This is a genomic window from Rhodococcus opacus, from assembly GCF_012396235.1.
Classification (GTDB): Bacteria; Actinomycetota; Actinomycetes; order Mycobacteriales; family Mycobacteriaceae; genus Rhodococcus_F; species Rhodococcus_F opacus.
Window position 1 is genome coordinate 57,672 of record NZ_JAAXPA010000023.1, and the last position, 57,671, is coordinate 115,342.

General features: G+C 65.1%; 54 protein-coding genes (2 of these 54 cut by a window edge). 33 read left to right on the plus strand and 21 right to left on the minus strand.

Annotation, left to right across the window (positions count from 1 at the left end; all coding sequences use genetic code 11):
* The 3 genes in view from HGB39_RS26330 to HGB39_RS26340 are tightly spaced (at most 4 nt apart) and all read left to right on the plus strand, a layout consistent with a single transcriptional unit that may run on beyond the window.
* On the plus strand, positions 1-1,651 hold the final stretch of the coding sequence (locus HGB39_RS26330) for a DEAD/DEAH box helicase (protein ID WP_064079933.1). 3,533 nt of this gene lie to the left of the window's left edge; only the last 1,651 of its 5,184 coding nucleotides appear in the window; its start codon lies off the left edge, out of view; it ends in the stop codon at positions 1,649-1,651.
* A gap of 4 nt (positions 1,652-1,655) precedes the next feature.
* Complete coding sequence (locus HGB39_RS26335; protein ID WP_064079932.1) at positions 1,656-4,469, plus strand: DUF8741 domain-containing protein; 2,814 nt, start codon at positions 1,656-1,658, stop codon at positions 4,467-4,469.
* Positions 4,466-8,347: an Eco57I restriction-modification methylase domain-containing protein gene (locus HGB39_RS26340; protein WP_064079931.1), complete on the plus strand. Its 3,882-nt coding sequence runs from the start codon at positions 4,466-4,468 to the stop codon at positions 8,345-8,347. Before HGB39_RS26335 ends, HGB39_RS26340 begins: the two co-directional genes overlap by 4 nt.
* Before the next feature lie 112 nt (positions 8,348-8,459).
* On the opposite strand, the gene HGB39_RS39025 is transcribed toward HGB39_RS26340, so the two are convergent.
* Entirely contained in the window at positions 8,460-8,948 is a 489-nt protein-coding gene (locus tag HGB39_RS39025) for a hypothetical protein (protein ID WP_247607502.1), read from the minus strand.
* A gap of 39 nt (positions 8,949-8,987) precedes the next feature.
* Here HGB39_RS39025 and HGB39_RS26345 point away from each other — a divergent pair, with 39 nt between their 5' ends.
* Complete coding sequence (locus HGB39_RS26345) at positions 8,988-10,661, plus strand: McrB family protein (protein WP_247607503.1); 1,674 nt, start codon at positions 8,988-8,990, stop codon at positions 10,659-10,661.
* Positions 10,636-11,811, plus strand: coding sequence for an McrC family protein (locus tag HGB39_RS26350; RefSeq protein ID WP_064079929.1), 1,176 nt, complete (start codon positions 10,636-10,638; stop codon positions 11,809-11,811). Before HGB39_RS26345 ends, HGB39_RS26350 begins: the two co-directional genes overlap by 26 nt.
* Positions 11,812-12,156: 345 nt before the next feature.
* Here the strand turns inward: HGB39_RS26350 and HGB39_RS26355 are convergent, their stop codons facing one another.
* The 6 genes from HGB39_RS26355 to HGB39_RS26380 all read right to left on the minus strand — a co-directional run bounded on the left by HGB39_RS26355 (position 12,157) and on the right by HGB39_RS26380 (position 17,851).
* Positions 12,157-13,170 (minus strand): hypothetical protein, encoded by a 1,014-nt coding sequence (locus HGB39_RS26355; RefSeq protein ID WP_064079927.1) that lies wholly within the window; start codon positions 13,168-13,170, stop codon positions 12,157-12,159.
* Between the two features lie 3 nt (positions 13,171-13,173).
* Positions 13,174-14,340, minus strand: coding sequence for a site-specific integrase (locus HGB39_RS26360; RefSeq protein WP_081276448.1), 1,167 nt, complete (start codon positions 14,338-14,340; stop codon positions 13,174-13,176).
* A 310-nt stretch (positions 14,341-14,650) separates the two neighbouring features.
* Complete coding sequence (locus HGB39_RS26365) at positions 14,651-16,033, minus strand: hypothetical protein (RefSeq protein WP_064079926.1); 1,383 nt, start codon at positions 16,031-16,033, stop codon at positions 14,651-14,653.
* 16 nt (positions 16,034-16,049) lie between these two features.
* Entirely contained in the window at positions 16,050-17,294 is a 1,245-nt protein-coding gene (locus HGB39_RS26370; protein ID WP_162276222.1) for an OmpA family protein, read from the minus strand.
* A 92-nt stretch (positions 17,295-17,386) separates the two neighbouring features.
* Complete coding sequence (locus tag HGB39_RS26375) at positions 17,387-17,590, minus strand: hypothetical protein (protein WP_064079924.1); 204 nt, start codon at positions 17,588-17,590, stop codon at positions 17,387-17,389.
* A 69-nt stretch (positions 17,591-17,659) separates the two neighbouring features.
* Complete coding sequence (locus tag HGB39_RS26380; protein WP_064079923.1) at positions 17,660-17,851, minus strand: hypothetical protein; 192 nt, start codon at positions 17,849-17,851, stop codon at positions 17,660-17,662.
* A gap of 235 nt (positions 17,852-18,086) precedes the next feature.
* Between HGB39_RS26380 and HGB39_RS26385 the strand changes: the two genes are divergently transcribed.
* Positions 18,087-18,953, plus strand: coding sequence for a hypothetical protein (locus HGB39_RS26385; protein ID WP_155755964.1), 867 nt, complete (start codon positions 18,087-18,089; stop codon positions 18,951-18,953).
* A gap of 9 nt (positions 18,954-18,962) precedes the next feature.
* Here the strand turns inward: HGB39_RS26385 and HGB39_RS26390 are convergent, their stop codons facing one another.
* The gene (locus HGB39_RS26390) at positions 18,963-20,915 is read right to left on the minus strand and encodes a protein kinase domain-containing protein (protein WP_081276447.1); all 1,953 of its coding nucleotides are present in this window, start codon (positions 20,913-20,915) and stop codon (positions 18,963-18,965) included.
* A 751-nt stretch (positions 20,916-21,666) separates the two neighbouring features.
* Here HGB39_RS26390 and HGB39_RS26395 point away from each other — a divergent pair.
* Entirely contained in the window at positions 21,667-21,885 is a 219-nt protein-coding gene (locus HGB39_RS26395; RefSeq protein WP_064080901.1) for a hypothetical protein, read from the plus strand.
* A gap of 320 nt (positions 21,886-22,205) precedes the next feature.
* Here the strand turns inward: HGB39_RS26395 and HGB39_RS26400 are convergent, their stop codons facing one another.
* Positions 22,206-22,469 (minus strand): hypothetical protein, encoded by a 264-nt coding sequence (locus tag HGB39_RS26400; protein ID WP_210752989.1) that lies wholly within the window; start codon positions 22,467-22,469, stop codon positions 22,206-22,208.
* A gap of 310 nt (positions 22,470-22,779) precedes the next feature.
* On the opposite strand from HGB39_RS26400, the gene HGB39_RS38215 reads away from it, so the two are divergent.
* Positions 22,780-23,193 carry a DUF732 domain-containing protein gene (locus tag HGB39_RS38215; protein ID WP_064080012.1) on the plus strand — a complete coding sequence of 138 codons (414 nt, stop codon included), beginning with the start codon at positions 22,780-22,782 and terminating at the stop codon, positions 23,191-23,193.
* A gap of 74 nt (positions 23,194-23,267) precedes the next feature.
* Here the strand turns inward: HGB39_RS38215 and HGB39_RS26410 are convergent, their stop codons facing one another.
* The 5 genes from HGB39_RS26410 to HGB39_RS26425 form a co-directional block, all read right to left on the minus strand.
* The gene (locus tag HGB39_RS26410) at positions 23,268-23,615 is read right to left on the minus strand and encodes a hypothetical protein (RefSeq protein ID WP_247607504.1); all 348 of its coding nucleotides are present in this window, start codon (positions 23,613-23,615) and stop codon (positions 23,268-23,270) included.
* A complete protein-coding gene (locus tag HGB39_RS39030) occupies positions 23,612-23,809 on the minus strand; it encodes a hypothetical protein (protein WP_247607505.1) in 198 nt (65 codons plus the stop codon). Before HGB39_RS39030 ends, HGB39_RS26410 begins: the two co-directional genes overlap by 4 nt.
* A gap of 305 nt (positions 23,810-24,114) precedes the next feature.
* Positions 24,115-24,570, minus strand: coding sequence for a hypothetical protein (locus HGB39_RS26415; protein WP_064080011.1), 456 nt, complete (start codon positions 24,568-24,570; stop codon positions 24,115-24,117).
* Positions 24,567-24,797: a helix-turn-helix domain-containing protein gene (locus tag HGB39_RS26420; protein WP_064080010.1), complete on the minus strand. Its 231-nt coding sequence runs from the start codon at positions 24,795-24,797 to the stop codon at positions 24,567-24,569. Before HGB39_RS26420 ends, HGB39_RS26415 begins: the two co-directional genes overlap by 4 nt.
* A 403-nt stretch (positions 24,798-25,200) precedes the next feature.
* Complete coding sequence (locus HGB39_RS26425; RefSeq protein WP_064080009.1) at positions 25,201-25,617, minus strand: hypothetical protein; 417 nt, start codon at positions 25,615-25,617, stop codon at positions 25,201-25,203.
* Between the two features lie 506 nt (positions 25,618-26,123).
* Between HGB39_RS26425 and HGB39_RS26430 the strand changes: the two genes are divergently transcribed.
* Complete coding sequence (locus tag HGB39_RS26430) at positions 26,124-26,366, plus strand: DUF4352 domain-containing protein (protein ID WP_064080008.1); 243 nt, start codon at positions 26,124-26,126, stop codon at positions 26,364-26,366.
* Between the two features lie 279 nt (positions 26,367-26,645).
* On the opposite strand, the gene HGB39_RS26435 is transcribed toward HGB39_RS26430, so the two are convergent.
* The 4 genes from HGB39_RS26435 to HGB39_RS26450 form a co-directional block, all read right to left on the minus strand.
* The gene (locus tag HGB39_RS26435) at positions 26,646-27,809 is read right to left on the minus strand and encodes a DUF2637 domain-containing protein (RefSeq protein WP_064080007.1); all 1,164 of its coding nucleotides are present in this window, start codon (positions 27,807-27,809) and stop codon (positions 26,646-26,648) included.
* Between the two features lie 77 nt (positions 27,810-27,886).
* Positions 27,887-28,279: a ParB family protein gene (locus HGB39_RS26440; RefSeq protein ID WP_267204753.1), complete on the minus strand. Its 393-nt coding sequence runs from the start codon at positions 28,277-28,279 to the stop codon at positions 27,887-27,889.
* Positions 28,276-29,226, minus strand: coding sequence for a ParA family protein (locus tag HGB39_RS26445; RefSeq protein WP_206017365.1), 951 nt, complete (start codon positions 29,224-29,226; stop codon positions 28,276-28,278). Before HGB39_RS26445 ends, HGB39_RS26440 begins: the two co-directional genes overlap by 4 nt.
* A gap of 943 nt (positions 29,227-30,169) precedes the next feature.
* Positions 30,170-30,838, minus strand: a complete 669-nt coding sequence (locus HGB39_RS26450; protein WP_064080025.1) for a ScbR family autoregulator-binding transcription factor — start codon at positions 30,836-30,838, stop codon at positions 30,170-30,172.
* Positions 30,839-31,275: 437 nt separating this feature from the next.
* Between HGB39_RS26450 and HGB39_RS26455 the strand changes: the two genes are divergently transcribed.
* Both HGB39_RS26455 and HGB39_RS26460 read left to right on the plus strand, forming a co-directional pair.
* Positions 31,276-32,094, plus strand: coding sequence for an SDR family NAD(P)-dependent oxidoreductase (locus HGB39_RS26455; protein ID WP_064080005.1), 819 nt, complete (start codon positions 31,276-31,278; stop codon positions 32,092-32,094).
* A gap of 76 nt (positions 32,095-32,170) precedes the next feature.
* Positions 32,171-33,196 carry a GAF domain-containing protein gene (locus HGB39_RS26460; RefSeq protein ID WP_064080004.1) on the plus strand — a complete coding sequence of 342 codons (1,026 nt, stop codon included), beginning with the start codon at positions 32,171-32,173 and terminating at the stop codon, positions 33,194-33,196.
* Between the two features lie 131 nt (positions 33,197-33,327).
* Here HGB39_RS26460 and HGB39_RS26465 read toward each other — a convergent pair whose 3' ends face one another.
* Positions 33,328-33,912 (minus strand): hypothetical protein, encoded by a 585-nt coding sequence (locus HGB39_RS26465; protein WP_064080003.1) that lies wholly within the window; start codon positions 33,910-33,912, stop codon positions 33,328-33,330.
* Between the two features lie 1,366 nt (positions 33,913-35,278).
* Between HGB39_RS26465 and HGB39_RS26470 the strand changes: the two genes are divergently transcribed.
* Positions 35,279-35,701, plus strand: coding sequence for a hypothetical protein (locus tag HGB39_RS26470; RefSeq protein WP_155755975.1), 423 nt, complete (start codon positions 35,279-35,281; stop codon positions 35,699-35,701).
* 410 nt (positions 35,702-36,111) lie between these two features.
* Here the strand turns inward: HGB39_RS26470 and HGB39_RS26475 are convergent, their stop codons facing one another.
* A complete protein-coding gene (locus HGB39_RS26475) occupies positions 36,112-36,255 on the minus strand; it encodes a hypothetical protein (RefSeq protein WP_155755974.1) in 144 nt (47 codons plus the stop codon).
* Between the two features lie 200 nt (positions 36,256-36,455).
* A complete protein-coding gene (locus tag HGB39_RS26480; protein WP_064080001.1) occupies positions 36,456-36,950 on the minus strand; it encodes a helix-turn-helix domain-containing protein in 495 nt (164 codons plus the stop codon).
* A gap of 1,216 nt (positions 36,951-38,166) precedes the next feature.
* On the opposite strand from HGB39_RS26480, the gene HGB39_RS26485 reads away from it, so the two are divergent.
* The 21 genes from HGB39_RS26485 to HGB39_RS26585 form a co-directional block, all read left to right on the plus strand.
* Positions 38,167-39,468 (plus strand): hypothetical protein, encoded by a 1,302-nt coding sequence (locus HGB39_RS26485; RefSeq protein ID WP_155755973.1) that lies wholly within the window; start codon positions 38,167-38,169, stop codon positions 39,466-39,468.
* Positions 39,469-39,517: 49 nt separating this feature from the next.
* Positions 39,518-41,035: a cutinase family protein gene (locus HGB39_RS26490; RefSeq protein WP_248949653.1), complete on the plus strand. Its 1,518-nt coding sequence runs from the start codon at positions 39,518-39,520 to the stop codon at positions 41,033-41,035.
* Positions 41,036-41,099: 64 nt separating this feature from the next.
* Complete coding sequence (locus HGB39_RS26495) at positions 41,100-41,861, plus strand: DUF8176 domain-containing protein (protein ID WP_064079998.1); 762 nt, start codon at positions 41,100-41,102, stop codon at positions 41,859-41,861.
* Complete coding sequence (locus tag HGB39_RS26500; protein ID WP_064079997.1) at positions 41,858-42,799, plus strand: MinD/ParA family ATP-binding protein; 942 nt, start codon at positions 41,858-41,860, stop codon at positions 42,797-42,799. The genes HGB39_RS26495 and HGB39_RS26500 overlap by 4 nt, the downstream gene beginning before the upstream one ends.
* Complete coding sequence (locus HGB39_RS26505; protein ID WP_064079996.1) at positions 42,799-43,440, plus strand: DUF6668 family protein; 642 nt, start codon at positions 42,799-42,801, stop codon at positions 43,438-43,440. The genes HGB39_RS26500 and HGB39_RS26505 overlap by 1 nt, the downstream gene beginning before the upstream one ends.
* 36 nt (positions 43,441-43,476) lie before the next feature.
* Entirely contained in the window at positions 43,477-43,764 is a 288-nt protein-coding gene (locus HGB39_RS26510; RefSeq protein ID WP_012691833.1) for a hypothetical protein, read from the plus strand.
* The gene (locus HGB39_RS26515) at positions 43,761-44,012 is read left to right on the plus strand and encodes a hypothetical protein (RefSeq protein ID WP_005561380.1); all 252 of its coding nucleotides are present in this window, start codon (positions 43,761-43,763) and stop codon (positions 44,010-44,012) included. Before HGB39_RS26510 ends, HGB39_RS26515 begins: the two co-directional genes overlap by 4 nt.
* Positions 44,013-44,029: 17 nt before the next feature.
* On the plus strand, positions 44,030-44,722 hold the full coding sequence (locus HGB39_RS26520) for a DUF8175 domain-containg protein (protein WP_064079995.1): 693 nt from the start codon (positions 44,030-44,032) through the stop codon (positions 44,720-44,722).
* A complete protein-coding gene (locus HGB39_RS26525) occupies positions 44,719-45,627 on the plus strand; it encodes a DUF8175 domain-containg protein (protein WP_064079994.1) in 909 nt (302 codons plus the stop codon). The genes HGB39_RS26520 and HGB39_RS26525 overlap by 4 nt, the downstream gene beginning before the upstream one ends.
* A complete protein-coding gene (locus HGB39_RS26530; RefSeq protein ID WP_064079993.1) occupies positions 45,612-47,171 on the plus strand; it encodes a hypothetical protein in 1,560 nt (519 codons plus the stop codon). Before HGB39_RS26525 ends, HGB39_RS26530 begins: the two co-directional genes overlap by 16 nt.
* Before the next feature lie 180 nt (positions 47,172-47,351).
* Entirely contained in the window at positions 47,352-48,848 is a 1,497-nt protein-coding gene (locus HGB39_RS26535; protein ID WP_064079992.1) for an SCO6880 family protein, read from the plus strand.
* A gap of 18 nt (positions 48,849-48,866) precedes the next feature.
* Positions 48,867-50,537, plus strand: coding sequence for a putative type IV secretion/conjugal transfer ATPase (locus tag HGB39_RS26540; protein ID WP_064079991.1), 1,671 nt, complete (start codon positions 48,867-48,869; stop codon positions 50,535-50,537).
* A complete protein-coding gene (locus HGB39_RS26545; protein ID WP_012691841.1) occupies positions 50,534-50,836 on the plus strand; it encodes a helix-turn-helix domain-containing protein in 303 nt (100 codons plus the stop codon). The genes HGB39_RS26540 and HGB39_RS26545 overlap by 4 nt, the downstream gene beginning before the upstream one ends.
* An 8-nt stretch (positions 50,837-50,844) precedes the next feature.
* On the plus strand, positions 50,845-52,533 hold the full coding sequence (locus tag HGB39_RS26550; protein ID WP_064079990.1) for a peptidoglycan DD-metalloendopeptidase family protein: 1,689 nt from the start codon (positions 50,845-50,847) through the stop codon (positions 52,531-52,533).
* Between the two features lie 149 nt (positions 52,534-52,682).
* Complete coding sequence (locus tag HGB39_RS26555) at positions 52,683-53,426, plus strand: DUF8175 domain-containg protein (protein WP_155755972.1); 744 nt, start codon at positions 52,683-52,685, stop codon at positions 53,424-53,426.
* Positions 53,423-53,650, plus strand: coding sequence for a hypothetical protein (locus HGB39_RS26560; RefSeq protein WP_064079988.1), 228 nt, complete (start codon positions 53,423-53,425; stop codon positions 53,648-53,650). Before HGB39_RS26555 ends, HGB39_RS26560 begins: the two co-directional genes overlap by 4 nt.
* A 54-nt stretch (positions 53,651-53,704) precedes the next feature.
* Positions 53,705-54,388, plus strand: coding sequence for a hypothetical protein (locus tag HGB39_RS26565; RefSeq protein ID WP_064079987.1), 684 nt, complete (start codon positions 53,705-53,707; stop codon positions 54,386-54,388).
* 4 nt (positions 54,389-54,392) lie between these two features.
* Entirely contained in the window at positions 54,393-54,989 is a 597-nt protein-coding gene (locus HGB39_RS26570) for a hypothetical protein (RefSeq protein WP_064079986.1), read from the plus strand.
* A 104-nt stretch (positions 54,990-55,093) separates the two neighbouring features.
* Positions 55,094-56,881, plus strand: coding sequence for a type IV secretory system conjugative DNA transfer family protein (locus tag HGB39_RS26575; RefSeq protein WP_064079985.1), 1,788 nt, complete (start codon positions 55,094-55,096; stop codon positions 56,879-56,881).
* Entirely contained in the window at positions 56,878-57,609 is a 732-nt protein-coding gene (locus tag HGB39_RS26580; RefSeq protein WP_081276454.1) for a DUF4913 domain-containing protein, read from the plus strand. Before HGB39_RS26575 ends, HGB39_RS26580 begins: the two co-directional genes overlap by 4 nt.
* Positions 57,610-57,631: 22 nt before the next feature.
* Positions 57,632-57,671, plus strand: partial view of a hypothetical protein gene (locus HGB39_RS26585; RefSeq protein WP_155755971.1) — the 5' end (the start) only. The gene runs 1,496 nt beyond the window's last position; 40 of the gene's 1,536 nt are visible here — the first part of the coding sequence; its start codon is at positions 57,632-57,634; its stop codon lies beyond the right edge, outside the window.

The window sequence follows — 57,671 nt, forward strand, 5'->3', positions numbered from 1 at the left end:
CTCGCACGGTGCCCGCCGAGCGGCCGAGTCACGGCGCCGCGAGTCCGAGAGCCAGCTCCGGATCCTGCGCAACGAGGATTCCGATCGCGGCCACTCGGACTTCTACACCTACCGCTACTTCGCGTCGGAAGGCTTCCTGCCCGGCTACAGCTTCCCCCGGCTGCCGCTGGCCGCCTACATCCCCGGCACGCGCAGCAGCGGACCGGCCGGGGACGGCGGGGACTATCTGCAGCGGCCGCGATTCCTGGCGATCAGCGAATTCGGCCCGGGTGCGCTGATCTACCACGAGGGCGCACGCTATGAGGTCAACCGTGTACAGGTACCGATGGCCGCCGAGGGGGTCGGGTCGGTGGACCTGCAGGAGGCCCGCCGCTGCGCGGCCTGCGGCTACCACCATGTCCGGCGTCCCGGCCTGGACACCTGTGAGCATTGCGGCACCGATCTGGGGGCACCCCAGTACGGGTTAATGCGCCTGCAAACGGTGTTCACCCGCCGCCGCGAACGGATCTCGAGTGACGAGGAAGAACGCCGCCGCGCCGGATTCGAGCTCGAGACCTCGTTCCGATTCAGCGACCACGGGCTGCGCTCGGGTCGCCTCGACGCCGAGGTCAGTGCCCGTAACGCGCCACTGGCAACCTTGTCCTACGGCGACACCGCGACGGTCCGCGTCACCAACGTCGGTCGTCGCCGGCGCAAGGATCCCAGCCAGCTCGGTTACCTCCTCGACACCGTGACCGGTCGGTGGCTGGCCGACCACAAGGCCGACGACGCCGCCCCCCAGGACGAGAACCTCGACGATGCGTCCCAGGTGTCGACCAAACAGAAGGTGATCCCGTTCGTCGAGGACACCCGCAACATCGCCGTGCTCCGCCTTGCCGACCCCGTCGACGAGGAAATCGCGGTCAGCCTGCGTTACGCGCTCGAGCGCGGCATCGAAGCGGCGTTCGAGCTCGAAGATTCCGAACTGTCGAGCGAGGAATTACCCGACACCGCGGGCCACGGCCGGATGCTGTTCACCGAATCGGCGGAGGGCGGCGCCGGGGTGCTGCGCCGGCTGCAGTCCGAGGCCGACGCCCTGGCCGTCGCCGCCCGCACGGCCCTCGCGATCGCCCACTTCGACCCCGACACCGGTGCGGACCTCGGACACGCCGCCGGCGCCCGCGAACGCTGCGAACGCGCCTGCTACGACTGCTTACTCTCGTACGGCAACCAGTACCAGCACGAGCGCATCAACCGGCACGCCGTCCGCGATCTGCTGATGCGGTTCGCCGCCGCCACCACCATCTCCGCCGGATCGGGGGTCAGTCGCGGCGACCAGGTCGATGATCTGCGCCGCCAATGCACCTCGACGCTCGAGCACGCGTTCATCGACCTGCTCGCCGAACACGGATTCCGCATGCCCGATGCCGCCCAGACGCTGATCGCCGACGCGAGCGTGCGACCGGACTTCGTGTACCGCGACGCCGACTACTCCACGGCGATCTTCGTCGACGGCCCGGTCCACGACGACGACTCCGCCCGCGAACGCGACACCGCGGCCGAAGACCGCCTCCTCGACGCGGGCTGGTCGGTATTGCGGTTCCGGCACGATCAGGACTGGCTTGCACTGCTGCGCCGCAACACCGACGTGTTCGGTAAAGGAAGGATGTAAAGAAGTGGCTTACGCACCAGGCAACCTCGTGAGCGCTCGCGGACGCGAGTGGGTGGTACTGCCCGACAGCACCGACGACTTCCTCGTGTTGCGCCCCCTGGGGGGTGCCGACGACGACATCGCCGGGGTCCTCCTCAGCGAAGGGGTGAGCCCGGCGACGTTCCCGCCGCCGACCCCACAGGATCTGGGTGATCAGCACAGTGCCCGGCTGCTGCGCGACGCGTTACGGATCGGATTCCGGTCCACCGTAGGGCCGTTCCGCAGCCTCGGGTCGATCAACGTCGAGCCCCGCGCCTACCAGCTGGTGCCGCTGATGATGGCGATGCGCCAGGACGTGGTCCGGTTGCTGATCTCCGACGACGTCGGTATCGGTAAGACCGTCGAGGCCGCGCTCATCGCCAAGGAGCTCCTCGAGGTCGGTGATGCTTCGGGCCTGACTGTGCTGTGCAGCCCCGCGCTGGCCGAACAGTGGCAATCCGAGCTTCGAGAAAAATTCGGATTGGAAGCGGAACTGGTGTTGCCGAGCACCGTCAAACGCCTCGAACGCGGCCGCATCGGTTCGGAGTCGATCTTCGAACGTCACCCCGTCACCGTCGTCTCCACCGACTTCATCAAGAGTTCCCGGCGACGGTTCGAGTTCCTACGCACCTGCCCGGATCTCGTCATCGTCGACGAGGTGCACACCTGTGTCACCGAGTCGACGCTCGGCGGCTCCGGCCGCACCCAGCGCTACGAGCTGGTGCGTGACCTCGCCGCGGACCGGTCGCGGCACCTGCTCCTGGTCAGCGCGACACCGCACAGCGGCAAGGAAGAAGCGTTCCGCAACCTCCTGGGCCTGCTCGACCCGGAATTGGCGACGGTCGACCTCGACCACAAACGCGGCCGGGAGACCCTGGCCCGCCACTTCGTTCAGCGGCGCCGCGCCGACATCCGCCACTACCTCGACCAGGAAACCCCGTTCCCGAAGGACCGCAACACCAAGGAACAGCCCTACCTGCTGAGCCCGCAGTACCGGGAGTTATTCGACAAGGTCCTCGACTACGCCCGGGAGACGGTACGCACGGGAGACGGTGTCACTCAGCGAGTGAACTGGTGGTCCGCCCTGGCCCTGCTGCGCGCACTCGCCTCGTCGCCGCGCGCAGCCGCCCAGACGCTGCGCACCCGGGCCGCGTCCGCAGCGGCGGGCTCGACCACAGAAGCCGATGCGATCGGGCGCGCGATCGTCATGGACCACGCCGACGACGACGCCGTGGACTCCGCCGACTCCACCCCCGGCGCCGACACCTCCGACACCACCGCCGACGCCACGACCCGCAAACTCCGCGGATTCCTCAAAGCCGCCGAAAAACTCGAAGGAAAACCGGACACGAAGGTGCAACAACTCGTCACCACCGTCAAGGGCCTGCTCGCCGATGGGTTCGACCCGATCGTGTTCTGCCGCTTCATCGACACCGCCGACTACGTCGGCGAGCAGCTGACCGCCGCCCTCGGTCGCAGCGCCACCGTGCGCTCGGTGACCGGAGTTCTTCCCCCGGAGGAACGCCTTGCCCGCATCGAGGAGCTGGGACGAGTGGAAGGACGTCATGTCCTGGTCGCGACGGACTGTCTCTCCGAGGGCGTCAACCTACAAGAACACTTCCAGGCCGTGGTGCACTACGACCTGGCGTGGAACCCCACCCGCCACGAACAGCGCGAAGGCCGCGTCGACCGATTCGGGCAGCGCGCACCGGTGGTCCGCGCGGTCACCCTCTACGGGCGCGACAACCAGATCGACGGCATCGTCCTGGAAGTGCTGCTACGCAAACACGAGGCGATCCGCAAAGCCACCGGCGTCTCGGTACCGGTGCCCGACAACAGCGAAGCCGTCGTCCAGGCCCTGATGGAGGGGCTGCTGCTGAGGGGCCGCGACGCCGAACAGCTCAGCCTCGACCTCGGCGTGCAGGAAAAACAGCAGAGCCTGTACATCGAGTGGGACAGCGCCGCCGAACGCGAACGCAAAGCGCTAACCAAATACGCCCAGCACGCGATCAAACCGGAAGAGGTAGCCGGCGAACTCGAGTCGATGCGCGCCGGACTCGGCACACACGCCGAGGTGAAATCGTTTGTGGCGCAGAGCCTGCGGTCGCTGGGATCGACCGTCACCGATCGCACCGATGGGTTCACCGCCACCCTCACCCCGCTTCCGTTGGGATTGCGTGACGCGCTTCCACCTGACCGGAAGGATCCGCTGGTCTTCGCCGACGATCTCCCGGTCCGCCGTGGTGAGGCGGTGCTGCACCGCACCGACGACTCCGTCGAAGCCGTCGCGGACTTCGTGCTGCAGTCGGCGCTCGATGCTTCTCTCGATCCGTCGTTGCGGCCCGCGCGCCGTTGCGCGGTGGTGCGCACCGCCGCGGTCACCACCCGCACCACGCTGCTGGTGGTGCGGTACCGATTTCACCTCGAGCTGCCGTCCCGCTCGGGCACGAAACAGTTGGTAGCCGAGGACGTCGCCACCCTCGCGTTCGAGGGGGCACCGGCCTCGGCGACGTGGCTCGACGACGAGTGCACGACACCGTTGCTGACCGCGACTGCGTCGGGCAACGTGCCGCAGACCCAGGCGGCACAGTTCATCGAACGCAGTCTCGATGGGCTACCCGCGGTGCGTCCCCACCTGCAGTCGCACGGTGAAGAACTCGCCGCCCGGATGCTGGCTTCGCACCGACGCGTCCGTCAGGCCTCCGGGGAGATCCGGCGCGGGCTGAAGGTGACGGTGGAACCGGCCGCCGACATCTTGGGAGTGTTCGTGTTCATACCCCCTGTCAGGAGTGCCTCGTGAGTACCGAATCGACGTTCGTTGGGGTCCGCATCCAGGGCGGCCTCATCCCCGCCGACCTGCTCGCGAGGCTCTCCACCGGCACAGACCTCGACGGCGACTCACTCACCTCGACCGACTACCACCTCGCCGCCGGTGAATCCGTCCGCGACGCCGCCAACCGAGTGTGGGCGTATCTGCGCGGCGCGTGGGTGAACTATCGCGACGCACTGAACAAATTGCCCGACACCGACCGGGCGACCACCTTGACCCGCGAACGGTTCACCCTGCCGCTGTTCGACCAACTCGGATACGGGCGCATTCCCACCACACCGGCGGGCGGACTGTCCGTCGAGGGCCACCCGTTCGCGATCTCGCACTCCTGGCAGAACGTGCCCATCCATCTGCTGGGTGCGCGCATCGAACTGGACCGGCGCACCCCCGGCGTCGCCGGAGCCTCGGGCGCCTCACCGCAGTCGATGGTCCAGGAGTTGCTCAACCGCTCCGACCAGCACCTGTGGGCGATCCTGTCCAACGGCAACGTCCTGCGCCTGCTGCGCGACTCCACCTCGTTGGTGGGGGCATCGTACGTCGAGTTCGATCTCGAAGCGATCTTCGACGGCGACCTGTTCTCCGATTTCCTGCTGCTGTTCACCTTGTGCCACCAGTCCCGTCTCGAGGTCCGTGACCCGCAGATCGGGACGGCCTCCTGCTGGCTCGAACAGTGGCGGCTGACCTCGGTCGCAAGCGGATCCCGCGCCCTGAACCTGCTGCGCGACGGTGTCGTCCAGGCACTGCAGACGCTCGGCACCGGCTTCCTCGGCCACCCGGACAACGCCGCACTACGCGGCGATCTCGCGGACGGCACGGTCACCGTCTCCGACGTCCACCACGGTTTGCTGCGGGTGGTGTACCGGCTGCTGTTCACCTTCGTCGCCGAGGATCGTGGCGCCCTGCTGGACCCGCACGCCGACCCGCAGACCCGTCAGCGTTACCTGACCTACTTCTCCACCGCCCGGCTGCGGGCCGTTGCCCGGCGACGCAGCGGCGGCCGGCACAGCGACAAATGGGAAGCGCAGGCCCTGGTGTGGCGCGGCCTCGGATCCGAAACCGGACTCCCCGCGCTCGGCCTGCCCGGCATCGGCGGACTGTTCGAACCCGGCGAACTCGACTTCCTGCTCGATCAATCCCTGAGCAATCGGGACCTGCTCGCCGCGGTCCGATCACTGTCTCAGATGCGCGAGCCCGGTTCCGGTATCCGCCGGATCGTCGACTACCGCAACCTCGGGGCCGAAGAGCTCGGCAGCATCTACGAATCGCTGCTCGAATTCGTGCCCTCCTGGAATCCGGCCACCAAAAACTACGAACTCGGAATCTCCTCCGGCAATCAACGCAAGGACACCGGCTCCTACTACACCCCGACCTCCCTCGTCGAGAGTCTGCTCGACACCGCGCTGGATCCCGTTCTCGACGAGGCCTCGAAAGCCGCCGACCCCGAAGCCGCCCTGTTGCAGGTTACGGTGTGCGACCCGGCCTGTGGATCGGGACATTTCCTCGTCGGGGCAGCCCGCCGGATCGCCAAACGCGTTGCGGCGGTGCGCACCGGGGACCCCGAACCGCCGCCCGAGCAGGTGCGGTCGGCAATGCTCGACGTGGTCGCCCACTGCGTCTACGGGGTCGACGTCAATCCCCTCGCCGCCGAGCTGGCCAAGGTGTCACTGTGGCTCGAGGCACTCGAACCCGGCCGACCGCTCGCCTTCCTCGACGCGCAAGTCAAAGTCGGCAACGCATTGATCGGTGCCACACCAGCCGTGCTCGCCGACGGGATACCCGATGAGGCGTTCAAACCCATCGAAGGCGACGACAAAAAGTTCGCCGCGTCGCTGGCCAAACAGAACAAGGCCGAACGCAACGACCAGGGAAGCCTGTTCGAACGCGAAGAGCTGACCGCCACCAACCACGCACTTGCCGAGGATCTCGGGCAGGTGGTCGGTGGACAGTCTCTGTCGCTTAGCGACGTCCACGTGCAGCGTCAACGGCTACGCGCCTACACCGAGTCGCACGCCTACCGCCACCAACGCCTGGTCGCCGACACCTGGTGCGCCGCCTTCGTCTGGCCCAAAACACCCGACGCTCCCCCACCAATCACCCACCGCACATTGACGGAGCTCGCCGAACGACCAGAGATCCTCTCGCACCAGCAGCGTGAGCAGGTCGAACAACTGGCCGGCGAGTACCGGTTCTTCCACTGGCACCTGGAATTCCCCCACCTGTTCCCCACCAGCCCCGACGGCGACGACACCGTCAACCCGACCACCGGATGGGCCGGAGGCTTCACCGTCATCATCGGCAATCCCCCGTGGGAGCGGGTGAAGCTACAGGAACTGGAGTTCTTCGCCGCCCGCGACCCACACGTGGCGACGGCCCCGAACGCGGCTGCACGCAAACGGATGATCACCACGCTGATCGAGACCAACCCTCGGCTCCATGAGGAATTCCTCGCTGCCCGGCGGCAGGCGGAAGGCGTGTCACACCTGCTGCGCAACTCCGGCCGATACCCGCTGACTGGACGCGGAGACATCAATACCTACGCGGTGTTCGCCGAAGCCGACCGCAACCTGCTCGCCGGGAGGGGTCGCCTCGGAGTCATCCTCCCCACCGGCATCGCCACCGACGCCACCACCCAGCACTTCTTCAAGGACCTGGTCATACGCGGCTCCATCGCAGGCCTGTATGACTTCGAGAACCGGAAGCCATTGTTCGTGGGTGTACACAATAATTTCAAGTTTTGCCTGCTGACGCTGACCGGACGCGATCTCCGCGAATCCGCAGCTGACTTCGCGTTCTATGCAACTGAACCTTCGGACCTCCAGCGGCCTGACGTACGTTTCGCGCTAACCCCGGAGGAGATTACCCTTCTCAACCCCAATACAGGCACCTGCCCAATTTTCCGATCACGACGCGACGCCGAGATAACACTCGGAATCTACAAGCGGGTGCCCGTTCTGATCCGTGACGACGATCCAAGGGGAAACCCCTGGGATGTGAAATTGACGACTATGTTTCACATGTCGAATGACTCCGACTTGTTCCACACACGTGTCGAGTTAGAGTCGGACGACTGGATCTTGAAGGGCAATGTCTTCAGCCGTAAGAATGAGCGCATGCTTCCGCTGTACGAAGGACGAATGATCCATCAATTCAATAGTAAATGGGCCACACACGACACCGATGGATCCATTCACGAATTATCCGAGGAAGAGTCACGGGATCCTGAAGTAATGCCCATCCCCCGCTACTGGGTTCGAGAGACAGACGTCAACTCCAAGTTAGGCAAGTGGACTAAAAATGAACGGCTTCTCGGGTACCGGGTCATAACCAATACCACGAATGAACGAACAATGATTAGCTGCATTTTTCCGCGTTCGGCGGCAAGTAATATGTTTGCAATAGCGTTTGTTCCACAGGATGCCGAAGTATTATCGGCAGTCTGGAATTCATTCGTGTTTGATTACGTCGCCCGCCAGAAATTGGGCAACCCGGCGATGAATTTTTTCGTTTTGAAACAGCTCCCGACAATCCCAGTTACGTCACTTGCCGACAAAAAAGAATACATTATAAATTTGTCAAGATATTTAGCAGATGAAAAAACAGATAACGCCAACCGCGAGATTGCCAGAGCCTGGGTCGACGCCGCATTTTTCCATCTTTACGGTGTCGCCCGTGACGACGTGGATTACATAATGGAGACGTTCTCGATTGTGAAGCGCAGAGACTTTGCGGCGCATGGCGAGTACCGCACGAAGCGAATGATCCTAGAGATTTACGACGCGGTGGCCGAGGCCGAGCGAACGGGCGTCACATACCAATCACCCTTCGACACCGTCTCAGGCGAGGTGTGAGGCAGTGGATGAAGGAAGGATCATCCCGATGAGCATTGAGACTGTTGCAACGCTGGGCAGGGAAGGTGCGCCCGCCGTAGAGGAGTTAGCCCATCGGATCATCGAGACCGGTTTACACGGTGGAGGCTCGGTGCTCACCCCTGGCCGCGCGATTTGGACGTGGGAGAACCTGGAAGCGCTCAAGCGCGACTATGTCGATAAGCCCGATATGGGATCGTCCGGCTTCTTCGACAAGCTTGATCAGCAACTTGTCGCCACCCCGAGCGACGCAGTCCAGCTGTTCGCTGAGATCTTCCTGCTCAATCTGCTGCCCCTCGATGACTACACACCGGGCAAAAAGCGTGAACTCATCACTCACGTCCTCGCCAGGTGTTCCCCGCCCGTCCCGATCCCGCCTGATGTCGAAGCCGCTTTGGCCCGTGGGGTCTTCAGCGGTGGTGTCGCATTCAAGACGCGCCGCTGGGCGCAGTTGGTCTTCCTCATCACCTTCGCCCATCATTTCAAGACACAACCCGAAGCTCAGCAGACAGAAGCGCTCAGTGACCCGCTTGCCTTCCGGGCCGTCGTCCGTGGCACCGCGGGGCCACGCGAGCCAGCGCAACGTCAGTCGCTAATGTATTTGGCGTTTCCGAAGTTTTTCTTGCCTATCGTCAAGTTCGAACACCGGCGTGGCATCCGCAACGCGTTCGCCGACGAGTACCTCGAAGGGCCACCGGGTGACATCGACGAAGACCTCTTCGAGATCAACGAGGCACTCGTCGCACAGCAGGAAGCGCCGGTCAACTACTACGCCTCGCCGTGGAAGGAACGCTGGCAACCGCAATCGGCCAAGGACACCGACAAACAGACCGACGAACCCGGTCGGGCGCAGGATGTTCGACGAGCGTGGCTGGTGCGAGGGTCTAGCGTCAACGGGCGCGATCTCGTTCCCACGTGGATTTCGAAGGGATCGGTGTCCCTGGCCGCCAGCCACCTGCGCCCCATCGACGAAGAACTCGCACGGGACGAGCTCAAAGCCATCGTCGAAGAGGACTACCAGCACGCCTCCTATGCCGCCCGCCAGGAAAAGCTCGACGAGTTCTATGCCTTCCTTTCCCGGATGAGGCCGGGAGATCTAATCGCCACCGTCAGCCAGGGGCAGATGTATCTGGGCACGATCACCGGTGACCCCGAATATGTAGCGAGCGCTGACAAGCGCTCCAACCTGCGTCGGACCGTGCACTGGGAGGGGCACGACAAGGGAATCGACTACGCCGATCTGCCCACCGAGGTATCCGCCCGGCTCAACGCCCAGCGTGAGGTCCTCGATCTCACGCAGTACCTCGACAAGTTGGTCGCGCTCACCGAGGAAGAGCCGGGCGTCGTGGTCGAGTCGAAGGTGGTCCTGCCCGCCGCGACACCTGAATTGGCAGCACGGCTCCATGTTCCACAAGAGTGGCTGCAAGACTGCATCGATCTGCTCGACGATCGCCCGCAGCTGATCTTCTACGGCCCACCCGGGACGGGAAAAACCTATCTCGCCCGCGCACTCGCAGCACACATCGCAGGCGACAACGTCAAGCTCGTCCAGTTCCATCCGGCGTACTCGTACGAGGACTTCTTCGAGGGCTACCGCCCCGACCAAGGCGGAAACGGTCAGGTCGGCTTCACCCTGAAACCAGGACCGCTACGCCGACTCGTCGACCAGGCCACCGAGAACCCGAGCACCGCACACGTTCTCATCATCGACGAGATCAACCGGGGCAATCTCGCGAAGATTTTCGGTGAACTCTACTTCCTGCTCGAATACCGCGATCAGAGCATCGACCTGCTGTACTCGTCCAGCGACGACGACAAGGGCTTCACGCTGCCGGAGAACGTGTTCATCATCGGCACGATGAACACCGCCGACCGATCGATCGCACTGGTGGATTCGGCGATGCGGCGGCGATTCGCGTTTCGGCCGCTGCGGCCCACCGAACCGCCCACCGCAGGCATCCTGCGCAGCTGGCTGCAATCAGAAGGGCGACCGACCGAGTCCGCGGAACTCCTCGAGGAACTCAACACGGTCATCGGAGACGTCGACTTCCAGATCGGCCCCTCCTACTTCATGCGTCCAGCCGTGTACCAGCCGAAGGGCCTCGAACGCGTATGGGACACGGCGATCCTGCCGTTACTCGAGGAACACCACTTCGGTGACGGCACGAACATCGCGGCGCGATACGGGTTGGAAACCATCCGCAAGCGCATCGCCGCCAAATCCGGTGCCGCAATTGCGGACGCAGTCCCGGAAACTACGGGCGGGGCAGATGAGGCGACTGCTGCAACTGACTGAGGGCCAACCAGCCGAGCTGGTGGCATTGGCCGTCGACGAGTACCAGGCTCTGCAGATACTGGGTCTCATCGATATCGCCCCCACACTTGACCCCGGATGGTTCACCGTCGCTGCCGGCCGCAAGGTCGGAGTCGTGACGGTCGGATCGCTCCAGATCACCGTGCACCCGAAGATCCAGGACATCAATCGGCTGGTGTTCCTCCTCGGATATGCGAAGAAACTCGACGTCTGGCGCGATGACGAGGTACATCTGCATGCCGACGATGAGCTGCTTCCCGCGCTCGCGGAGGCGTTCTCGCGACTTGCGTCGCGTGCCCTCGAGCAGGGGCTGCTGCAGAGCTATCAGACAGTGTCCGAATCCCTGCCGGTCCTGCGAGGCCGCCTCCGAGCCTCCGAGCAGATGTCCCACCGTTTCGGCCTGCCCCTCCCGCTCGAAGTCGAGTACGACGACTACACCGTCGATATTGCCGAGAACCGAATCCTGCTGATGGCCGTGGTCCGGCTGCTGCGACTGCCGGATGTCAGCGTCGGCGCACGGAAGAAGCTGCTCCGGTTGCAGCGCTCCCTCGCGGACGTGACATGTCCGGCAAAAACGTCGCCGCCACCGAAGTGGCACCGATCGAGGCTGAACGAGCGGTACCACGCAGCACTCACCTTGGCCGAAATCGTCCTCGCGGCGGAGTCGTTCGAGCAGCGCATCGGTGACCTGATCGTGAGCGGCTTCATGTTCGACATGTGGGGGATCTTCGAGGACTTTGTCACCACGGCGCTGGCCGAGGCGCTCAACCCATACGGCGGACGGGCGGTACCGCAATGCCGCACCGCGATGGACGAAGCCGCAGAAGTGACCATGAAGCCTGACCTCGTGTGGCTTCGCGGGGATGGCACAGTCGGCGCCGTGATGGACGCCAAGTACAAAGCGGAGAAGCCCGCCGGGTTTCCCGGCGCCGATTTGTACCAGCTGCTCGCCTACTGCACCGTGTTAGGACTGAGGGAAGGGCACCTGGTGTACGCGAAGGGAAACGAGCTGGTACGCAAGCACAAGATCGTGCGGTCGGACGTCACTATCCACTGCCACGCGCTTGATCTGTCATTATCCCCAATGGCGTTACTAGCCTCGATTGACCGGCTCGCCGCCTCTGTGATCTGACGGTGGTAACGCGCACGGGAGCGGCTGGCGATCTCCCGTTCGCCTCATGGTTGCGGATCCTTCCCTCCGTCGACGAGGTCGCCGAAACCGCGACGACGGAGGCTGCGGATGAGGCGATCGCGGAGCCACTCGGCGATGGCGGTGGATTGCGGCGTGCGGTCGGCGCTTCCCAGTTTCAGCCGGTTGAGCAGTACACCGGTGGTGCTGGGTGCCAGGCATGGGCGATCCGACCGGCAGAAAGTTGCTGTCGTCGTAGAACCGCTCATTGATCTGCATGCGGATCGTCCGTTCGAGTCAGGGCTTCCTCTGGAGGATATCGATCGGGTTGAGCGGCGGCGGGTGTACTCAGGTGACGTCGTCGAGGATTGAAGCCAGCTCGGCCAACAGCTGGTCGGCGCGGTCTTCGATGTCGTCGAGAAGGTCGGTGACGTCGGTCAAGTCCTGGTGGGCGTTGCGGCGGGCCTGGGTTCCCCGTTCGTAGTAGTGCGAATCGAGGTTACGGTTCCCGTCGATCGAGTGCACGTGGGGCGCCGTGTCTGGCCGCGACCTTCGTGGCGGAAGGGTGTGTGCGGGTGCTTTTCCGGACAAGTGGGCGTGGGTGATTGCTGCGACGGCACGTGCGGTCAACGGCGCCGGGGCGAGCGGAGTGTGACCCCAGCGGTTGATCGGGGTCAGCAGCGGTCTGTCGTCGGTGCGGTAGGCGGCGTCGAAGCCGGCGAGGCCGCGGCCGGCTTCGAAGTGCCGGGCGATTGTGCGGGTGCCGTGGTTCTGGTCGAGAAATCCCAGGACCTCGGTCCACTCCAGGTAGATCGAGACTATAGGTATCTCGGGTGATTCGGGCAGGTCGATTCGTTCGCGGCCGACGCTCAGCAGTAGAGGTGCACTGTGATCGCCTGTTGCGATGATGTCCCAGCGGCGGAGCCGAGCGATCTGCTCGAAACCCACGCCCGCCGCGGCCAGGGCAAGGATGAGAGCATCACGGCGGCCGAATAGTCCGGCCGGCCACCCGGCGATAGGAATCTGCGGGAGCCGTTCGGCGACGAGAGCTGATACGTGCTGCAGCCGGGCGCGTCTCCTGGCGTTGAGGGCGCGGCGGATCGCTTCATCGGTGCCGGGTGCCGGGTGCCCCTGCCTACGGTGGACGGTGTTGATGACGCTGACCCGACGTCGTTGGGTGGCCGCCGCGGCTGGGTTGTCGTGCAGGAAGCGGGCCAGCTGATGCGGCGTGGCGGGGATCGGGGGTTGGTCGGTCGCGGCGCACCAGTCGGTGAACAGCGCCCAGACATGCTGGTCTCGAGCGGAGAGACGCTGTGTGGGCTGCGCGGGGGCGGCACCGGTGCCGGATGTGGTGGCGTACACCGTTTACAGCCCGAGGATGGTGACGGCGTTCCCGATCAGTGGGGTGCGTTCGCGGGCATACACTTCGACCATTTCCGGTGTGGTGTGCCCGGTCTGACGCATGATCGCGTGCGCATCGGCACCGTTGCGGAAGGCCTGGGTGACGAACCCGGCCCGCAGCGAGTGCCCGCCGAGCTGGTTCACCAGGGCAGGGTCGTAGCCCGCCTGTCCGGCGCGGCGGCGGACCGCCTTGTGCACCGCCGCCCCGGACAGGGCGGTCTCGGACAGGTTGCCGTTCTTGCGGATCGACCGGAACAGAGGCATTCGCAGTGTCGTACGCGGGCCAGCACCCCGGCACACGTGCGTATCGAACGATCCCGCGGTGGTGAGCAGACGAATCACGCCAGGGCGGCCGCGGGTGTCGAACGCGGCGACGACCTGCGCCCACCGCACGTACGCGCAGGGTGGGCAACTGTCGTGGCGGTGGGTGAACGGGAGCGCCCGCACCGTTCCGGAGCCCTCCTGATCGGTCTTCGACCGGCGCAATTGCACGTGCACGCCGTCGTGCCGGTGCATCGTCACGTCGGCACCCTCCAGGCCGACCAGCTCGCTGCGCCGGAAGGCGCCGGCGAACCCCATCAGCAGCAGGGCTGTGTCGCGGCGTTCGAGTACCGCGTCCGCCCACCCGGTCACCGTGTTCCGGGCCGTGGTGACGATGGTGAGAATGTCCGAGGTCAGCAGCGCGGCGCGGGGGTTGCGGGGCCGGTCACCGACGGCGGCGTAATCGCGGCGGATTCCCGACAGGGTGGCTCGCACAATTTCCTGCCCGGTCGGGGACTCGTGGCCGGTGCGGTGGTGGTGATGGGCGATCGCGGCCACCCATTTCGTCAAGGTAGCCGGCGCATACACCCGGATACCGTCCGGGCCGATGGTGTCGGCGGCACCGACGAGATAGGCGGCGACCGTCGCAGGGTGCGCCGGCAACGAGGTATGCCCCTGGGCGGTGCACCACTGCTCGAACCGCCGCCACGCCGACGCGTAGGTGCGGCGGGTGCCCTCGGACCGGGACTCGGCCACCGACCGCCCGATCCGTTCCGCCACCGCCGCCGGCAGATCCGGAAAAGCCGCGGCGCCGCTGGGAACAGTGACGGCCAGTTGCTCACGGGGCTGCAGGCCCGGGTCGATCCTCATGCCGGGACGGTAACGGCCGCCTCCGACAAGACGATGACGGTGTCCAGCCAGCGCATATGGCGGCCTTGGGGTCCGATGGGTGCTCGGACCTATCGACACCGATGCTCCCGGCCACTCGCGGACGACCTTGAGGAATTCTCCTCGCTACTCGAGAGCGATGGCGATGCTGTCTACGACGGTGGCAGGATCACCTGCGGGCGAGGGAAGCTTGGCCCGGCCATGATCGCGGACGAGCCTGGCGCACTACATGAACGAGCTCGTGCAGATCCTTTGAGCCGAGCGGGTGCTGGCCGCCGCCCGGCCCTGGGTGTCACTTCGGGTTGTGGCTCGATTTGGTCCAGGGGTGATCAGGGATGTCGTTGAGCCGCTCCGCGAGACGGCCGCGTTCGAGATCGAGCTTGCGGAGCCGGGTGATGCGGTCGAGCATCGGCAGAAGGTCGACGCCACGCACGCCGGGGAGGCCGGTGCTGATTGCCCCGGACCACGTACCGTCGGGTCCCTGGTTGATCGTCCGATGGTTCCTGGTCGGCGGGTCGGCTACGAGCCCACCGATCTGGATGCGACCGAAGTTATACGGCGTGTGCGCCGCGTCAACGGTGGCCTGGACGCTCGTGCAGACGTCCGGAAATACCTGCTGCGTCAGGATTGCGGTGATGTCCGTGATGAGCTCGAGGTCGTCCCGACATTCGTCCTTGACGCGGGACTGTTCGTCGAAGTCCGCATCGAGGTCCTGGACGAGGGTGTCCCGCTCGCGGGAGCGCATGGAGCCGTCGAGGGCGACCGCCAGGTAGGCGAGCATGGGCATTACCGCCCCGGCGACGATAGCCAAGAACACCATGACGACGGTCGTGCCGATGCTGGCATTTCCGAGGGCGGCGATGCCCCGCAGGATCATGCCGCTGGTGATCGCGCCAGCCACCGCCGCGGTCGCTCCCAGGTACCGGTTGCGGCGCCCATATGCGGCCTCGGACTGGTGGCGATTGCCGTCGGCGGCGGCCTCGCGGGCGCGGTTGTGGCTCTCCGCTGCGTGGTGCACGAGCATGGTCTGTCCGAGGATGATGACGACAACCACCGTCATGGCAAAGGTCCATGCCAGCCAGTCCTGCCAGGGCTCAAGCAAGGGCACGTTGAGGTAGTAGGCGACGAATGCGAGGAAACCGACGCCCTCGAACCACGGTGCCCACGTTCCGGCTCGCTTCCGTGCCGGACGGGACCGCTGGTGGTGAGCCTTGCCGGCGGCGAAGTCCAACTCGATCGCCGCGGTGGCCTTCTCGACGACGTCGACCGCGTCGGCCCCGGAGTAGGTGGTGTGGGATTCCGCGGTCGTGACCGGGTACGGATGCTGTTCGGCCGTGTCGAGGCGCGCCTTTGTCTGCTCGATCGCCTGCTGGGCCCGATCGAGTCTCGGGTCAACATCGGAAACGAGCCTGCTGTGCAGATCATTCTCCCCGGCCGCGATGTAGGGGCCGACAAGGTGCTCCACCTGCGTGCTGGGGGGTTCCCACAGATGGCGTGGCGTGCCGAAATCCTGGTGATGCTCGACGACGGTGCGCGCCCACAGGCTGCACTTCTCGTACATCGACTTCGGCACGCCGTGCTTGACGGCTTCCTTTTCAGTGTAGGTGGGCTGCCACGGCTTACGGTTCCGGTCTTCCGGGGTCCGGTCGTGGCGGGGTTCGATGAATGCGGACATCTTGCTTTCCCTTTTGCTAGTTGGTGCGGTTGACGAAGGTCACCGTGCAGACCCGGTTCTTCTCAGAGCTGGGATCATTGGGATACGGCTGGTCGGCGTTGCCGTGCCCCGTCATGCGGGTGATGCGGCCACGGTCGATTCCTAACTCGACGAGCAGATCGGCGATGGCCTGGTTCCTGGCATCGCTCAGAGCGATGTTCTCGGTAAGGTTCGTCGCCGGGGCACCGCCCGCGTCGACGGGCCCGTAGTAGGCCGTCCACGCGTCGAGGGAGACCGCCGTGGTCGCGCCGACCTCGGCGACGCATTCCTTCAAGTCGAGCTTGGTGGTCTCCTCGTTGACCAGTTCCGCGGTGTCGCCTACGAAGTAAGTCGCCGTAGCCAGTTCGCAGACCGTCTCGGCCGGGTGCTCAGGATGCGAAGCGGGCTTGATCGGCGTCCCCGGCAACGGGGGCAGCGGAACCGCAGGCGCAGCGACGGTCGAGGCAGCTGCAGAACTGGTGGCATCCACGAAGGTGACGCTCGATGCCCCGCCGGCAGTCAGCAGCGCCGTCCACAAGTCCTCGAGGTAGCCCCTCTGCGGATCGCGAAGCTGTTCCTGGGCGCCCGTCGAGGGAATCATCACGAAGGTGATCCGGGCTCCGTTGAGAGCCGGGAGCTCTCGGGCGGCCCTGACCCGGTCGACGACCTGGCTGGAGGGAACATCGAAGGCGAGAGCCCGGGTGTCGACCGGGCTGGTCAGATCCAGACCGCTGCTGAGGATGTAGATCGGGCCCTCCTCGATGACGTTCGTCTTCAACAAACCGACGTACAGAGCACGGTTGCCGGAGGTGGCGGGCGCGCTGTTGATGTCCTCCTCGAGCGTGGTGAGCTTGGCGTCGATCGCCTCGACAGCACGCTCATGCACCTTGAGGATCGGCGCATCGGGGGCGTCACGCGGTGAAAGGTCCAGCACCGAGGTCTCGACACTGGCGGTCGAATCGATCCTGGTGACGGCGACCTGGCCACCGCCCAAGCCGATCCTCTGCAAGTCGGCTTCGACGACTGCAGGAAGCGCCACTGTGGAATCGTTCGCGGTGGGTGCCGTATAGACGATCTGGGCGGCGACCGCACCCGCTGGATCGTCGTCCAACACGCGGGACAGAATCCCAGCGCCTACGAGTAAAGCGAGGGCGAGCAAGGCGGCGCCGACCTTGAGTACGCCCGCACGGGAATGCTCGCGGCGTGGTGAACGTCGCGGACTTCTTACGCGGGCGCTGTGCATGCGGTTGGTGCGGGTGGCCGTGCGTCGGCGACCCCAGATGGAGCGGATGGTGGCTGTCAAGGGTTCGGGCTCTCTTCCTGAATGGGTTGTGGCTAGCTGGCGCAGCCGAATTGGAAGCCCGCGCGGCGGAGGCGGGCCAGGCCGTTGCGGGCGGAGCGCCAGTCGCTGGGGGTTCCGGCGAGGACCGCAACGGTCATGCCGGCTTGTCGGATGGCGAGGTGGCCGCGGCGTGTGACGTGGACGTCGAAGCCCTGGCGGTCGAGCTCCTTGACGAGCTTCTTGATGTCTTTTTTCACAGCGACTCCTCGTTGCCGTTCCATGGAATGAGAGGTTGGCCCCCGGCCAAACGGCCGGGGGCCAACTGATCACTTCCGCTGGCTGGTCTCCGAGGACCGCTGACGCTGCTCCGCGATCAGGGCACGTTCACGCTCTTCCCTGCGGCGGCGCTTCTGCTGCTCCTGGTGCTTGCGGAACTCCTGGGCACGCTTCAGCGCAGCGGCGTCCGCCTTGCGGTACTCGCCCGGCGGCTGCTGGAACGGGGGCATCGAAATCGGCATTGCACTTCACCTTCCTTGTGGGCCCAGCCGGGCCAGGCTGGGATAGGAAGAATTGAAGGCTCCGAAGCATGGACAAGGCTTCCGGCTAGGCGTTTGACAAACGTCGCCGCATATGCATCAACCCGGAAGTCGAGGCGATCAGCGCGGAAGACCGAAAATGCCGCACCGGGTGCCGGAAAGGTGCAACGACTGGACACGGCCCGACGTGCTTGGTGAGCCCATACAGTGCCTCTGTATGGATGTCATCACTTCTGTTTCGGTGCGGATAGAGAACCACTCCCCGGGCGTTACCGCCCGCAGTAGCTTCTATGAGCTTCCGGAACGAAGAAGTCTGACGTTCGGTCGCGATAGGGGCTGCGATATTGTCCTTCAACCGACCCAAACCGAATACGACTTCGACCCAGCGATTTCACGCCTTTTGGGTGAAATAGTCGGTACCCCTGCAGTCGGTACGGACAGTGGCCGCGGCGGTATCGATATCTGGAACTACTCGTCAACGAACTGGATAGTAGCGACCGGGCCGCGTGGGTTCACGATGAACTTGCCCCCCGAGTCGCATGGCACCGCAAGTCAGGAATTCCTCATGTTCTGGGTGGAGGGGGCTAAAGCCAACTACGGGCTCTACATCACCGCTCCGCAGCTGCAGGACACGGTTACCGCGCGAGCCGAGGCAGTTCGGACACGCTTGACAGGACGAGGCGATAGGGAAAAGACGCGTCAGGCGGCGGGTCTCACATCCTTGAAAGGATCGTTTCCGCCACACCATCAACTGATCTTCGAATCGATATTCCAGGATTACCTGGATCCGCGACCGGGTGTATTCCCGCGCCCCCGTCCGGTCCGAGCAGTGGTCGCCGAGTTGGCTGATCACCCGACGATCAAACGAGCCTACCCAGACCGGCCTTTCACGGGCGACAGCGTCAACTACGTGCTCAAACGCGCGATCGGCCTGGCACGGGACAACCTTGTACCCGGCATGGGCGGAAGCGCCGACGGGGACACTGAACGCTCTGGCGATCAGGCGGTGGCACACGCGGAGTGGGTGCGCCACCGACTTGCGATGTTCTTCCTCGGCACGGAAGTCATATCCAGCCAATGGTGACCACTGACATCAACGGAATGCCAAGAATTGAGTTCCAGCAAATCCTAGAAGTCCGACACCCAACACCAGATAGAGCCAGACCCTGAACGGTACGTGCTTTACGTGCTTTCCAGCCGCCCCCACACGGTTACTCCAAAACCGCTGATGTACGGCGCTGAGAATCAGAAAAATGACACCGCACAACGGAAGAACGGAAATAACAATCGAACTACCATGAAGCTGCGATGCGGTCAGATACGTTGCTACCCCGAGAGGGAAGGCGGCGATTGAGACCAGTGTCGCTAATTCCCTTTCAAGTAGACGATACGACTTATACTCACCCTTGCGCGCAGGAGATGGTGTGATGGGTAATAAAAACTCGCACCAGAACGCTAACCACAGGACAATCGCGATCGGCGCCCATAGGTGAAACTGTTCGAAGTGGATGATGTCGATCGAGTCGCGGGGAATCCCGATCGCGTTTTCGACCAGGTGTGCACCGAGGACGCCCACGACCATCGCGGCAGGTGCTAGCAGGAGCAGCTTCTTTCCCCAGCGAGGCCTTGCCTCCGCGGCCATCGGTCGCTCTCGCGAGGGCGACCGATGTTTCTGCGAACTCGATGTATTTGAGGGTACAGCGGTTCGCGATTTAAGTTCGATGTTGATTGCTCGATAGGTGCCGAACTCCTTCGATTTCGCGTATCGAAATGATACTTCGTCGCCGCGCGAAAGGGGTGGCAGATGGTCAATCTCCTCAGGTTCGAATGCGACATCATCCCCACCTTTTGTAGCTTTTATCATCCCAAGTGGCGAATCTGAATAAAGGCGCCAACTTGGGCGCTGGCCGGGAAGATAGTCAATCGTGCCAGTGGCAGCCTCATCTGCGAATCCCGACGGTAAGTAGCGATCCTGCATGCCTTCAACTGGACTGCGAGGTATCGGTTCGGACGCCGGAGTAGCTTGGCGACTCGGTTCTCGCCGAGCATGCGGAGGTGGCCCGCCAGACCCGCTGATGGTGTCGAGCAGCCTCGCCATCCAAGCGTCGACGGTCGTCTGACCTCGGATGACCGGGTCGGCTTCCAGCAGCACCGTCTCGAGTACGCTTCGCGTCTGACCGTTGAGGATGCCGAGGTCGGTTTTGGAGTCGAGTAGATGTTTCCAGTGGCCATGTTGGATTGGTGGATTTTCGGCGGTGAGTGTGAAATAGACGACGCACGCGAATGAGTACAGGTCGGCCGCGGGTGTGGATCTGTGTTCCCAGTCGATCACGGGGTCGGACACTTCGGGGGCGAGGTATCCGACAGTTCCGCTGATTCCCGAGTACTGCCGACTGGTGAACATTTCGCGCATCGATCCGAAGTCGACCAGCACAGGCAGACGGCCAGGCGGATAAATGATGTTGTCCGGTTTGACGTCCCGGTGAACCAACCCGATTCTGTGACTGAAGCTGCTACCTGAGTCGGCTTTTGGAGCTTCGATGGATCCCAAGGCGGTGAGACCGCTGGCGACATGCGTAAGCGAGTTGAGGTATTCACGGCGGACCGACGGGGGTGCTGGCCGGTTCTTTGCTGGAAGGATTAGTGCCTTCAAGGTTTGCCCGGGTAGGTATTCCATGACCAGGAATAGCGTGTCACCTTGATCTACGAGTTCGGGCAGGGAGTGCGGTTTCCGGCCCCTGAACGGCGCTCCGTAAATCCGGACGAGGTTCGGATGGGTGCACCGCTGGGCATAGAGCTCGGCAACACGCGTCCATCGACGCTCGAACAAGTCGACTGTTTCGTCGTGCTCACCGCCGAGAATTTTCAAGGCCACGACATCCCCAGCATTTAGCGCTGGGTACCGTGTTGTCTCCCACCCGAGATAGTGCGCCTCCCAGACTTCCCCCTCCCCGCCGGGAGAACCGATCGGGGCGACGAGTTCGAACTCCGCGCTGCTGCCAACACCACAGACATCGCCGGGGCGCGCGCTGAACCCGTGACTCATGAATTAAGTCTGGCACCAGGACTGTGCCCCCGACTACACACGCCACTTTCACGCCGACGAAGTCCGTCAGCGCGGGGCAGGGCCATACTCTTCCGAAAACTCGTTGAGGTGGGGTTTCCGGGAGACGGTGCGGGAAGCGGAATTCTCGTCACCAACCGCGCACAAACCGGAAGTAAGCCGCTGCAGGGCCTCGGTAGCCCCAGCAGAGCATTCCGAGCAAACGTGGCAGGACTGCCACGGCGCCGCTTTGCCACATTGTTGAGGCACCGCTGGTCAGCGACCCTGTTCCGGCTCCGACGAATGGCAAAGGACAGCTCGACCTGCGAACTCGTCACTCCATGTCAGCACGTTTCGTCATCAGATGTCAGTCATTCGGTGCTGAACTGCGCGAACTCCCGGACCTGCCAGGGCCGCGAAATAGCCTGTGGCACTGCCCTCCGAGCCCAAATCCACTCGCGAACCGGACTACTGACATCGCCGTGACGAACCACCACTGACATTTCGTTGGCGACTCACACGCTGTGCCGACGCGCAGTTGTCCGGCTAGCAGTCAAAGTTCGGACACGTCGCGTCGTTGTCCTCGCGTACCCATTCGATGACGTCACCATCGGCCTGGACATCGTCGGTGAGCCAGAGCGATCCGTCGGGCGCACATCCTGCAATCACCGACGCCGCGCTACCGCACACAGACCCCGGGAGATTCGCCTGTGGATGCCACGAATTCCGAAGCGCTACGCGGTCGTATGGCACTATGGCGCTCGTGACCAGACAGTTCCACATCGAGGACAGAGCACGTGGCCGGATTGTCGCCACTGGTGAGATCGATGCAAGCGACCTTGTCATCTGGGATGAGACAGAGACCATTGTGAGAGAGGAACTCTCAGACCTAGCAGAGCAGATCCAGCGGGACATCGCCGCCGGGTATAGCGGCGGTCAATTGCGACCCCCTCTCGAGTGGTTCGAACTGTAGAAGACGTCGTCCGCATCAACGGCTGCCAACGGCCCGACCCGATGAAATCCACGCGACATCGCCGCCGGGATGTTTTGGTCGGTCACCAACCGTGCTCTTGTCCTATACGAGAGCAGACTTGAGCTGGACCGCTCGGGCTGAATCACGATCGGACCAGGTTCTGTCTGGAGGCCGGTTGTCACGGTGTCCGATAGTGGTCCGAGTTCCGATACCTCGAACGCGGGTACCAGCTCCCATGCTGGCGATGGAGGCAGGCATCAGCCCAAAGCCTTGGCAGGACATCCGCCGAGGCCGAGTCACCACCGGCTAGGGGTTGCTCACTATGTGCCCGATTGGTACTTCATCATCCCGGCAGTGATTCTTCGACTAGCCTCCCCCATCCTGGCGCTCCACTCTGGGGCCTCAGCTGCGAGTTCGTCGCTCACCTCGACGGTGTCGTCACCGTCGTACTCCTCGATGCGGGAACACGCCTTGGCGAGGCTCCCTCGCATCGTCGACCGATCCTCTCCCTCGAGCAGGAACACCTCAGGTGCTAGTTCGACGGCCAGATGTCCCTCGACTCGGTGGGTAGCTCTCATCCTCATCTACGGATTATCGCAGGTCAGACTAGGTAAATGCAAAGAGGTGGACGGGTGTTTCGGGCCCAGGCACCCCAGGGGTATCCCCCCTCCACCCCCATCTAGACCGGGTGGTTATGCGGTTGAGGAATCCGATGCCGTGGCATCGGATTCCTCAACCGCGGTCTCGCCAGTACAGACTCCAGGTCTTCGTGGCCTTGGTGTAGCGCAGCCGGGCAATCGGCACCACCCGGTCAGAGAGGGGCCGGGGAGGGCATCCCCCTGGGTGCCTATACCCTCGCGACCTGGGGTCGGTCCTCGGTCCTACGATGTGCCGATGCAGACTGAAGACACCGGGACCACGGCAGCCCCAGAGGAACCGGTGACCGCACAGCCATCCGACACCAAGGGGCGTGTCGTGTTCGCTCTGGCCGTGGTCGTCGCTGTCGGCGTCGGATTGGCTGGCGCGTTCGGCGGCGATGGCCCGCCACCCCCACCCCCACCCCCAGACGAAGACGCGTACGTCGACGCGCTCTTCACTTCCAAATGGGACGTGCTACTTCCCAAGCGGCCGTTCATCGAGCAGGGCTACGCGGCCTGCGAACTGCTGCGCTCTGGCCACACGGAAGAAGAGGCGACACTTACAATGTGGGACCGGCACCCTCGCACAGACGGCATACCGGAGGAGGTGCGGAAAAGGTACCGGCAACAGACCCTGGCCGCCCACAAACACCTCTGTCCGGACGCTTGAACTGCACAGAACGTCCGCCGACTGAACGAGAAGTGCGCGGAGCCACAACGGACTCCGGGCTCCCGAATTCAGTTTTACCCGTATGGGTTTAGATCGGCAGCATCGTGCAGGCGCACGATGCCCGCCGGGTTGGCGAACCCGAACCCGACACGGGATACGGCGCGGATCTGGGTTGCATCCGACCGAACGCGGCATCGGTGGACGTGGTGACCGTGGTGCCCTTGCGGCGAACGGTCATCACCTGCGAGGAGTCCAGCGCCCAGGCGTTGCCAGCGGTGGACCGCCGGGGAGATCAGAGCGATCAGACCGGCGAGCTTGATTCCGTCGTCCACGGTCTCGAGGAGACTCTGGTTCGAGCCGGTCGCGGTCTTGGCCTTCGACAGCGCCAGGGCCATGTCAGGGGCGAGGACGATATGGGTCACTCGGCACCCTGGGCCATCGCCTGCGACTTCGCGTCGTGGACGTAGTCGAGCGTGGTCCAGCCAGCCCCGGTGTCGACGACCTGGACACCTGCGACCGAGAGGAGACCGCTCGGGCCGTTGGTGACGGTGTTGCCGAAGAACGCGCCATCGACCTTCTTGTGACGGATCCTGACGAGATGGTGAGATTCCCGCACTGAGATGGTGTCGAGAAACCGCAGGCCAACTCCGTCGCCAACTGACAAGTCGGGCGAAAACCTACACCGAGTCATACCCATGAGTCTCCCGGGAGAATCCGCTCCCGCCCTATTTTCCCGGACCGATACGCCGCTTGTGCAGGTCAACAAGGCGGTCGGACAGGGCGGCGGCGTCGCGCAGGATGTCGGCTACCAGGAGTTCGCGCCTGCGCTCGACGGCCGCACGGACGGTGCCGACGAGCTCGTCGCGTCGGTGGGTCGCCTCGGCGATGTGGGCGAGGACATGGTCGGGGCCAAGGTGGCGCTCATGAGCGGCCCCGTAGCCGTGAGCCGAGCTGGAAGGCCCCGTCGAAGACGTCGTAAACCTCGTTCAATGCCCGCTGCGTATCGGCGAGTCGGTCAATGGTCTCGGCGACCGCGACGGCGCCGTTCATGGCTGGGCCGAGCTCGTCGACGTCGACCTGCTCGGGGTCGAGTTTGCCGTACTCCTCGTACAGCTCCCGGACGCGGCGCATCAGTTGGAGCAGGTCGTCGCGGGCCTTTCCGACCTCCTCGTTCAGGTCGGCCGGCGCATTCTCGTCGGTCATGCGATCACTCCCTCGGTTGAAGCTGGCGGGCATATCGTGCAGGCGGCCCGCCCGCCAGCACTGGGCCAGCATCATGCGACGGGTGTAGAGCTCGGCGGGCAGGTAGGGGTTGGTGGCGTCGAGGATGCGGGACTGGGCGACGCCGAGCTCGTAGGCCGCTCTGTAGGCGTTCACACCGTCACCTGCGTATCGTCGGCGAGGTAGCGGTAGACGGTTGCCCGGGAGACGCCGAGCGACCTACCCACCTCAGCGGCCGAGAGGCCCTGTACACGCAGCTCAAGGGCACGCGCGGCGTCGGACGTGTCGACGCGTCGGATCACTGAGACCCACGCTCCCAAACCGACGGTGTTCCGGCTATCCGCCTCTGCCAGGTCCGCCAGCGCGATCAGCGACTGTGACACAGAAAGTCCTCTATCCATCGGGCGGCCAAGTCCGAACCCCGTCCACTATCGCGCATCACGTCGAATTACGTGAGGGGAAGTCTCACCCAGGACCAGAGAGGTCGAGGTCAGGTACGTGCAGGACGGGGTGCTGGCAGTGCTGTACCCCGGCGCGATCCTGGGTCTCGGCGTCGTGTGCAGCCTCTGGGGAGAGGATCCACACGAGCGCCGCCGACCTTTCGGGGCGTGAGCGTATCGGGCTTCTGGTTTCTGTCGCGGAACCGGCGGTGCTACCAGCCGAGCGCGAACCAGTCGACTTCGCGCAGGGCTGTCTCGATGCGGGTGGCTTCCCGAGCGATTTCGGCGGGGCGTTCGATGGCTCGAACCCTGGATTGTGTGACTCCCGGCGATATTTGGCACGGTGTCAGGGGACCGTCCAGACACCGGCGCCGGGCGTGCTGGCGAGCATCCGGTATCCCGGCCCATCGGCGGGAATCGTGGCCACGGCGACCACCGTCCCGGAACCGGTCTCGACCGATGTGCCGTAGCGGTTGTCGAGGTATGCGACACCCGCTGCACCGGTGGAGATGTTTCGCCAGTGGACGTGGACACCGGTGTACGGCCCGAGGCGGGTCACTCCCGGGGTGTCAGTGTCGGTAGTGGCGGTCAGGTAGAAGTAGCCCGAGCTCGGGAGTCCGGTCACACCGACGCTGAGACCGGCAACAGGAATGGGGAAGACACTGTCGATCGGTGCGGCGGCGGCCGGCTGTGCCGCGAGAAGCAGCGCTGCACCGGCTCCAGCGACGACGGATGCTCGGCGTAGACGGTGACGTGGTCTCATCGATGGACCTCCCTGCCTGGTGGCCCGCTCTCGGTTCCGACACCGACGCCAGCCAAAGGATGCTGTCAGCCTACGTCCGCACCGGGTGACCCGACCATGAATCACCTGGTCGAATCCATCCGGCGTCGACGAGCGTAGCTGCAATAGCCCGCCACCTTCGGCCGTCAGAACCGCGCCACTTATCGCTGAAGTCACAGCCTTTCGTGTTCGCAATCGATGGTTCGCGAGACACCCCGAACCCGAGGGCGTTTCCCCAGGTCGTCGGTGCCACGTTTCCCGTACACGACTGACGCAACCGGTGAGGCACCTACTACACCGCACCGCAATCCCCCTCCGTTACAAGGAGCCGCACTACTCAGAGGGCCGGTTAGGAGAACGGCCCAGATCGTGGTGGGGATCGGCATGGAGCCACGTCACCGCGAGATCGGCACGTTGGTGCGCCACCGCGGCGCGAGTGGTCGGCTCATATCCGGAACTCCGTCGGGTGGTGAGATCCGTAGATCCGCATGTCCGCCTATCCGTCGCACCGTGCGAATCCGCCTCGGACACAGTGCTCGGGCCGCGAGTTCACCAATGCCAGCGGAGCCGAGTTCAGTCTCGACGGCGAAGACGAAGGGGACGGTGACATCAATCCCGGCATCACACGCTCGACACGGGTGGTCTTCGACATCCCGATTGGGGCCGCGCCTATCGCCCTGGAAGTGCACGACTCGATGTTCTCGAACGGAGCAAGAGTGAGCTTCGGGTAAGCCACGTCTTACGCGGTACTCATTGATCCATTTACTCGACCGATACCGCCGATCCCCACACGGTTCGTGCTGCCGGATCGGTGTCTCACGGATCTATGCGTCAGAAACAGTCGATTCCGGGACACTCGCCCGCGATCTCATACAAGTGCCTGTTGCCTGCCTCGACGATCGTCCTCATCCTGTTTGTTGCCAATCGCGCCCTATCGTGTTGGAGCTGCCCTTGTTACGGTCGTCCCGAGTGGGGCGAGGCGTCCGCCCCGCCCCCGTCTCCGGGAGTTCCTAGTGGGCACCTACCAGTTCGTACGGTGTTGATTCGGATTTCTCGCTGCCGTTGTCCGTTGCCTCATCGGTAAGTGGGAGTGGCGGGGTACGGAATCCGGCGTCAACTGCGAGGTCTTTGGCCTTGTTGTATCGGCGCAGTGCAGTGCTCGCCCACTTCTCCCCTGTTGCCTCCGCAAGTGCTGCGAACGTTGCGTCTGGTTGCTCGATCTTCAGTCGGGCGGTCTCCTTGACCATCGGATCGAGCTTGCTCGACTCGATGAAGGCGAGCAGATATTCAGTGGTTTGCAGTTCGTCCGGCAACACCGAGGTCTCTGTCTCCGCCGTTGCGAGCTCGTTGCGCGCAATGTCCTGATCGTCGGCAACGGACTCTGCAACGACATCATCTTCATCAGCGCAACCGTCAACGCGGGTTGTCCCGGCCTCTGCAATGTCGTCGTTCATTGCATCAGGCGACGTTCGTACTCTCGCAACCTGAGTCTCTGCGGCACCGCCATAGACGCCAGCATTACTTGCATTACCAGCATTCATGTCATTAATGGCGAAACTGTGCATGCCGTTGCGGTCGGGGATGACCTGCGGGTTTAGCCGAGAGCTGACTGTGCCTGCGTTGCCTCGCTCCTCGTCCGCCCTGCTGGTGATGTCGTTGCATAGGGCGTTGTACTCGGTGTGTGCTGTACCGATTGCCTTGATGAGGATGCCGACACCATGGGTGAATGCCAGCACCAGCAACGGCGGAATGATCGCAATGAGCGACGCGCCTGTCGGCGTCAGCGGTGTGAAGCCCAGGTCGATGCCGGCCGCGACGTTGCGGGCAGCTTCTTCCCCGGCTCGGCGGGCATGGTAAGCGTTGCCGAACACACTGATGAAGACCACTACGACGGCGAGCCAGAGGAAGAACCGCTTTCCTGTCGCGCGGCCACTGATCTTGCTCAGCGCAACAACCGCGATCGTTGCGCCGAGGATTGCGCCGTCGACGATGGCCGGGAAGATCCAGGTGAGGTAGTGCGGGATCCCGGCTTGCAACGCGAGGTCGCGTTGCACGGCAAAGGACAACACAAAGGCCCCTGTGGTGATGCCAATTGCAATGGAAATCGCAACGATCAGAGCCGCAATCAGCGCGCGGACCTGGATTCGTGCTGCTCGAATACTAAGGTCATTCATGACTGGTCTTCCTTCCACGGGGTACCGGTCGGAACGAGGCCCCTGCCGACCCAAACGGCAGGGGCCTCATCTCTTTGCTAGTCAGCGAGCGGACGGCCAGGTGGGAGGGGCTTGTCCTCCCCCTCAAACGCGTTGCCGTCGTTGTGTTGCGCGGCGCGGCGCTGTGTTGCGTCGGCGAGCGCCTTCTCCACGAAGTGCGACCAGTTGCGGTCGGCCTCGGCGGACTGCGTTGCTTTGAATGCCAGGCGCGCTTCTTTCAGGACGTCTGGGGCGATGTAGACGGTTGTCGGTTTGTTGCTCGGCTTCTTCTCCGGTTCGGCCGGCTGTTGCGCGGCCGCAGCCGTCGATGCCAGATCCGTTGCAGCCTTGTTGCGTTGTCTCCTCAGTGCTGACACATCGGGGGTCGCAGCTCGCGCGGACGCCCCAGGTCGCGGCGGCAGCCCCGTGATAGCTCGATCCGTTGCACTCACGATGCCGCCACCTCCGCGGCCTCGGCCTCAGTGATGCGTTGCACCATCTCTTGGCATACGGCCAGCAAGTCCGCGGCGACCTCTTTCGCGCTTTTTGGTGCGTGTTCCTGGGCCTTGGCACTGCCGCGGACGACTTCGTACCACTTCGGTCCGCTCTGGACGACGTCGTCGAGCTCATGGACCAGCACTCCCCGCTCCCGGATTGCGAGTGCTGTGGCTTCTGAATGCCTCACCATCTTCTCGAACACGACGTCGTCGGCGTCCCCACCGAACGCCGTGGCGATTCCTTCACGAGCCGTTCTCTGTACGGACGTGGAGTTCGCGCCGACACCGACGAGGACAACGCCGAGGAGGTCCAGCTCCTCGTTGACGTCCATGACCGAGGTGAGGCGGGCCGCGACGGCTGCCATGCCTTTGCGGCTCGACCCGTCTGTCTTCGTCGGGACGAGCAGCCACTTTGCGGCCGCAGCGGCAGCAGTTTGCAGTGTCTCGTCGCCGGGAGGGCAGTCGATGAGCACCATGTCGTACTCGCCTGCCAGCGGCGCCAGAGCCGTCGCAAGGGCTAACTTGGCACCTAGCGGGTCTTTCGTCGCTTTCGAGGCCAGCGCGGCGGTAGCCATCGACAGATGCGTTCCGCCCGGGATGATGTCGAGGTTGGGACGAATATCGCGGACCGGGGTGATTGGATCACCGAACGATAGAGCCTGCGCGAGATTTTTGCCCTCGTCGTCGATCTCGCCGTACGTGTAGCCGAGATCCTCCGCAATATTGCCCTGCGGGTCGAGATCGACGAGAAGGACCTTGTAACCAGACTCGGCCAGCAAACCAGAGATGTTCGCGGCCAGGGTCGTCTTGAACACTCCCCCCTTCCCGTTGATTACTGCGGTGACTCGATGCAACGCGACCGCATCGCGTTGCGGGACTACGTGCGTGCGAGGTGGTGGCATCGGTGTCTCCCTTGTTGTCCCGGAGCGGGTTTCACTGTTAATGCTGGCATTGCCATCAATGATGGCTATTGCCGCAACGCCAGGATTACCTGCGCTGCAGGTGTTGCAGGTGTTACCAGCGTTGCTGGTATTGCCCATGTTACCGGCAACGCAGTCATTGCAAGCATTACTGTCATTCCCGGCGTGTCGCCCTGCCAGTAATACCGGCAATGCTTTTATACAGGTCAGAGCGCCTATGCTGGCATTGCTTTCATTACCTGCACAGATCCCTCATGCACGCCGGAAGTAATACTTGTTTTGCATGCAATGCTGGCACTTCGTGCGCAACGAGTGGGGCATCAGCTTCCGAGGTGCTCAGACTGTTGCATCGGCAAGCTTTGCCAGCATTAACGGCAAAGCTTGGAATCCGGCTATTGCAAGGAACACTGGCGCAACGTCCGGCCGTTGCGTTGCCGCGTTGCAGTACGTCATCCTGTTGCGCCACGGCCCCATGTTGCGTTGCCTGCCGTGATTGAGCCGGAGAGCGCCTGACCGCCAAACAGGCCGCCGCCGCCGAAGCTATTCCTGCGGCGAAACCCCGACGCCTGCCAACGGGTGCGGAAACCAATCTTTTGGGCCAGTTACCCTTGGAGGCACCCCTCAGAGGAGGGGCGTCCTCGATCCTGTTGCTTCGGTTCGAGTCGCATCGCAGTCGCGGCGTCCGAGTTCCGCACTGCGCAATCGGGGCTACATCGACGGGTTGAGATGCCAAACACCACGCTGCCGTCCTCGTTCGACGTTGAGACACCTCGGGAAACCTCGTCAGAGTCGGAGACTGGTGACTGCGTACGGCCACAGCGCGATTTCAAGGGTCGCTCCGTTCTCGTCGCGCCCCACCTCGGACTCTCGAGCGCAGTAGGCACGCTGGCGAGATGCCTGCTCGGGCACCCCGCCGACCACCGGTCTACAGCGAGAAAACAGGCCCGAACTGCCCGGGAGGGCCAACACTGCGTGCATTCCGGATTCTGCGTAGGTCCTTGTGTCGGTAGCGGGGCATGATGCCAGGTAGCAGCAACATCCACATGTCGTCGACGCGTTCTTCGAGGTCGGCCCCTCCGGTGCGGATCAGCGACAGGGTTTGGACACCAGTGAACGCGCCGATCACGAATCGCGCGAAGGTCGCCGGATCTGTCTCATGGCTGATGTCGCCCTGGTCGATGGCGCGCCGTGCGAGGTATTCACAGGTGTTGATCCAGTCGATGTAGGGGTCGGCGGGCCCATAGCCTTTGTCACTGAGCTCGACGGTGATGCGGATCCCGGCTCTTACGATTGGCTCGTGAACGATCTGCCTGGCCATTTCGTGGCACAGCATCACGATCTGCTCTACCGCCGGCGCATGCTCTCCTCTGATTGCCTCGACCGCAGCGATGGAGATCGCGTGTTGCTCGGCGATGATGGCGCGCGCAAGCTCTTCCTTGGAGCCGAAGTGAAAGTACAACGCACCCTTGGAAAGCCCAATGCTCTCGACGATCGCCTCCAGGCTGGTCCCGACGTAGCCGTTCTGCTCGAATGCCTCGGCCGCTCCCGCGATGAGCTGGCCTTTCGTCGCTAAACCCCTAGCCTGCCGACTCACTTGCACCTCCGCCCACAACGCGACAAAAACCAACCTGCGGAACGGTACCAGCGCGGTTTGCAGGAACATGTTCCGGATTCTGTTCCGGTGGGGTCAATCCCAGCAACCTTATGGGCACGGATACCGAAGGCAATCCTCGCGTCTACTGGGACACCACGGAGTAAGCGCGACCCCGACCAGGACCCCCCGGGCCGCGGCCCCTTTCCTGCGTATTCGGTTCCCACCCCCACCGGGCCGCAGCGAGTTCGCAATAGTCTCGCTGCAGTACGCAGGCATTGCGTTGGTATTTGACGGCCTTGTGCTTGTTGCGGGTTCGAGGGCGGGCCGTCCTCGTGATGCTCGTCTTGCCAGGAGACCCCTCTTCCACACCCGGACGGACCTACCACCTTGGATAGGGTGGAGACAGGGACGCCGACCGGTGAGGTGAAAGGGAATGGATGGGCTACTTCGAGGGTCGTGTCGTCGCAATAACAGGGTCCGGGGCAGGAATTGGACGCGAGCTAGCTCTACAGCTCGTTCAGTCTGGCGCACATCTGGCGCTGTCAGACTCGTCGGAGTCTCAACTGTCCGCTACCGCTGACCTGTGCGAAGGCGGACCCGGAGAAATCTATACGTCGGTTGTCGATGTGACGGACCGAGCTGCGGTGCTCGCCCATTCAGAAGATGTCGCTTCTCGATTCGGCCGAGTTGATGCTCTGATCAACAACGCCGGCGTACTTTTCGCCGGGGACGTACTCGCCACGACCTTCGAGGACTACGAGCGAGTGGTCGACGTTGACTTCTGGGGAGTCGTCAACGGAACAAAGGCGTTCCTTCCACACGTGATGCGCTCGGATCGAGGCCACATCGTCAACATCTCGTCGGCCTTTGGGTTGATGGCTGCTCCGTCGTATTCCGCCTACAACGCGGCCAAGTTCGCTGTACGGGGTTTCACTGAGTCGCTCCGCCAGGAGATGGTTCTCGGGGGACATCGCGTAAAGGTGACCTGCGTTCACCCGGGTGGAATTCGGACCACCATCGCGCGCACTGCTAGGCACGCGGCAGGAGTAGACGGGACCGAACTCGCAGATTCATTCGAGCGGCGTATCGCGAGAACAGATCCGAATGCCGCCGCTCGGACGATCCTCCGTGGCGTTCAACGCGGGTCTGCGCGCGTCTTGATCGGCGCAGACGCCAGAGCGGTCGACATGGTTACGCGAACGCTCGGAGCGCGCTATCTGTCCATCCTGCCCGCCCTGAAGAAGCTTGGTGCGTAGCTGGACATTCGACCTGAACGGCGTTCAATCCGGACAGGCTAGGATCTCCTCGTTCATTCGGTCGGGGAGGTTTTGGATGGCGACAAAGTGGTTGCTGGTAAGTACGTTCGGGGGCGCGGTGCCTTCGATTGTGGGACAGGGCCGCACGCCCAAGCCCTTCGTGCCGTTGGAGCAAGTGATCAAGAGCAGGCGGTCATTTGCAGAGGCGACTTCGGCGATCACCGAGGTCATGGCGCACGCGACAAAGATTGACAGGCTTTCCAGTGACGGCCGTCGCCGGGTTATCGCGGACCCCTTGTGCACATTCGAGGGCAGACTTCACGCGATCTATCTGTGGTCCGGATTGGCTGAGGAGCAGGTTGCACATCGTGATCCGGCTGGAGCCTGGTACTTCAATCTCACCGACCTCAAAGTTAGTGGTAGCGAGGATCTTTTCGACCTGTATGGGGTAGCACCCGAGAATCGTCGATCTGAAGCTGCAATGGCCGGGGCGTTCGATCGGTTGGATACCGGCGTCGACGAGGGGCAAGCGCTAGCCAAGATCGTTCAGTCGACCCCGGGGATGGAACACCAGGCGGTGTGGACAGTCAAACGCGACGACGGCGAGCGCCGTGCTGCGCATTTCTCGTGCCGCGCTGTTGAGGAACGGCCAGATCCGAACAGCGATCGGAAGGTGGTGATTCTGAGGGGTGTTACACATGACATTGGTCCGGCGGACGATGTGCCGACTGCGCCGCCGCCGGTCATTCTGGAACATCGCGTCTTGGACGCCAAGTTGAAGCCTGGTGAGTATCTGGCCTACGTGGATATCAAGAAGCTGAGCCTGATCAAATGGCGAGGCAACCCTATGCCCGGAATTGCTTGGGAAGGTGGGGTAGGGGAGCCGACGCCTGCGATGCACCCGGATGACGTCGCGGTTGCGCGGCGTTTATCTGCAGAACTTGCGCGTGGTAGCACCTCTGGTGTTGTTCGTTTTCGCGGGCTGGATGGTGAGTGGAAGCCATTGCACCTTGAGGTCTCGTTGATGGTCTTTGACCAGCACACGACTGGTGGACTTGTCACTGTGTCAGCGCGCCGTAGCCGGGACACCGGTGGCTGCTAGCTCGCGATCACAGGCGCGCCGGTACGGCGCCAGTTCTCGATGTACCTGACGGCCAAGCCGCGCCGCGGCTGGATGCTGACACGCTTGGGGAAGCCCATCGAGTCTCTTTGTTCGCGTGGAATCGGAAAAGTTTATCGCCAGCCATTATTGCGGATACGAGTGTTGGTACGCGCTGGGCCTTGGATGGTGACACCTCGTTGCGCTGTGACGTGGGCATTGTCGTGGAGGAGGATTCGGCTGTTGTCGGTGGCGTGGACGGTGGTGTGTCCGTCGGCGTGGATGGTGGCCTGGTCGTAGGCGTAGATCGTGGGTTCGTCGGTGGCGCGGACCTTGGCTCGGTCGACTGCGTAGACGGTGGTCTTGTTGCGGGCTTCGACCTGGGTGTCGTCGAACGCTTCGATGATGGCGGTGGTGTACGCGTAGCAGCGAGAGTGTCCCTCGAGCTGCACCTGGGCCGCGTCGGTGACGACGATGGCCGGCGACCGTGTCTGTTGTTGCGGTGTGCTGGTGGTGATGCGGACGCATGAGGTGCCGGTGATACGCAGGGTGCCGGTGCCAATGAGGTTGTGGAGTTCGAGGATCTGATCGGGCGGGGAGTCGACAATGACGGTCTTCGCGCCCTGAGCGAACCGGGCTACGACGTCGGTAGCGGTCCGGCACGGAGTCCGGGGTGTGCGGCACTGTGGGTTACGTGTCGAGGTGGTTGGGCGCCTCATGCTCGATAACCTAGTCGGGATCCGCCGCCGGGGAGTGGGTGCCGCGCTGGCGGCGACGAGTCCTGCCTGGGCCTGTGTATGCCCAGTCGCTGCATTGTTCGTCGATCCACTTGGTCTTTTGTCATGCGGCCGACCGCCCGGCTGAATTGATCTGAGACACCACGGCTCGGGCGGTGGAGTAGTCAGCCCTCCCGTTCGATCTGGTGGGGAACCTGCCGTAGCGGACTCGGGCCGGGGCCGAAATTGGTAGCGCAAGCATTCCGGTCGAGGTAGTCCGCCGTGTCCCGCGCTTCTTACCCCGCGTGCTTCGCCACTGTTGCTCTTCGTTCCACCAGGTAAACAGCTCGCGGTCTACCAGATGGCGTGCGGCTCGGCGGGCGCTGATTCCGGCAACTCCCCGGGTCTGTGCGACGGTCTCAAGCGTCCGGAGCAGCTGCTCGCCCGTGGCCTTCGAGCTGAGCAGTCCTGTCGAGTGCAAGCGGGTCAGTGCTCGTTCGATGTACTCGGTGCCGTAACCAGTCTTCTCCGACAAACCGGTCAGGCTGGCGACCCCAGACCGGTAGAACCAGTGAACGCGGGCGGTTGCAGCACCAAGGCCACCGGATCTCGAGGGACTCCATAGATCGTGGGCGTGATGGGTGAGGAGCGTGAGCCCGGGCCCAGAAGCGGGGGCGGGTTCCCCTTGTGTTGCATGAGAAGTAGTCTCTACGCCCACATCCCGCGGCTGGTTGAGGGTCCACCGTGCAGCTCGCGTCCCGGCGCTTGGAGTGGTTAGCGTGACCCAGCCTTCCCGTGCCAGCACACGAAGCCTGCGTGAGACCGTGGAGGCGTCGAGCGCGCAGGCCTGTCCCAGGCGGCGGCAGTCGATGTCGAGGACCCTAGTCCGGGCGGTGCGCGCTAGCGCAGTCAGTGCGTGCAGGATCCGCTCGTCACTTGCTCCTCCTCGCCGGCCCCAGTGCGCTGTTGTCGCTGCGAGGGCATGTTCAATGGCGTCGAGGTCGTCGTCGATCGGTTCACGGGGTGCCTGGCCGGGGTCAGCGGTGAAGGTCGCTGCTCCGGCGAGGGCGCGGGACCATTGGCGTTCTGTGTCGTCGCGGCCGCGGTCCGCGTCCTCACGAAGTCGAATCAGACCTGGGGCGGTGGCAACGGCTGCGCGGGCGTCGTCGAGTGTGTGTCCGGCTCGCGCCATGGAAAGAAGGATGGTGTACGCGAGGGCACTGCGGTCCGCCCCTTTCGACGGCACCGTCGCGAGCAAAGCCGCAGTTCGGTGGGGTAGCGGCCGCCGGGGCCGGTCGAGTCTCGGACCCGCCGCATCCTCAATGATCCGCGGCCGTCGATGTTCTTCGGGCGGTGTAGCGGGCTCGACATGGGGATGCCGCGCGAGGAGCCAATTGACGACTTCCGGCGTCGTCCCGCGGCTGACGCGCTCGAGAGCCTGCTGCAACTCGGCACCGGCCAGGTGGGGGACGGCCCGTCCACCGTCGCGATGTGGTGCGCCTGGAGGCCGCACAACTCCCATACGGGGTTTGCTCAGGGGCGATGTGTCGAAGGTGGCGTAGTGCTGGTCGAGCACGCGGTTGAGTTCACCGACCGCGGCCGGGTCGGCGCCGTTCTCACCAAGTCGGAGCCAGATGTGTTGGCCGCCCCACGGCCCAGAGTGCGCACGCAGGTAATGGACACCCAGGTCGTCGAGGTGTGCGGCGAGACGGTCCGAATCAGCACGCGCCTGATCGGCGCCAAAACGGGAGGTGTCGAAGTCGAGCACGAGAAGCCGAAAGCGGTGATCTGAGCTGGCGAGATAGATCGCCCAGGGAATTTCCGGCTGCTGCGGGGGCATGGAGATAGAGGCGTCGTAGTTGTGTTTTCGGTCCGGGTCGACGCGGACGCGCCGCCGCGGCGACCACATGCGGGTGCATGTGTTGTAGAGCAGTTGTGTGCTGTCTGGGTCACCACTTGGCGGGGTGACACGCGCATGGGTTTCTAGACCTGAATCAGGGCGTGTTATACCCTGGGCTCTGTCCAGCAAGACAGTCCCTCCGGGGATGAGCAGTACAGAGAATCGAGCGGCTAACTCGTTTCTCAACCAACTTCAAAGACCCAATGCCCTCGGCCCTGCCCGGTCGGGGGTTTTTTGGTTAGTTGGCGTGATGCACTACGTGATGTGTGTTCGTTTGTGCAGCGTCAAGGCCGCCATCGCGTTCACGCGGAAAGTTTCAGCACCTCCTGGTTGGTCTCCTGAACGAGTTGGGTATGGCCGGTAGCGGCTGCGAGAAGATCTGCCAGGAATTGGCTCATGTTCACACCCGCGGCCATCCGCCTACGTTCGAGTTCCTCGAACACCACGTCAGGGACTCTGCTGGTTACGCGAGTTCGGTCTCCCTTGTATGGGTTTCCCATCCCCTTCTCCTTCCCTGACCCCGACCGTCCACCTTCGGACTCCAATCTGCAGCATCAAACCTGTCACAAGTTGGACCGATAACGATGAAGACACGCCGTCGAGCGCTCTCAGAGATGCCGAATCCGTGCTTTAGTTGCGTGATTATTTATAGGTTCTTCGCGCGTGTCTCGCGATGTTCATGACCGCGCTTCCATGCTTCTGCAATGATTCGCTTGTCGACCCCGTAGAGCTCGGCGATCTTGGGCACAAGGTCATCGCGGACAGCCTTTACCCCGTTCTCGATCTCGGCCAATGTAGTGGCCCCGATTCCGAGCCGGGAGGCTGCATTTCGCTGATTCAGCGCTGCCCGCACTCGAAGGTCGCTCATTCTGAGCTTGCCCGCCGGGATCGGCACGAGCACAGAGATTGATGTGTCTAGGGCTTCGGCAAGAAGGCCGAGCATTTCCGGTGCCGGCCTTGACCGTCCGGTTTCCCAGGTCGAGACTGCCTGACGAGTTGTACCGATTCGGGCCGCGAGATCGTCCGGCGTGAGCCGTGCTTTCACTCGCTGTTCGCGGAGCTTGTCACCCCGGAATCCTCTGACTCCGCTGCGAGGCACTTCATCAACTCCCGGGGTCCGACCACTTCTGTATCCGACCATTGTTGCCCTTCCCGGGGTGCGGTCATGCGCTAGCGCGTTTTATAGTTGCGTGTTATTGTTGCGCTAATCCTAGCCGCTTCCAGCGGACTCCCTCAGCGGAAGGGGCGTGAATGAAAAGCGTGAATAGGTTGCACACAGAAGCTGCCGCGGTTTACGATCCATTCGCGCGCCCCACCGGGGAGTCCTGCGGCCTTGTACACGTCGGGTCCGCTTGTAGCGCAAAAGGTGCTGCACACCGTCTATTTGGTGTGCCCTTTGGAATCTCAGGGGCGATCGTGTCGGAAGCAACTAACACAAGGTGTGGCTCGCGTAGAGCCGCACCTTCGCGTGCTTCTGACGTCCACACTCTCCGCGTCACCACCGCGGCGACCAGCGGTTCGGCTCGTCGAGTTTCTGAAGTCGAATTGGCTCAGGCTCATTCGCTCCGGACAGAATTCCGAATTCCCAACACTTCCACTGTGCGGTTGAACTTCTGCCCAAGTCACCGCTCAGTGGTCTCACTTCGCAGCTCGTGGTTCGCACGCGGGCCAACTTGTGCTGCGCAGAAAACCCCAGGTGCGGTGATGATTGGCGTCCTCGCCCGCACCTGGGGTTCTACTCCCCGCAGCGTTTCAACGCGAAAACGTCCACGCCGCAGGATCTCGGATCCCCGCGGGCCATTTCTGTACCCAGTTGGAGGCTCCGATGTCTTTGGGTGCCCAGATCCACCCGACCACTAATCGTACTGCTGCCCCGTTTTCGTTACAGGCAGATTCCAGCGAGTCCGTTCCTCACGTTCCGATCTCGGGGAATGAGGGCGGGCGGCCGCTCGGCGTCGTCGCATACTGCGCTGGTCGGGCGCCTGGTTACAGGTGCTACAGCATCGACCTTCCTGGGTTTTCGACCTGTCCCGCGGGCCACTCGCTGGTGCCGTACTCGTCACCCTGGGTCGGCATTCAACCCGTCGTCTAACTCGCTGACAGATTCCCAATTCGATTCTCCATTAAGGATTTTCGCGATGTTTCTCGTCTTTCTGATCACCTTGCTCTTTGGTCTCGGCGGGGCCTTCCCTGGCTGACCAGCCTGACCATTCGCCCTGGGCCGATGAAGGGCCAGTGAGCCTCCTGCCCGGCTTCCAAAGTTGTTGTCATTCACATATTTCCGATTCGTCTTCGGTACCTGCGGTTGCACAGAGGTGCACCGCAACGGCGTTTCCTTCGAGAGAAAGCGAGTAGCGATGAGTAGATCAGGTGGTGGCCGGCATCGTCGGCGGGCGGAGCGGGCCGCGGTGTGGTGCGCGGTTCCTGTGGCGCTGTGCGTGGCGTGTGCGGGTGTGGCGCAGGCAGCTCCGTCGCAGCCGGGCACCGGTGGTGGAAGTCAGCCGGGGACCGGTGGTGGGAGCCAGCCCGGAACGTCTGCCCCGGCGCCGGAGCAGTCACGGGATTACCTGCCTGGGTACACGCCGTCGCCGAATGTGCAGAACTCGGAGTGGCGGCAGTACTCAGATTGGGAGACCGGGTACCAGCAGCCCCAGTACGAGGCACCGCAGTACGCACAGTGGTCGTCTCCGCAGACCGACTACGACGCGGCGCCCTCGTACCAGCAGGCGTACGTCGAAGAACCGACCCAGTCGGCTCCGTCGGTTGTCGAACCTGAACCCGTCCCGGTTCCGCCGATGGTCGAGCGAAAGGGGATCGCGCCGGTCGAGGCACCGGAGGGGTACATCTTCACCGGTGCCGGGTTGCTCGAGCAGCCGGATTGGATGCCGGATGAGGACCGGGACCGGATCACGAACACGATCGCGGCAGTGCAGGCCGACGCCGGAAATGCGCTGACCGACGCCGGCGTGAATGCATCACAGGCGGACAGGATCACCGGCGGTGCGATCGGTGGCGGCCTGCTCGGCGCGGGGATCGTCGGTACCGGCCTGGCTGTGCCTGTCGCCGTTCTTGGTGCCGGTGTCGGCGCGGGTATCGGTGCAGGTATCGGTGCTGCTGTGACCGCCCCGACCGGCGGATGGGGTGTCGGCCCGGGTGCCGCGATCGGCGCCGGTACCGGGGCGGTCGTCCTCGGCGCACCCGCTTTCGTGCTGGGTGCCGGGTTGGGTGGTGTCGGCGGTGCGGTGGCTGGTGCCACCGTTTTCGGCGGCCAGGACGTGACCGTTCAAGAGCCCGCCCCTGCACCCGCACCCGAAGCCGCTCCGGAGCCCCTGTGGACACCCCCGGTGGTCGATACCGCGGCGGTATCGGCTCAGACCTCCGCTGTTGTCGAGCAGGTTCAGGCCGTTCCCGGTGGCAGCGAAGTTGTCGAGCAGGCGCGGGATTTCGCGGCCTCGGCGCCTGCATACGTCGAGCAGGCGACGCCGCGAGTTGATGCGTCAGCTGCCCTGGTCCGGGACGCGGCGCTGGCGCAGCCGGGCGGAGACCAGGTCGTCGCCGCGGTGGAATCGGCCGGGACGAACGCGGCGGCCGCGGCCGCACCGGTGATCGAGCAGGCGGCCGCGTTCGCTGGCGCCGTCGTCAACGGCCTGAACGCCTGAGCGGGGTGACCACATGAAATTACTTCCCCGAGTGGCCGCGGCAGCGGCAGTGGCTGTGATTGGGGTCGGGTCGGCGGGCACGGCGTATGCCGCGCCCGCCGGACCGGCGAGCGAACTGGTCGGGGACTCGTGCCCGGCGTTGTTCGCTCTCGGGATCCAGGGAACGGGGGAGTCGTCCCCGGACACTCCGGCGACACTCGACACCGGCATGCTCTCGCAGGTCTTCATGCCAATGATGGTCAAGACCACCGATTCTGCGGGTGACACCCTCGCCGGCCGCGCCTATGTGCCGTATCCGGCCGGGTTCGGTGGCGCGGTGCCCGGTGCGAATGTGCCGTATTCGCAGTCGGTGGAGGAGGGCCTGCAGAACCTCATCGACACCGCCGCAGAGGTCGCGCAGGCGTGCCCGAACACGGTGTTCACCGGGGCGGGATACTCCCAGGGCGCGCATGTGATGAGCATGTTCGCCAAGCGTGTCGGCGCCGGTGAGGGGCCGATTCCGGCGAACAAACTCGTCGGGGTGGCACTGTTCGGCGATCCGACGCGAGCACCGGGTTCGCCGTTGTTCCCCGGCGCCGCAGGCCAGACGTCACTGAAGCCCGCCCCGGGCACGACCGGCGCCCAGGTCGAGAAGATCTCGGCCCCGGCGCTGGCGACTCCCGAAGGCGGCGGAATCGGACCGACCGCGGACACCGCAGTTGCCTACGGCTCCCTCACCGGGCGGGTGGCGTCGATCTGCGAGCCGGGCGATCTCTCGTGTGATGCACCGGCGAACGCGCCGATCATGCGGGCGGTGACCAATATCGCCGGGCAGAGCGAGCTCTCGTCGGGGGATCCGATTCAGTCGTTGACCTCGATCAGTGAGGCATTGGCGCTGACGACGATCAAGACGGCAGTGCCGGTGATCAATGAGGACATCCAGGGCACCACGCTGGCGAACTTGTCGATCGACCCGAAGAAATCGTTGTCGGAGCGGGTGGCGATCGCCTCCGACCCGCGCACGGAAATGCCGACCGCGCAGGAAGCGATCAGCGCGGTGTTGAAGGTCGGCACGATCGGGTTCAACGCCGTCAAGACGGTCGCGAAAGAAGTCCTCACTCCGGCGAACATCGCCCAGCTGGCCACGGTCGGTCTCGCGAATCCGGCTGCCGGCGTCGCGTTGTTCGCCACGAAGTTGGTGGGGGCGATCCCGAAGCTCATGCCCCCGGCGACGACGTCGCGGCTCACTCGGCAGGCGTTCGACGTGGTCAAGGACAACATCAGCGACAACGCCGACCTGGTGTCGACGACAGCGCTGACGAAGTACTGGAACACGGTGCGGGCACACGGTTCCTACGGGTCGACGCCGGTGACCGCAACCGGGCAGTCCGCGGCGCAGTTCGTAGCCGAGTGGTTTGCCGCTCTCGCCAAGGATGTCGCGGCCGGAACCGACTCGTCGTCGGTGACGTCGACACCGCGGGTGACCTCGCCAACCACCACGACCCCGCGAACCAGTTCGTCCACTACCCCCACGTCGGGGGCGACGAGTGCGCGTCCGACGTCGACCAGCCCGGTCGCTGCCGGTTGACCGACCCGGTTCCCCGGACGGGTTTCGTCCGGGGAACCGGATTCGCACAGAAAGGGATTCGATGATGACAGATACCAACTTCCGCAGGCCTGATCCCACAGCTGGTGAGCTGACCCGCTGGTATCCGTCCTTCACCCCCACTGTCGCCGCCCTGGCGGAGACCTCGCCCGTCGAGCGCCCCGCCGAGCCCAACCCGGAGGACCCGACCGAGCTGATCCCGGCCCCGCCGGTCGCGACGCCCGCACCGGCACCTTCCGTGGCCGGGGGCACGCGCCGCCGGATTTCGCCGCGCGCGGTCGCCGGACTCGGGTCCGCTGCCGCGACGGCCGCGGTCGCGGCGGGCCTGGGCGTGTGGGCGCTCGGTGGTGGGCAGGACAGCTCGCCTACCGCCGCTGCCGTGACCGCGCAGCCGACCACGGCTCCACTGACGTCAGCTGCCCCGCGCCCGTGGTGCGACCCGGCCGCAGCCGTGGACGGCGTGATCATCGGCAACGGCCCCGGTGGAACCGACTCCGGCCCCGCCGCGATCCTCGCGTTCGACTTCGCCTACTACGTGCAGCGGTCCGGAGAAGCGGCACGCGCCGTCGTCGCCCCCGACGCCGTCGGTGTCGATCCCGCCAACCTGCTCCAGAGCGCCATCGACACCTACATTCCCGCCGGCGCGGAGCACTGCGTGACCATCCGCGCGGCCGAGCCGCAGCGATTCCTCGTCACGCTGCGCGAACGCCAGCCGAGCGGTGAAGAAGTCGCCTACACCCAGCAAGCCATCACCACACGAGTGGTCGATGGACGTCACGTGATCACGTCGATCGGAGAGGCATCATGAGCACCGAACCCGAATGGATGCAATGGCTGGGCCAGGAGCCGGAGCCCGAAACGGACCTGCCCCCGGCAGCGGTGGTGCCGCTGCGAGGGGCAGACAGCCCGGCCGCAACCCCGGACACTGCGGCGCCAGCCAAGCACCCGGCCCCCCGAGACCAGGGCCCGAAGCGCGAGGCTGCGGCCACACCGGTGTGGCCGCACCAGCCGGTAACAGCTCCGCCGCTGGTACTGGTCACCGGCGTCGGCGGGGGAGCGGGAGCCACAACGACCGCGGTCGGCATCGCCGGGGCATGGGCGACCCACGACACCAACGCCTCGGTGGCGGTGGTCGATCTGTCCGTCACCGGCGGTGACCTGGCCTCACGCGCCGCCGCCGAGGACCGGGTCACCACGATCGACACCCTCATCGACACCCCTGAGCCCGCCGCGGTCGTGACGGAACTGCCCCGGTCGGCGTCCGGCGCGCGGATCATCGGCCGGGGCGAGAGCCGGTTCGACGACGCGGTAGTACACCGGGTGCCTGACCTTCTGCGCTCTCACGTCGACACCGCGGTCTACGACCTGGGCGCGGATGCGCTTGGCAGCCGCGAGTGCGTCCGGCTGCGCGAGGACGCCGATGCAGTGTTCGTACTGGTGGTGCAGGCCCGGGCGGATGCGTTCAACCGGCTGCGCGGCTACCTGGACCTGCTCGCTAACGCCGTCGGGGAGTGGGTGTTCGAGCGCACCGTCGTAGTCATCTCGCACCAGAATTCCGCCGAGCCCGATGTCGACCCGTCCGAACTGATTGCCCATCTGGATGGGCTGGTGCGCGTCGAGGAAGTGCCCTACGACCCGCACCTGGCCACCGGGTTGGCGATTGCGAGTTGGGAGCTGCGCGCGGCCACGATCGCCGCATACGACCGGATTCGGCGGGCGACAGCATCCGCCGAGGGTCGGCAGTGATGATGTCGGCCCGCAGCTTCTCCCGCTGGTCACAACCGCAGACAACCGGTTCGGGCATCCCCGTCCGCCCCCCGAACAGGGTCGCGGAGATCTGGGATCGGCCGGTACCGCGCGGGCTCGGCAGCCCGGCACCGCTGGTGTGGCTGCTCGGCGCCCACGGCGGCGCGGGAATCAGCACGCTCGGTCATGTCCTCGACTTCGCGAGCGAGTGCGGTCAGAAGTGGCCGGCACCGTTCGAGGGGGAGTCGCCCTTCGTGGCGATCGTCGCCCGCGAGCGCGTCGATTCCCTGGACAAGGCCGGTGACCTGATCCGCCAGCACGTTTCGGGCATGGCCGGTAACAGCACGCTCATCGGTCTGATCACCATCGCGGACCGGCCCGGCCGCAAGATCCCGAGGGAGATCGACCAGACCCGAAAGATCGTCGGAGGCCTGGCCCCGACCACGTGGCGGATCGAGTGGATCGAGCACTTCACGCTGATCCGCGCTCCGCGAGAACTTCCGGTCTGGTCGCACCGCGACCCGGTACCGGAGAACAAGAAACGCGCAGCAGACGACCCGACGGCCGTTCCCAGCGAAATCGCAGAGATCGCTGGGGCGCTCCGCAATTCGATCATCAGTCGACTGGGCCTGGGCACCTGACTCGGGCCTGGAAAAACAAGGGAAAGGACAACTCGAATGATGCTGCTACAGAGCACACTCGACACGATCAGCGTGCTGGCACAGGGGATCGAACTGCCGCCGGAACCGCCGCCGAAGTCGGAGAAGCTGCTTGAACTCGGCCGATGGGCGTCGTGGGTGGTGATGTTCGCCGGCGTTCTCGCCTTGGTTTACGGCGGCGGGAAGTTCGGGTGGGAGAAGTTCAACGGTGGCTCGCTCGAGTCGCCGAAGATCATCGCCGGAGCCCTGGTCGGCGGCGTGATCGCGGCCAGCGCCGGCGGAATCATGGCCTCGGTCGTGTCATGACGGTCGTCGCGATGTGGATCCCCTCGGAGGCGGTGACCGAGCCGCTGCTCCAGCTCGGCCGCTACGTGATGTGGATCATCTTCGCGATCTTGACCATTCGCCTCGTCTGGTACGGCGGACTGTTCGCCTGGAACAAGCAGCAGAATCCGTACGAATCCGAACCCGCCGCTCGAATCGGGATGACGCTCGTCGCCGCGGTGCTGTGTTCGGCGGGCAGCGGTATCGCCGCAGCTCTCCTGACGTTCTGACAAGGAAGGACCATCTGATGATCACAACCCGTCGCGCGGCAGCGGCACTGGCCGCTGCCGCCGCGGCGGCGTCCCTGATCGCTGGTTGCGGTTCCACTGAGGAGACCACCGCAACCGACTCGGTCACCACCCCGGCGCCGCCTGACCCGACCACCCCGCCCGCACAGATCGAATGGGACCGCTTCCAGTCGATCTGGCTTCCGTTCGCCGAGGAGGGCCCCACTCGCAACACGGGCAACGGGCCGGTATCCGGGTTCTCGCACACCCCGCAGGGTGCCGCCCTGGCAGCGATTCATCAGACCGTGCGCATGTCGGTCGCCCGCGACGACCAGTGGGCCGCCATCGTCCACGATGGCCTCGCACCGGGACCCGAACGTGACGCGTTCGCCGTCAGCCGCGCTCAGATCAGTGTCACCGCGGCCGCCGACCCTGCCGAAGCCCCGACGCTGGGTGGGTATGTCGTCGCCAACTACACCGATGAGCGCGCCGACATCTCGATCCGCACCTCGTTCTGCGACCAGTCGGCCGCGATCACCGACACCACGGTCGTGTGGACCGGCACGGACTGGAAGCTCCAGCTCCCGGCCGCCGACGAATCCGCATCCCGCGTCCACGTCTACGACCCGCAGACCGCCACCTACGACACCGGCCGTGAAGTGGCTCTCGCCGCACCCGCCGCCGCGTGCAACGACCAGGAGGGCACCCCGTGACCACTGAAGACACCGAAAGCACTGACCACAAGCCCGACAGTTCCCCGGCCGCTGACCAGCGGCCGCGGTGGGGGTGGTGGGGGCGCAAGGCCGCCACCTCGAAGCACGGCCTGGGCTTCACGTTCTGGCTCGCGGTCGTGTTCGTGTTCGTCGTCGTCGCCGGCGGTGGCGTCGCGTACTTCGCTTCCCGCGACGACAACGACACCGCCGAGGGCCAGGCGCCGGTCACCCTTGCTCCGCAGACCGAACGCGCCGACTGGGGGCTTCCGTTCACCGACGAGCTCGGCCGCCGCGTCGAGGTCCCACCGAATCCCGATGGTGTCGCCCTCGATCAGGACACCGACTCCCGCAAGCCTGCCAGCGACATCACCGGCGCCCCGGGTGGTCTGCAGTGGCAGCAGATCCAGGGCTTCCCGCTGCCGTTCTCCACCACCGACGGACCCACCGGCATCGACGGCCGCATGGCCACCGGATTCGCCCAGACCCCTCGTGGTGCGGCACTGGCCGGTATTCAGCTCTACACCCGCGGCGGCGCCACCCTGGCCGGTGCCGCCGAGTTCTATGCCGACCGGGTCGTCCCCGACAGCGACCCGCTCGAGCAGCTGCGCCAGGATTTCCTGCGCCGGGCCACCGATGCGATCGCGTCCGGTCGAGGCGACGAGCGGGCTCTGTTGCCGTACTTCCGTGTCGATGCCTACCGGGTCACCCAGTGGGACCCGCAGCGCCCGGACTACGCGGTGGTGGAGTACGCGATGCTCAAGGAGAGCCGCACCGGATGGGTCTCGAAGTCTGCGGAACTGCTGTGGCGCGACGGGGACTGGCAGATCAAGCTCACCGCGGATCTCTACGGCGGGCAGAAAGAGGTCAGCAACCTCGGGGGGTGGACCCAATGGGCCGCCAACTGACCCGCATCGTCACTGCCCTGGCGGTTGTTCTCGCGATCGTGCTCGGGGCCGCGACCACCGCGGCCGCGCAGGACACCGAACCCAAGCCCGGTGAGGACCGGTCGGTGGTGTGCCAGGGCGTGGAAGTCGCCGGCCAGGGGCTCGGCCAGCTGATTCCCGGTTTCGGCGGAGTCAACGTCCCGGGCCTGCCCAGCACCGGCGAGGTCGTCGGCAACTTGTCCGGCAGCCTCTGCGACAACAACGGCAACCCCGTCGGCGCGGTCAAGGACTTCGCGAGCGAACAGCTTCAGGAGCAGTGGGATTCGCAGTTCGGGCACATTGTCACCTCGATCATCGACGGCATGTCGCAGGCGATGATCATGGCAATCACCTGGTGGATCAAGATTCCCAACGCCGACCTCGAATCGTTCGGACCCCTCGCCCAGATCAACGAATACACGCTCTGGATCCAGTCGTTCCTTCTGATCATCTCGATCGGATTCATGTCGCTCCGGCTGGCCGCGGCCCGGCGGCAACTGATGGTCGAGCAGGCCGAAGAGACCTTCCGGACCCTGTTCCGGGTGGTCGTCACCGCGGCGACGATGTCAGTGATTGTCGCGCTCGCGACCCGCGCCGGTGATGCGTTCGCGATCGAGATCGTCAACGCGACCTCGAACAACGACCCCGCCGGGACCGTGCAGTCGATGATGGTCCTCAACGCCTACTCCGGCATGGCGCCGGGACTGATGCTGATCATTGGATTCTTCGGCGCGTTCGGCGCGCTCGCACAAGCGTTCATGATGCCGATCCGGCAAGGATTCCTCATCGTGGCCGTCGCCGCCCTGCCCGTCGCGGCCGCGGCGAGCGGAACCAAGACCGGCTCCCAGTCCTACGACAAACTCCTCGCCTGGGTGATCGCGTTCTGCCTGTTCAAACCGGTCGCATCGTTTGCGTACGCGATGGCGTTCTTGACCACCCAATCCTCCGCGCTCGCCGTCCCCGAAGGTCAGACCCCGACTCTCCAACAGTTCCAGTACTCGCTGATCGGAATCGTGCTGCTCGCCGCCACGGCGCTCGTCCTTCCGGCGCTGATGCGGATCATCACCCCCGCGATCTCGGCGGTCGGCAGCGGCGGCTCCGGAGCAAAGGCCACCGCCGGGGCACTTCTCGCCGGTGCAGCCCTGCTGACCGGCGGCAAAGCTCTCGGCGGCAAACTCGCCGGCGGCAAGGCAGTCCCGCCCGGAGGCGGATTCTCCGGCGGCGGTGGCGGAAGCGGCACACCCGGTCTCGTCGGCGGCGGCGGAAACCCGGGGAACGGCAGCGGTAGCCGCGGGAACAACAGCGGAAGCCGAGGCACCCCGTCCACCCCCGGGCCCCGCCAAGGCGGGCCCCGCGGCAACGGGGCGAATGCCGGCAGCGGCCCGAAGAAGGGCAGCGGCGCGAAGGCCAGCAAATGGGTCGGAGCCGGAGGAGGCCGCGGTAGCAGGTCCGTCGACAGCGCCGCCGGTGACCTCGCCGGGGACAACTACGCCCACCCCACCAGCCGCCACAACATCCCGCGATGACCAGGAGATACCGATGACCAGTGAGATTGCGCGAATCCAGTTCGGGAAGACCGCCGACGTGTGCGAGCTCTACCGAGCTGGCGTGTTGCCGCCGGTAGAGGCTTTCCGCGCCGCCGATCCCGGCTCGTGCGACGTTGACCACGCACCGACCTCGCTGCCGCCCAACGGTGGTGATCGTCGGTGAGCGCGACCCGAACGAACAGCGAACCGCAGGTCTATCTCGGCGGCCGGGCACCTCGAAATGAAGGCGTCATGGGCCTGTCCGGACCAGTGACCTGGTTCATCCTCGGCACGCTAATCATCTCGCTGCTCGTACTCATGCGCTGGGGCCTCAAAGTCGGCGCGATCACCGGCGGGGTCCTCCTGCTGGCCGTCGTCCCCATGGTCCTCAAACGTCACGGCCTCACCGGATACGAAAGGTCCCTTCTGGCAATGCAATTCTTCGGCGCACTCCGACGTAAGGAGAACATCTACCGCGGCGGCTTGTTCTCCGAGATGCCCGGCGGGAAATCGCAGCTCCCCGGCGTCCTGGCCCCGACGAAGATGTACGAGGGCGAAGACAGCGCCGGCTACCGGTTCGGCATGATCCACATGCCGAAGACGAACCAGTACACGATCGTGATGCGCGCCTGGCCGCAGGGCGACGAGGCCGTCGACCGAGGGCTGGTCAACCAGTGGGTCGGGGAGTGGGGAATCGTCCTGGCCTCTGCGGGTCTGACCAGTGACATCGAGGGAATCGTCCCGGTCCTCGACACCGTCCCCGAGACCGGCAACGCCCTGCTCACCCAGGCCCGGGCCATCACCCGCGTGGACGCCCCGGCGCTGGCGAAGGCCGTGGTGTTCGAAGGCGCGACCGAGTTCCACCGCGACGAAGTGCAACTCGCGGCCCGCGTGGCGATCACCTTCGCCGCGACCACCGATGAACGCAAGAAGGACCCCGGTGCGCAGGCCGTCGAGATCGGGCGCCGTCTGCCCGGCATCCGCGCCGCCATCGAGGCCTCCGGTGTCGCGGTGCGCCCGATGACCGCCGCCGAGATCACCGGGGTGGTGCGCCGCTCGTTCGACCCGGCATCGCAGCTGACGATCGAACGGGCCGAAGCCACCGGCGACGACCACGGGATCACCTGGGACAACGCCGGTCCCATCTCGCACGAGAACAAGTGGGAAGAGTACTGGCACGACGGCGGCCGGTCCGTGACCTGGCTGATGAGCGCGGGCCCGAAGAGCGCCGTCGACGAATCAACGCTGCGACGTCTGATCGCCCCGCACCCGGACCTTCCCCGCAAGCGCGTCGCAATCGTCTACCGCCCACACCGGGCCGCGGACGCGGTCAAGATCATCGACGACGACTACCGCAACGCGATCGTCGCCGCTCAGAACCGCAACCGGGGCATCAGCTCGGCCGCCGCCCAGATCGACGTCGAACTCGCCGAACGGTCCCGCGACGAACTCGCCCGCGGACACGGCGCCACCCGCATCGGGCTGCTGATCACCGTCACCGAACCGATCGAGGCCGACATGCCCCGAATCGATGCCCTGGTCAACGACCTGGCTGTGCAGTGCCAGCTCAACATTCGCCGCTGCTACCGGTTCCAGGACGCGGCATTCGCCGCCTCCCTCGGCATCGGTGTGCTGCTGCCCGACCACGCGTCGATGCCGTCGGCGCTGACCGCCTAGAAGAAGGACGGCACACTGATGTTCGAGATCATGACGCCCGAACAGCGGGCCAAGTATCAGACCCGTGTCTACGCCGGTGGAATCGGCGGTGCATGGGCGAAGTTCAAGATCCGCACCGACGACAACCGTCGCCGCAACGCGAGCGCCCGCGAGCGCACCGAGCTGAACACCACCGCGGGTGGCCCGAAGCTGAGCGATCGGGGCCACCGCGGTGCCGGCGGCGGCCGCGCCGCATCGGTCGGCAAGCAACCCGAACTGCGCTCGACGAGTGTGCACGCTGCCGGCGCGTTCTGGCCGTGGTCCGTCGGCGCAGGTGCCCCCGCGGTCGGGCCGGTGATCGGCAGCCACCTGGTCACCCACGCCCCGGTCTCGTTCGGGCTGCTCAACTGGTTCCGCCGCGGCTTCATCACCGCCCCGGTCGCGTTTGTCCTGGGCCTCAACGGCTACGGCAAGTCCTCATTCGTCCGCAAAGTGATTCTCGGCGCGATGGCACAAGGGGTGACCGCGCTATTCCTCGCCGACAAGAAACCCGACTACCGCAAGATCGTCGAGGAAGTCGCCGGTACAGACGCGGTCGTCGATGTCGGCTACGCCTTCGGACACATCAACCCACTGGCCGGTGGTGTGCTCGGGTCGATCATCCCGCGACTGGCCGCGTTCCCCGATCTGCAGCTGCGTTGGCTCGAGGAACTGCGGGGCCGCCAGACCGAGACTGTGAGCGCCCTGATCGAGTTGCGGCGGGGACAAGCGATTGAGGACTGGGAAGAGTCGATCGTCGGCTCGGCGATCGCGATCCTGTTCGACGAGAAGGGCTTCACCCCCGACGAGCCGCCGCTGCTCGAGGACATGCTCGGCCTGATCATCGAGGGACACCCCCAGCTCCTCGAAGACGCCGGAGTCGACACCATCGAGGACTACCGCGAGGCGGTGCGGCCGCTGCGCCGCTCCCTGCGTGCCTTCGTCAACCCCAAGAGCCGGTTCGGGCGGATCTTCAACGGACAGACCACCCATCCACTCAGTCTCGATCACCCGGCGATCGGTTTCGACGTCTCCCACATCCCCAACGGGGACAAGAAGCTGCGAGCTGCGGTGATGCTGGTGTGCTGGTCGGACGGATTCGCCCTGATCGACGCAGCGAACGCCCTGACCGACGCGGGCCTGGCTCCGCAGCGGTTCTTCGAAGCGGTCATGGATGAAATCTGGGATGTGCTCGGACTGGGCCCATTCATGGTTGACCGAATCGATGCCCTCACCCGCCTGAACCGGCAGATCGCCACCGGGCTGTGGATGATCACCCACTCGATGGCGGACCTCGAGACCGCCGCCGACGGCGCCACCACCTCCCGGGCGGTCGGATTCCTCGAGCGCGCCCGGGTGAAGATCATCGGCCCGATCCCGGAGAAGGAAATCGACCGCCTCGACGGCGTGGTCACCTTCACCGACACCGAAGCCGACATGGTCACCAAGTGGTCGTCCCCGCCGCCGATGACCGGTGAGCAGCCGCGGGAAGACCAGCCCGCCCCGCCCCCGCCGGGAACCGGAAACGTGCTGATCAAGACCGGTGACGACCCGCGCGCCCCCGGAATCCCGGTGCACGTGATCTTCACCCGCTCCGAGATCGAATCCGGAGTCCACAACACCAACGCCCGCTACACCGACACCGTCGCCCGTGAGGAGGACGCCGCGTGATCCCGCAACGCCGCTACCGGGATGTCTCCCCGGAACTGAGGACCGCCGCCGTCAAAAGTGTCGCCCTCCTCCAGAACGAGGTGTCCTCCCGTTGGCGGGCGATCCAGCTCGTCGCCGAAGCCACCGGTGTGCACCCGAACACGCTGCGTAACTGGGTCGAAGCGCACCCCGACGGACCCCGGTCCCCGCGGCGCGACCTCGAACGCGAACTGCGCGAACGGGATGCGGCGCTGGCCGCGGCGTCGGAGATGATCGCCGACCTGTCGTCGCGGATCCGCGACCACGCCGGGCGGGACTGAACCCGGACGTGGACATCAAGAAGCTGGTCGCCGTTGCCGTGGCCGCCGTGTTGGGACTCGTGCTGCTGGTGGTCGTCGTCGCCTCCGACAGCGGCAACGAGTGCCCGGCCCCGGCGACGCCCGGCGGCGGCACAGCTCCTGCCGGATCACTGGTCAAACCGACCAAGTCCGGCACCACCACGCTGACCTCGGGGTTCGGTCCGCGGTGGGGGACCGAGCACCGGGGCATCGACTTCGCCGGCGAGGTCGGCACTCCCATCTACGCGTTCACCGATGGCCGGGTCATCGCTGCCGGTCCCGCCTCCGGATTCGGGAACTGGATCATCGTCGATCATCAGATCGACGGGAAGGTGGTTTCGACCGTCTACGGGCACATGTTCGACGACGGTGTGCTGGTCAAGGCCGGTGACCGGGTGTCCGCCGGGCAGGAGATCGGCCGTATCGGCAACGCCGGCGACACCACCGGCGCGCACCTGCACTTCGAGGTCTGGGACGGGGGCCGTCTCCCGGACGGTGTCGGCACCGCCGTGGACCCGGCTTCCTGGGTGAACCAGGCCATCGAGCCCGGCCAGGCACCGGCTCCCGAGACAGGGGAGGGGGACGGTGGGGCGCCGACCTCGCCCGGCACCGGCGCGGCCCCGGGGCTCGCGGTCTACAACGCCCGCCAACTCGCGATCGCCAAGCAGGCCGTCGCGATCGGGGAAGCGATGGGTGTCTCCGAGCGCGGCATCACCGTCGCCCTCGCCACGATCGGCCGCGAGTCGACGTTCCGGATGCTCGCAAGCTCCGTGGTGCCCGAATCCCTGAACTACCCGCACGACGGCGTCGGCAGCGACAACAAGTCCGTCAACCAGTACCAGCAGCAGGTCGGGATCTGGGGAACGGTCGAAGAGTTGATGAACCCGGTGACCGCGAACGTGAAGTTCTACCAGGCCCTTCTGCAGGTCTCCGGGTGGGAGTCGATGCCGGTCACCCTCGCCGCTCAGACCGTGCAGGCATCGGCGCACCCGGAGGCGTACGCCCCGTGGGAAGACGCCGCGCACGCCATGTACAGCGAGTTCAAGGGTGCGAGTATGGAACTCACCCCCGACGAACTGTCGCAGATTTCGTCCGCCGGTCGGGCTACGGCCGTCGCAGCGGGAGGCATCTTGCCCGATGCGTGCCCACCCGCAGGCGGCGAGCACGGTCCGCTTGCACCGGGCCCGTTCGGGCAGAAGGTCATCGAGGCCGCGTCCCGTTGGCTGGGCACCGAATACGCCTGGGGCGGCGGTGACGTGAATGGTCCCACCCGCGGGATCAGCGACGGCGGCGGCGCGGCCGACGCCCACGGGGACACCAGCAGGATCGGCTTCGACTGCTCCGGCCTGACCCTCTACGCCGTCTACCAGGCATCCGGGGGTGCGATCAGTCTGCCGCACTTCACCGGAGACCACTCCAACCCCGGCCAGCTCTACGACGCTCGCGGGCAGGACATTCCGTTCGACCAGAAGCAACCCGGTGACTTGATCTATTTCGGGTCCGGTGGCAGCACCCACCACGTCGGCATCTACCACGGCGTCAAAGACGGCCAGGACATGCTCCTGGGCGCCCCGCAATCAGGCGATGTCGTCTCCATCCAGCCGCTGTCCAACTGGGCCGGCGAAGAAATGTACGTCCGCCGGTTCGGCGACCAACCCACAGAAAGGCAACCTCAGTGATGAACCCGATTGTTCTCGATCTCGGCGGTGGACCGACGCGGTCCCCGAAGTTCTGGGCTGGCGCCTCGGCGGCGGCGATCCTGATCCTCGGGGGCTGCGCGCCCCAAGCAGAGGAGCCGTCAACGCAGCCACCCACCACACAGGACACCATGTCCGTTGTCGATGTCGCGGACGCCGACCGTGCAGTCACACCGACGATCGACGATCTCGGTCGACTGGTGTTCACGGCGCCACGATCCGAAATGAGCATCCCGCAAGGGAAATGCGCTGACCTGGACACCAGTGACCCGCAGCTCCGCGACGGAACACTGGTGTGGGCGCGGGTGGCGGGCACCACCGTGCCGATGTCGACGACCGACGGCCCGCCGGTAGTCGATCAGGTCGGTCCGCCACGCGGGATCTCTGCGACTGCTCGCGGAGCCGCTCTGGCAGGGCTCAATCTGATCAACGCCGCCGCCCGCAGCGCCGCATCCGCGGTCGAGGTGATCAGCGTGGCCTCGACTGCCGCGCCGGATGCCTCACCCGAGATGCTCGATCGCCAACCGCTCATCGACCGGATCGTCAACGCTGCTGACGTTGATTCGCCCGGCGCCGGTCCGGCCCCGCAGTGGGCGACGCCGGTCACCGACGTTGTCGCATACCGGGTCCGTGGGTGGAGTAACCAGAATCCGCAGCACGCGATCGTCGACTATGCCTCGCCGAGCAGCCCAGACCGCTACACCGCCCGCTCCTTTGTCGTGCACTGGGTGGACGACAAGTGGCGCCTGGAAGTGGACCACGACGGGCCGACGACGCACACCGCGGAGGTCGACAACCTCGACGGATGGACCCACTTCCCGACGACCGACTCCACCGTGCGCGTCTGCGGGCAAGAGCAGGACTCCGTCCGATGACGGCCACCGCGCAGGTCATTGGCGCACCGCTCGGGCAGCACTTGGAGTGGATCTTCTCCTGGATTGCGCTCGTCGCCGGCGCGGTCATCGTGACAGTGGCGGGCGCCGCGTACGGGTGGCGGCGGTGGACCCAGAGGACGGGCGAGGGATCACCCGGGATCTGGTTGTTCTTCGGATTCACGCTCATGTTGACCGGATCTACCAGCACTTACCCATTCCTCTAGGCGGCTTCACACGACCGGACACAGACCGACTCAGAACACGAAGGGACAGGGCACATGACGGAAAACGTGACCGAGAACCCCGCACCGAAGAGCGCGGCTATCAAGAGTTGGGGCCAGGAAGAAGTCGCCCCGCACAACTGGGCTGCCAAGGTGCTGGGCGACCAGACCGAAATCCTCGAGGCGAACGGATGGCAGGTCACCGAACGTCAACGCGACCTCGCGTACCTGTCGGCGCTGGAAGCACTTGATGCCGAGGTTCTCCGGCGGCCGCTGCGGGGACCTGGTCAACCCTCCCCGGCGTACGCCAGCACGATTCACCAGATCACGGCCACCGAACTGCGGAAGGTCGCCGGTGAGCCGGCCCCGGTCAAGCCCTGGGAGAGGGTGTCGCTGGGACTGCTTGTGGCGGTGGCAGCGATTACGGTCGGCCTCACCTGGAAGGTGGCGCGGGACATCGCCAGTGAGTTCCTCCGGATCGACGACACACTCTGGTTGGGGCCCGAACGGCACCAGACAGCAGCGAACTGGCTGTTCTGGATCGGACAGACCGGTGCCGTCGCCGCCGCGCTCCTGCTGGTGCCCGCGCTGGTCGCCGCGGTGGTCACGGTCGTGCGCCGCGTCCGACCGCGATACAGCCGTGAGGCATCGGTCCTGGTCCTCGTCGCAATCGTGGTGTGCGTGGCCACGGTGGTCGCGATGCTCACCAGCGCGTTCATGCTCGCCGGGCTGAGCCGGTGACGACATGAATCGGCATCACAGCAGGACGATCCGTGGCAGCGTCGCCGCCGCGATGGTGACGGTGACCATGTTGGCGGCCGGGTGCGGCAGCTCCGACGACGGGCATGACCATGCCGCCGAACCGATGGATTCCGGTGGTCCGACGGCAACATTGACAACGCCACCACCGCCGCAGCTGCCGGAACAGTTCAGCGGTGTCGATCAGAACGATCCGGAAGCGGTGATGGTCGCCGCCGCGCAGGCCCTGTTCAGCTACACCCCCGCGACGGACCCGACGCAGGCTGCTGGCGCCGACCGGGCCGCAGCGCTGCTCGACGAGCGGTTCTACGCCGAGAACAAGGCGGGGTTCTCCGTGCTGGCACCGATCACCGGTGCCCAGTGGGACCGGTGGGCGAGTGAGAACGCGACCGTGACAGCCCGCGCGGCGGTGACCGGGGACAACCATCCACCGGACGCGCCGGCCCGGATCTCGCGGGTGGTAGCCGTCACCCAGACCGCGACCACCCCAGCCGGAGCGGTGCTCGGCGAATCCACGGTGGCGGTCTACATGAGTGCAACCCGTCTCGGGGTGTGGCGGGTGAGCGCTCTGACCGTCCGCTGACACCGGACAGGCGTGACCGACAACTGCAACGACATTGGAGGAGTGATGATGACGAGTTCGACCAAGACGGTCGTGGCCACGACCCTCGGGCGAGGGGAGCGGCGATGAGTGACCGTGGAGTCAAGGATCCAGTCAATTCGGCACGCGAGGTGTATCTGATCGCGGCAGTGGTGGCCATCGTCGGAGTGGTGGGCGGCGGGGTGATGTTGGCGCTGTGCCTAGGCACCGATCAGGAGGTGCCGTCGAACCCGGCCGTGGTCCTGATCGACCTGGTAAAGGGCCACCTGGAGTGGTCGACCACCGCAACGGTGATCATCACGGTGTACGCGGTGCTGGTGCTGGCGGCAGCATTCGTGATTTTGGTGCTGGTGGCCCGCAGCCGCGGCAAGCGCACCCGCGTCGACAACAAGGCCAAGCACATGGGCCGGTTGCGGGACGTGGGATCGCTGACCGACAAGCAGTGCCGTAAGGAGTCGGACCGGTTGGGCGTCGTCCTCGAAGAGGGTGCGGCGCCAGGGGTCCCAATCGGCAAGCACCTGTTGTCGGGGCAGAACCTGTACGCGAAGTACGAGGACATGCACGTCGACATCTGGGGTCCACGTTCGGGAAAGAGCAGCTCCCGGGTGATTCCGGCGATCCTCGAAGCGCCCGGCGCGGTGCTGACCACCTCGAACAAGCGGGACGTGGTCGATGCCACCCGCGACCCGCGTGAAGCCAAGGGCGGAAAGGTGTGGATCTTCGACCCGCAGAAAGTCGCTGACGGGGAGAACACCTGGTGGTGGGATCCGCTGTCGTGGGTGACCGACGAAGTCCGGGCCGCGGACCTTGCCGCGCATTTCGCGGCCGGCGACGACGGCCTGGATGCGAAGAAGGATTCCTTCTTCGACCCGGAGGGCCAGGACCTGCTCACCGCCCTGTTTCTGGCGGCCGCGTCCGCGAAGAAGCCGATCACCCAGGTGTACACGTGGGTCACCGACGAGACGAACGTCGAACCGGTCAACATTCTCCGCAAACACGGCTACGACCTGCACGCATCCGGTCTCAGTGGCCAATACAACGCTCCGGCGAAACAGCGCGGCGGTGTCTTCGGCACGGCCCGGAAGATGATCCGCTGCTTGAAGATGCAGTCCATCCGGCCGTGGGTGTCGACCGACGGCCAGCGAAACCGGGTACCGCATTTCGATCCGCGGGAGTTCGTCCGCTCGAACGACACCATCTACCTGCTCTCCCGCGAGGGCAACGGATCCGCCGGACCGCTGGTGACTGCGCTGACCGTCGCGATCTGCGAGGCCGCCGAGGAACTGGCCACCCGGTCGAAAGGTGGGCGCCTGCCGGTGCCGCTGCTCGCCGCATTGGACGAAGCAGCCAACGTCGTCCGCTGGACTCAGCTCCCAAAGCTATACTCCCACTACGGATCTCGCGGAATCGTGATCATGGCCATCCTGCAGAGCTACGCCCAGGGCACCGAAGTGTGGGGCAACAAGGGCATGGGAATGCTGCACTCGGCCGCCAACGTGAAGGTCTACGGCGGCGGCTGCGAAGTTGCCGTCGACGACAACTACCTCCGATCGCTGTCCACCGCGATCGGGGAGCACTGGGAATACAGCGGATCGGTCTCCTCCGGTCGCGGAGGCCGCTCCACCTCACGCCAGCGCACGAAAATCACCACCTTCACCGAGTCCGAACTCGAAGAACTGCCCCGCGGCCGCGCGATCGTCCGCTCGTCCGGAAACCGGGCCACCCTCGTCAAGACCGTGCCCTGGTGGGAAGGCCCCTACGCCGACCAGGTGCGGGCATCGATCGAACGCCACGATCCCGAAGCGAACACAACCCTCGCCGAAGCGGTGACCCTCACCGACGCCGCCGACCCGAAAGAGGTACAGCCGGTATGACCAGCCTCGACGAGTTCGACCTGCCTGAACCGCCCGACGAGGACCTCGCCCCACCCGAGGATTCGTGGGCGCCGCCGCTCGATGGTCTCGTGTCCGCACCCGCACCGGCGGGTACCCCGGCCGACGGGAACGGTGCAGGCGATGCCCTCGCGCTGTCCGATGAGCTGAGCGCCCGGATCGGGAAGGTCACCGGGACGCTGCTGAGTACGCAGATCAAGGCGATCGCCGAAACCCAGCTCGCCGAGCTACTCACCCCGGAGATCTATCAGCGGATCGAAGAGCTCTCCCGGCGTCGACTCGCCGCCGAGCTGGAGACGCAGCTGGTCGCCGAGGCGCAGGCAGCGGACGAGGCGGAAAACCCGCCGACCACCGTCTTCGGGTCGACCGAAGAGTTCGTCCGGGTACGTCTGGCCCCGGGTTACCGCCGTGACGTCGTCGACAACCGGGAAATTCGCTGGTGCCCGCAATGGTGGCGACACGAAGAAGCGATCTCCCGACTCGAAGCGCTCTGGCGCACATGGGAACACTTTCGCCGCGACCCCACCACCGGAATGAGCGTGTGGTGGCGCGACCACGCCGACCACCACATGTCAGTGCTGATGTCCTCGGACGGCCCGTTCAGCAAGTGCAGCGTTCAGCACGGCCACCACACCGCGGACAACGCCATCGCGCCGCTGCCAACCGATCCGGCACCTGCCGGGATGTTCCCGGACACCCGGAACCTCTAAGCACCAGGGAAAAGGAAACCTCATGGATATGCACCGCGACGACGGCATCTACACCGCCACCT

Excerpts from the sequence above, each read along its gene's own strand:
- HGB39_RS26350 (WP_064079929.1), top strand. The coding sequence starts at position 10,636 with ATGAGGCGACTGCTGCAACTGACTGAGGGCCAACCAGCCGAGCTGGTG.
- HGB39_RS26360 (WP_081276448.1), bottom strand. The coding sequence starts at position 14,340 with ATGAGGATCGACCCGGGCCTGCAGCCCCGTGAGCAACTGGCCGTCACT.
- HGB39_RS26365 (WP_064079926.1), bottom strand. The coding sequence starts at position 16,033 with ATGTCCGCATTCATCGAACCCCGCCACGACCGGACCCCGGAAGACCGG.
- HGB39_RS26370 (WP_162276222.1), bottom strand. The coding sequence starts at position 17,294 with ATGCACAGCGCCCGCGTAAGAAGTCCGCGACGTTCACCACGCCGCGAG.
- HGB39_RS26380 (WP_064079923.1), bottom strand. The coding sequence starts at position 17,851 with ATGCCGATTTCGATGCCCCCGTTCCAGCAGCCGCCGGGCGAGTACCGC.
- HGB39_RS26385 (WP_155755964.1), top strand. The coding sequence starts at position 18,087 with ATGGATGTCATCACTTCTGTTTCGGTGCGGATAGAGAACCACTCCCCG.
- HGB39_RS26390 (WP_081276447.1), bottom strand. The coding sequence starts at position 20,915 with ATGAGTCACGGGTTCAGCGCGCGCCCCGGCGATGTCTGTGGTGTTGGC.
- HGB39_RS26395 (WP_064080901.1), top strand. The coding sequence starts at position 21,667 with ATGGCGCTCGTGACCAGACAGTTCCACATCGAGGACAGAGCACGTGGC.
- HGB39_RS26400 (WP_210752989.1), bottom strand. The coding sequence starts at position 22,469 with ATGAGGATGAGAGCTACCCACCGAGTCGAGGGACATCTGGCCGTCGAA.
- HGB39_RS38215 (WP_064080012.1), top strand. The coding sequence starts at position 22,780 with ATGCAGACTGAAGACACCGGGACCACGGCAGCCCCAGAGGAACCGGTG.
- HGB39_RS26425 (WP_064080009.1), bottom strand. The coding sequence starts at position 25,617 with ATGAGACCACGTCACCGTCTACGCCGAGCATCCGTCGTCGCTGGAGCC.
- HGB39_RS26430 (WP_064080008.1), top strand. The coding sequence starts at position 26,124 with ATGTCCGCCTATCCGTCGCACCGTGCGAATCCGCCTCGGACACAGTGC.
- HGB39_RS26435 (WP_064080007.1), bottom strand. The coding sequence starts at position 27,809 with ATGAATGACCTTAGTATTCGAGCAGCACGAATCCAGGTCCGCGCGCTG.
- HGB39_RS26445 (WP_206017365.1), bottom strand. The coding sequence starts at position 29,226 with ATGCCACCACCTCGCACGCACGTAGTCCCGCAACGCGATGCGGTCGCG.
- HGB39_RS26455 (WP_064080005.1), top strand. The coding sequence starts at position 31,276 with ATGGGCTACTTCGAGGGTCGTGTCGTCGCAATAACAGGGTCCGGGGCA.
- HGB39_RS26460 (WP_064080004.1), top strand. The coding sequence starts at position 32,171 with ATGGCGACAAAGTGGTTGCTGGTAAGTACGTTCGGGGGCGCGGTGCCT.
- HGB39_RS26465 (WP_064080003.1), bottom strand. The coding sequence starts at position 33,912 with ATGAGGCGCCCAACCACCTCGACACGTAACCCACAGTGCCGCACACCC.
- HGB39_RS26470 (WP_155755975.1), top strand. The coding sequence starts at position 35,279 with ATGGGGATGCCGCGCGAGGAGCCAATTGACGACTTCCGGCGTCGTCCC.
- HGB39_RS26480 (WP_064080001.1), bottom strand. The coding sequence starts at position 36,950 with ATGGTCGGATACAGAAGTGGTCGGACCCCGGGAGTTGATGAAGTGCCT.
- HGB39_RS26485 (WP_155755973.1), top strand. The coding sequence starts at position 38,167 with ATGAGTAGATCAGGTGGTGGCCGGCATCGTCGGCGGGCGGAGCGGGCC.
- HGB39_RS26495 (WP_064079998.1), top strand. The coding sequence starts at position 41,100 with ATGACAGATACCAACTTCCGCAGGCCTGATCCCACAGCTGGTGAGCTG.
- HGB39_RS26500 (WP_064079997.1), top strand. The coding sequence starts at position 41,858 with ATGAGCACCGAACCCGAATGGATGCAATGGCTGGGCCAGGAGCCGGAG.
- HGB39_RS26505 (WP_064079996.1), top strand. The coding sequence starts at position 42,799 with ATGATGTCGGCCCGCAGCTTCTCCCGCTGGTCACAACCGCAGACAACC.
- HGB39_RS26510 (WP_012691833.1), top strand. The coding sequence starts at position 43,477 with ATGATGCTGCTACAGAGCACACTCGACACGATCAGCGTGCTGGCACAG.
- HGB39_RS26515 (WP_005561380.1), top strand. The coding sequence starts at position 43,761 with ATGACGGTCGTCGCGATGTGGATCCCCTCGGAGGCGGTGACCGAGCCG.
- HGB39_RS26520 (WP_064079995.1), top strand. The coding sequence starts at position 44,030 with ATGATCACAACCCGTCGCGCGGCAGCGGCACTGGCCGCTGCCGCCGCG.
- HGB39_RS26530 (WP_064079993.1), top strand. The coding sequence starts at position 45,612 with ATGGGCCGCCAACTGACCCGCATCGTCACTGCCCTGGCGGTTGTTCTC.
- HGB39_RS26540 (WP_064079991.1), top strand. The coding sequence starts at position 48,867 with ATGTTCGAGATCATGACGCCCGAACAGCGGGCCAAGTATCAGACCCGT.
- HGB39_RS26555 (WP_155755972.1), top strand. The coding sequence starts at position 52,683 with ATGTCCGTTGTCGATGTCGCGGACGCCGACCGTGCAGTCACACCGACG.
- HGB39_RS26560 (WP_064079988.1), top strand. The coding sequence starts at position 53,423 with ATGACGGCCACCGCGCAGGTCATTGGCGCACCGCTCGGGCAGCACTTG.
- HGB39_RS26565 (WP_064079987.1), top strand. The coding sequence starts at position 53,705 with ATGACGGAAAACGTGACCGAGAACCCCGCACCGAAGAGCGCGGCTATC.
- HGB39_RS26570 (WP_064079986.1), top strand. The coding sequence starts at position 54,393 with ATGAATCGGCATCACAGCAGGACGATCCGTGGCAGCGTCGCCGCCGCG.
- HGB39_RS26575 (WP_064079985.1), top strand. The coding sequence starts at position 55,094 with ATGAGTGACCGTGGAGTCAAGGATCCAGTCAATTCGGCACGCGAGGTG.
- HGB39_RS26580 (WP_081276454.1), top strand. The coding sequence starts at position 56,878 with ATGACCAGCCTCGACGAGTTCGACCTGCCTGAACCGCCCGACGAGGAC.